This is a genomic window from Atopobacter sp. AH10, assembly GCF_003664595.1.
In the GTDB taxonomy this organism is placed as follows: domain Bacteria; phylum Bacillota; class Bacilli; order Lactobacillales; family Aerococcaceae; genus Atopobacter.
In genome coordinates this window covers 1-57,671 of sequence record NZ_QXPZ01000002.1, presented here as the reverse complement: position 1 = coordinate 57,671, position 57,671 = coordinate 1, and the positions used below count along the sequence as shown (strand labels likewise).

At 40.4% G+C, this 57,671-nt stretch carries 45 protein-coding genes, 1 tRNA gene, 1 other RNA gene, 2 pseudogenes and 1 riboswitch; of the genes and pseudogenes, 46 read left to right on the top strand and 3 right to left on the bottom strand.

Going from position 1 to position 57,671, the window contains the following annotated elements; translation table 11 throughout:
- Window positions 1-42 precede the first annotated feature (42 nt).
- The 31 genes from atpF to D3H64_RS00620 all read left to right on the top strand — a co-directional run bounded on the left by atpF (window position 43) and on the right by D3H64_RS00620 (window position 39,775).
- Window positions 43-543: a F0F1 ATP synthase subunit B gene (atpF, locus tag D3H64_RS00775; protein WP_121563867.1), complete on the top strand. Its 501-nt coding sequence runs from the start codon at window positions 43-45 to the stop codon at window positions 541-543.
- Window positions 540-1,067, top strand: coding sequence for a F0F1 ATP synthase subunit delta (locus tag D3H64_RS00770; RefSeq protein WP_121563865.1), 528 nt, complete (start codon window positions 540-542; stop codon window positions 1,065-1,067). The genes atpF and D3H64_RS00770 overlap by 4 nt, the downstream gene beginning before the upstream one ends.
- A 77-nt stretch (window positions 1,068-1,144) precedes the next feature.
- Entirely contained in the window at window positions 1,145-2,620 is a 1,476-nt protein-coding gene (gene atpA, locus D3H64_RS00765; RefSeq protein ID WP_370448429.1) for a F0F1 ATP synthase subunit alpha, read from the top strand.
- A 55-nt stretch (window positions 2,621-2,675) separates the two neighbouring features.
- Entirely contained in the window at window positions 2,676-3,626 is a 951-nt protein-coding gene (locus D3H64_RS00760) for a F0F1 ATP synthase subunit gamma (RefSeq protein WP_121563863.1), read from the top strand.
- 73 nt (window positions 3,627-3,699) lie between these two features.
- Window positions 3,700-5,184, top strand: a complete 1,485-nt coding sequence (atpD, locus tag D3H64_RS00755) for a F0F1 ATP synthase subunit beta (RefSeq protein WP_121563861.1) — start codon at window positions 3,700-3,702, stop codon at window positions 5,182-5,184.
- A complete protein-coding gene (atpC, locus tag D3H64_RS00750; RefSeq protein WP_121563859.1) occupies window positions 5,184-5,618 on the top strand; it encodes an ATP synthase F1 subunit epsilon in 435 nt (144 codons plus the stop codon). The genes atpD and atpC overlap by 1 nt, the downstream gene beginning before the upstream one ends.
- Window positions 5,619-5,947: 329 nt before the next feature.
- The gene (locus D3H64_RS00745) at window positions 5,948-6,187 is read left to right on the top strand and encodes a hypothetical protein (RefSeq protein WP_121563857.1); all 240 of its coding nucleotides are present in this window, start codon (window positions 5,948-5,950) and stop codon (window positions 6,185-6,187) included.
- 13 nt (window positions 6,188-6,200) lie between these two features.
- Complete coding sequence (murA, locus tag D3H64_RS00740) at window positions 6,201-7,481, top strand: UDP-N-acetylglucosamine 1-carboxyvinyltransferase (protein ID WP_121563855.1); 1,281 nt, start codon at window positions 6,201-6,203, stop codon at window positions 7,479-7,481.
- A gap of 211 nt (window positions 7,482-7,692) precedes the next feature.
- Window positions 7,693-7,902, top strand: a complete 210-nt coding sequence (locus D3H64_RS00735; protein ID WP_121563853.1) for a DNA-directed RNA polymerase subunit beta — start codon at window positions 7,693-7,695, stop codon at window positions 7,900-7,902.
- A 228-nt stretch (window positions 7,903-8,130) separates the two neighbouring features.
- Window positions 8,131-8,724 (top strand): ATP-dependent Clp endopeptidase proteolytic subunit ClpP, encoded by a 594-nt coding sequence (clpP, locus tag D3H64_RS00730; protein WP_121563851.1) that lies wholly within the window; start codon window positions 8,131-8,133, stop codon window positions 8,722-8,724.
- A gap of 12 nt (window positions 8,725-8,736) precedes the next feature.
- Window positions 8,737-9,282, top strand: a complete 546-nt coding sequence (locus tag D3H64_RS00725; RefSeq protein WP_121563849.1) for a thioredoxin domain-containing protein — start codon at window positions 8,737-8,739, stop codon at window positions 9,280-9,282.
- Between the two features lie 223 nt (window positions 9,283-9,505).
- A tRNA-Arg gene (locus D3H64_RS00720) sits at window positions 9,506-9,577 on the top strand.
- An 836-nt stretch (window positions 9,578-10,413) separates the two neighbouring features.
- Window positions 10,414-11,520 (top strand): lactate oxidase, encoded by a 1,107-nt coding sequence (locus D3H64_RS00715; protein ID WP_121563847.1) that lies wholly within the window; start codon window positions 10,414-10,416, stop codon window positions 11,518-11,520.
- A gap of 409 nt (window positions 11,521-11,929) precedes the next feature.
- Entirely contained in the window at window positions 11,930-12,943 is a 1,014-nt protein-coding gene (locus D3H64_RS00710) for a sugar-binding transcriptional regulator (RefSeq protein ID WP_121563845.1), read from the top strand.
- Between the two features lie 38 nt (window positions 12,944-12,981).
- Window positions 12,982-13,980: a type I glyceraldehyde-3-phosphate dehydrogenase gene (gene gap, locus D3H64_RS00705; protein WP_121563843.1), complete on the top strand. Its 999-nt coding sequence runs from the start codon at window positions 12,982-12,984 to the stop codon at window positions 13,978-13,980.
- Window positions 13,981-14,093: 113 nt separating this feature from the next.
- Window positions 14,094-15,284, top strand: coding sequence for a phosphoglycerate kinase (pgk, locus tag D3H64_RS00700; RefSeq protein WP_121563841.1), 1,191 nt, complete (start codon window positions 14,094-14,096; stop codon window positions 15,282-15,284).
- Window positions 15,285-15,363: 79 nt separating this feature from the next.
- A complete protein-coding gene (gene tpiA / locus D3H64_RS00695; RefSeq protein WP_121563839.1) occupies window positions 15,364-16,119 on the top strand; it encodes a triose-phosphate isomerase in 756 nt (251 codons plus the stop codon).
- Between the two features lie 161 nt (window positions 16,120-16,280).
- Window positions 16,281-17,579: a phosphopyruvate hydratase gene (gene eno, locus D3H64_RS00690; protein WP_121563837.1), complete on the top strand. Its 1,299-nt coding sequence runs from the start codon at window positions 16,281-16,283 to the stop codon at window positions 17,577-17,579.
- Between the two features lie 801 nt (window positions 17,580-18,380).
- Window positions 18,381-27,017 (top strand): YPDG domain-containing protein, encoded by an 8,637-nt coding sequence (locus tag D3H64_RS00680; RefSeq protein ID WP_121563833.1) that lies wholly within the window; start codon window positions 18,381-18,383, stop codon window positions 27,015-27,017.
- A 461-nt stretch (window positions 27,018-27,478) separates the two neighbouring features.
- Complete coding sequence (locus D3H64_RS00675) at window positions 27,479-28,075, top strand: 50S ribosomal protein L25 (protein WP_121563831.1); 597 nt, start codon at window positions 27,479-27,481, stop codon at window positions 28,073-28,075.
- Window positions 28,076-28,122: 47 nt separating this feature from the next.
- Window positions 28,123-28,356, top strand: a complete 234-nt coding sequence (gene secG, locus D3H64_RS00670; protein WP_121563829.1) for a preprotein translocase subunit SecG — start codon at window positions 28,123-28,125, stop codon at window positions 28,354-28,356.
- An 80-nt stretch (window positions 28,357-28,436) separates the two neighbouring features.
- The gene (locus D3H64_RS00665; protein ID WP_121563827.1) at window positions 28,437-29,147 is read left to right on the top strand and encodes a carboxylesterase; all 711 of its coding nucleotides are present in this window, start codon (window positions 28,437-28,439) and stop codon (window positions 29,145-29,147) included.
- Window positions 29,148-29,182: 35 nt separating this feature from the next.
- The gene (gene rnr, locus D3H64_RS00660; protein WP_121563825.1) at window positions 29,183-31,777 is read left to right on the top strand and encodes a ribonuclease R; all 2,595 of its coding nucleotides are present in this window, start codon (window positions 29,183-29,185) and stop codon (window positions 31,775-31,777) included.
- Between the two features lie 90 nt (window positions 31,778-31,867).
- Window positions 31,868-32,329: an SsrA-binding protein SmpB gene (gene smpB / locus D3H64_RS00655; RefSeq protein WP_121563823.1), complete on the top strand. Its 462-nt coding sequence runs from the start codon at window positions 31,868-31,870 to the stop codon at window positions 32,327-32,329.
- Window positions 32,330-32,592: 263 nt separating this feature from the next.
- Window positions 32,593-33,459 (top strand): histidine phosphatase family protein, encoded by an 867-nt coding sequence (locus D3H64_RS00650; protein ID WP_233554853.1) that lies wholly within the window; start codon window positions 32,593-32,595, stop codon window positions 33,457-33,459.
- A gap of 90 nt (window positions 33,460-33,549) precedes the next feature.
- Window positions 33,550-33,914, top strand: a transfer-messenger RNA (tmRNA) gene (gene ssrA / locus D3H64_RS00645).
- 535 nt (window positions 33,915-34,449) lie between these two features.
- On the top strand, window positions 34,450-35,736 hold the full coding sequence (locus tag D3H64_RS00640) for an O-acetylhomoserine aminocarboxypropyltransferase/cysteine synthase family protein (RefSeq protein WP_121563821.1): 1,287 nt from the start codon (window positions 34,450-34,452) through the stop codon (window positions 35,734-35,736).
- A gap of 551 nt (window positions 35,737-36,287) precedes the next feature.
- Window positions 36,288-36,917, top strand: a complete 630-nt coding sequence (locus D3H64_RS00635) for a hypothetical protein (protein WP_121563819.1) — start codon at window positions 36,288-36,290, stop codon at window positions 36,915-36,917.
- 104 nt (window positions 36,918-37,021) lie between these two features.
- On the top strand, window positions 37,022-37,573 hold the full coding sequence (locus D3H64_RS00630) for a DUF2179 domain-containing protein (RefSeq protein ID WP_121563817.1): 552 nt from the start codon (window positions 37,022-37,024) through the stop codon (window positions 37,571-37,573).
- 44 nt (window positions 37,574-37,617) lie between these two features.
- On the top strand, window positions 37,618-38,616 hold the full coding sequence (locus D3H64_RS00625; protein ID WP_121563815.1) for a YihY/virulence factor BrkB family protein: 999 nt from the start codon (window positions 37,618-37,620) through the stop codon (window positions 38,614-38,616).
- Window positions 38,591-39,775 carry an FtsW/RodA/SpoVE family cell cycle protein gene (locus D3H64_RS00620; RefSeq protein WP_121563814.1) on the top strand — a complete coding sequence of 395 codons (1,185 nt, stop codon included), beginning with the start codon at window positions 38,591-38,593 and terminating at the stop codon, window positions 39,773-39,775. The genes D3H64_RS00625 and D3H64_RS00620 overlap by 26 nt, the downstream gene beginning before the upstream one ends.
- A 73-nt stretch (window positions 39,776-39,848) precedes the next feature.
- Here the strand turns inward: D3H64_RS00620 and D3H64_RS00615 are convergent, their stop codons facing one another.
- Complete coding sequence (locus tag D3H64_RS00615; protein WP_121563813.1) at window positions 39,849-40,589, bottom strand: gamma-glutamyl-gamma-aminobutyrate hydrolase family protein; 741 nt, start codon at window positions 40,587-40,589, stop codon at window positions 39,849-39,851.
- A gap of 508 nt (window positions 40,590-41,097) precedes the next feature.
- Here D3H64_RS00615 and sufC point away from each other — a divergent pair.
- The 5 genes and pseudogenes from sufC to sufB all read left to right on the top strand — a co-directional run bounded on the left by sufC (window position 41,098) and on the right by sufB (window position 46,561).
- Window positions 41,098-41,877, top strand: a complete 780-nt coding sequence (gene sufC / locus D3H64_RS00610) for a Fe-S cluster assembly ATPase SufC (RefSeq protein WP_121563812.1) — start codon at window positions 41,098-41,100, stop codon at window positions 41,875-41,877.
- The gene (sufD, locus tag D3H64_RS00605) at window positions 41,877-43,175 is read left to right on the top strand and encodes a Fe-S cluster assembly protein SufD (RefSeq protein WP_121563810.1); all 1,299 of its coding nucleotides are present in this window, start codon (window positions 41,877-41,879) and stop codon (window positions 43,173-43,175) included. The genes sufC and sufD overlap by 1 nt, the downstream gene beginning before the upstream one ends.
- Window positions 43,176-43,325: 150 nt before the next feature.
- Window positions 43,326-44,561 (top strand): SufS family cysteine desulfurase, encoded by a 1,236-nt coding sequence (locus D3H64_RS00600; protein WP_255420989.1) that lies wholly within the window; start codon window positions 43,326-43,328, stop codon window positions 44,559-44,561.
- A gap of 1 nt (window position 44,562) precedes the next feature.
- A pseudogene (sufU, locus tag D3H64_RS00595) lies at window positions 44,563-44,976 on the top strand (Fe-S cluster assembly sulfur transfer protein SufU); the annotation flags it as partial.
- Window positions 44,977-45,166: 190 nt separating this feature from the next.
- The gene (gene sufB, locus D3H64_RS00590) at window positions 45,167-46,561 is read left to right on the top strand and encodes a Fe-S cluster assembly protein SufB (RefSeq protein ID WP_121563806.1); all 1,395 of its coding nucleotides are present in this window, start codon (window positions 45,167-45,169) and stop codon (window positions 46,559-46,561) included.
- Between the two features lie 249 nt (window positions 46,562-46,810).
- On the opposite strand, the gene D3H64_RS00585 is transcribed toward sufB, so the two are convergent.
- Window positions 46,811-47,986: a sodium:proton antiporter gene (locus D3H64_RS00585; RefSeq protein WP_121563804.1), complete on the bottom strand. Its 1,176-nt coding sequence runs from the start codon at window positions 47,984-47,986 to the stop codon at window positions 46,811-46,813.
- Between the two features lie 219 nt (window positions 47,987-48,205).
- Window positions 48,206-48,280: riboswitch (Fluoride riboswitch) on the bottom strand.
- A gap of 46 nt (window positions 48,281-48,326) precedes the next feature.
- Window positions 48,327-49,133, bottom strand: coding sequence for a hypothetical protein (locus D3H64_RS00580; protein ID WP_121563802.1), 807 nt, complete (start codon window positions 49,131-49,133; stop codon window positions 48,327-48,329).
- 605 nt (window positions 49,134-49,738) lie between these two features.
- Here D3H64_RS00580 and D3H64_RS00575 point away from each other — a divergent pair.
- The 10 genes and pseudogenes from D3H64_RS00575 to D3H64_RS00535 form a co-directional block, all read left to right on the top strand.
- Window positions 49,739-50,455 carry an HAD family hydrolase gene (locus D3H64_RS00575; RefSeq protein ID WP_121563800.1) on the top strand — a complete coding sequence of 239 codons (717 nt, stop codon included), beginning with the start codon at window positions 49,739-49,741 and terminating at the stop codon, window positions 50,453-50,455.
- A 137-nt stretch (window positions 50,456-50,592) separates the two neighbouring features.
- Window positions 50,593-51,522 (top strand): DMT family transporter, encoded by a 930-nt coding sequence (locus tag D3H64_RS00570; protein ID WP_121563798.1) that lies wholly within the window; start codon window positions 50,593-50,595, stop codon window positions 51,520-51,522.
- A gap of 318 nt (window positions 51,523-51,840) precedes the next feature.
- Complete coding sequence (locus D3H64_RS00565) at window positions 51,841-52,653, top strand: ADP-ribosylglycohydrolase family protein (RefSeq protein WP_121563796.1); 813 nt, start codon at window positions 51,841-51,843, stop codon at window positions 52,651-52,653.
- A 342-nt stretch (window positions 52,654-52,995) separates the two neighbouring features.
- Entirely contained in the window at window positions 52,996-53,148 is a 153-nt protein-coding gene (locus D3H64_RS10165) for a hypothetical protein (protein ID WP_158589180.1), read from the top strand.
- A gap of 117 nt (window positions 53,149-53,265) precedes the next feature.
- Window positions 53,266-53,961: a YjjG family noncanonical pyrimidine nucleotidase gene (locus D3H64_RS00560; RefSeq protein ID WP_121563794.1), complete on the top strand. Its 696-nt coding sequence runs from the start codon at window positions 53,266-53,268 to the stop codon at window positions 53,959-53,961.
- 34 nt (window positions 53,962-53,995) lie between these two features.
- Window positions 53,996-54,460 carry a low molecular weight protein-tyrosine-phosphatase gene (locus D3H64_RS00555; RefSeq protein WP_121563792.1) on the top strand — a complete coding sequence of 155 codons (465 nt, stop codon included), beginning with the start codon at window positions 53,996-53,998 and terminating at the stop codon, window positions 54,458-54,460.
- A gap of 214 nt (window positions 54,461-54,674) precedes the next feature.
- Entirely contained in the window at window positions 54,675-55,973 is a 1,299-nt protein-coding gene (purB, locus tag D3H64_RS00550; RefSeq protein ID WP_121563790.1) for an adenylosuccinate lyase, read from the top strand.
- A 217-nt stretch (window positions 55,974-56,190) separates the two neighbouring features.
- Window positions 56,191-56,925, top strand: a complete 735-nt coding sequence (locus D3H64_RS00545) for a hypothetical protein (RefSeq protein WP_121563788.1) — start codon at window positions 56,191-56,193, stop codon at window positions 56,923-56,925.
- Complete coding sequence (locus D3H64_RS00540) at window positions 56,909-57,124, top strand: hypothetical protein (protein ID WP_121563785.1); 216 nt, start codon at window positions 56,909-56,911, stop codon at window positions 57,122-57,124. Before D3H64_RS00545 ends, D3H64_RS00540 begins: the two co-directional genes overlap by 17 nt.
- A gap of 123 nt (window positions 57,125-57,247) precedes the next feature.
- A pseudogene (locus D3H64_RS00535) lies at window positions 57,248-57,671 on the top strand (hypothetical protein); the annotation flags it as partial.

Sequence of the window (57,671 nt, the reverse complement as noted above, 5' to 3'; positions counted from 1 at the left end):
ACTATTTAAGGGTCATAGCTCTTTTAGAAAAGGGGGACAAAGATGACTGAAGGAATCGCTGCAGGCATTGCAGTTGGCGATTTGTTAGTAATTGCCTTGTCTTTCGTCTTGCTGATGGTATTATTGGGAAAATTTGTATGGAAACCCTTAACCAAGGCAACCGATGAACGAGCTAGCCGTATTCAAAAAGATATGGATGAAGCTAAACAGGCCAATGAAGAAGCTGCTCTTCTTAGGGAAAAAGCCGAAGCATCTATTGAAGAAGCTCGTAAGGAAGCACAGGACATTTATAATAGAGCTCGAGTAGCGAGTGAGGACATGGAAAAACAAGCTCTTCAACAAGCTCATGAAAAGATCGCTCAAATGAAACGTGATGCCCAAAAAGAAATTGAATATCATAAAGAAAAATCGATGCAAGATTTAGAAGGAAAGATTGGCGACTTATCTGTAGATCTGGCACAAAAGATTTTACAAAAAGGTCTTTCTGCCGAAGACCATAAAGAGTTAATTGATCGCTTTATTGAAGGACTGGAAAAGGCATGAAGAAGATTCGGTCTGTCAAAAAAGAGGTTAATGACTTTTATCATCGCATGGTCGACTCCGGTCGGGTAGAAGAAGTTTACCAAAACGTTCTAGCCTTGCGCGAAGGGATCGGCAGTATTTATAAATTCGAACAAACCATGCAGATGGAACATATTGCTGAAGAAGATAAAGCCCAATTTATCTTGAGTTTAACAGAGGGTATGACCAAGGAATGGAAGGATTTTTACCTAGAAATGGCTTATGAATATCGCTTTCATTATCTTGGCTTGGTTCTACAAAGCTTTTGCGATTACTATGAACGCCACCAATTAGTTATTGAATCGGTGGTGCCCTTAAAAGAAAGTGAAGTGAATCGGATCAAAGAAGCAATTCAAAAGAAATTGCTGGTTCGCTTCCATCATGTAACGACTGAATTGAATCCTAGTCTAATTGGTGGGCTAGTGGTTCGTTCCAGAGAGTATCTCATGGATGGGTCGATCAAACGTCAATTGGTTGACCTAAGACGTGAAATGCATCAAAGGTAGAGAGGTGATGAGAGTTGCATCAACAAGATTCAGAAACACGGCAAAATAAGCCGGAAGCTACTTTGACAACAGATGTCATTTCTGATATTTCAAAAAAAGTCTCCGCCTTTGAGAAACGTTATGCGGTAGAACAAGTAGGGGAAGTTACCTATATTGGCGATGGGATTGCCAAAGTAGTCGGCTTGACGGATGTCATGAGTGGTGAATTGGTCATCTTTAACAATGGAACAAAAGGGATGGCTCAAAACCTTGAAACAGAGCAGGTAGGGGTTATCATCTTTGGGAAGTATGATGACATTCATGTAGGAGATTTAGTTAGACAAACAGGACGTATTCTCGAAGTTCCCGTTGGAGATGGCATGATTGGCCGAGTAGTTAATGCTTTAGGTGAACCCATTGATGGTTTAGGGCAAATCAAAAGTGATCGAACAAGACCAGTAGAACATGCGGCTCCTGGGATTATGGACAGGCAATCTGTTTGTGAATCCCTTGCAACTGGTCAAAAAGCCATTGATAGCTTAGTTCCAATTGGTAAGGGACAACGGGAATTGATTATTGGAGACCGTAAAACTGGTAAGACCAGCATTGCTGTTGATACCATCTTGAACCAAAAAGGCAAAGATGTTATTTGTATCTATGTCGCAATTGGTCAAAAAGAGTCGTCTGTTCGATCCTTAATCGAGGTTTTCCGTCAACATGGCGCACTAGATTATACCTTAGTGGTATCAGCCGGAGCTAGTGAACCTTCACCTATGCTCTATATTGCTCCTTATGCTGCGACGGCTATCGGTGAAGAATTTATGCATTCTGGCCGAGATGTGCTAATTGTTTATGATGATCTATCCAAACAAGCAGCGGCTTATCGTGAAATATCCTTGCTCTTGAGAAGGCCACCTGGACGGGAAGCTTATCCAGGGGATGTATTCTATTTACATTCTCGTTTATTAGAGCGTTCTGCCAAATTGAGTGATGCTTTAGGTGGTGGATCTTTAACTGCTCTGCCGATTGTTGAAACGCAAGCAGGGGATATCTCAGCCTATATTCCAACAAATGTTATTTCTATTACAGATGGGCAAATCTTCCTTCAAAGCGATCTTTTCTTTGCAGGGGTTCGGCCAGCTATATCAGCAGGTCTATCTGTTTCCCGTGTTGGTGGGGCAGCTCAAATTAAGGCCATGAAGAAGGTTTCAGGAACTTTGCGGATTGACTTAGCTAGCTTTAGAGAGTTGGAAAGCTTTGCGCAATTTGGATCAGATTTGGATGAAGCCACTCAACAAAAATTGAATCGTGGGAAGAGGACGGTGGATATCCTAAAACAAGGAGTACACCAACCACTTGCGGTTGAATATCAGGTGGCAATTCTCTTTGCTTTATCACATGGGGCTTTGGATGATATCCCAATTGATCGAATCGCTGACTATGAACGGCGATTGTTTGATTTCCTAGATGCGCAACATCCAGAGTTATTGACGGAAATTCGGCAAACAGGTGATTTACCAGATGAGGAAACCTTCTTTAATGCCATCTATGACTTTAATGAACAATTTGTTTAAGAATGACAAGTAAGACTGAAAAATATGAATCATTGGCAAAAGGAGGGCTAAGACGATGGGAGCTTCATTAACTGAAACGAAAACACGTATCGCCTCCACGAAGAAAACGAGCCAAATTACTGCGGCTATGCAGATGGTGTCGGCCTCTAAGTTGATGAAATCTGAAGGGCTAGTCCGTAAGTATGAAAATTATGCCAAACATATTCGGGAAATGGTCTTGCATTTGGTTTATGCCAATCGAGACAAACTCTTGATGACTTCCAACGATCCTGTTGAAGTCAAGCAGAAAGATTCCGATGATTTCTTGGATTATCATGATTTGTTGATTACCAGACCAGTCCGTCGTACCGCCTATTTGATCATTTCTTCTGATCAAGGCTTGGCTGGCTCTTACAATTCTTCCATCTTTTCTTCCACCTTGGAAATGTTGGAAAGAGATCATCAGAATGATCCAGCCAGCTTTTTATTGATGACAATAGGGCAGTCTGGATCTGCTTTCTTTAAACGCTTAGGCTATGAAGTGGCTTATGATATATCAGGTTTATCGGATCAACCATCTTTTACAGAAGTGCGATCGATTATTGTAAAAGCAGTAAGTCTATATCGTTCTGGTGAATTTGATGAACTATATGTTTGCTATAACCATCATGTGAATGCTTTGGTATCCAACTTTCGAGTAGAGAAGATGCTACCTTTAGTAGATATTGATGAGCCAGAGGATAACCATTCGATGAAAGAAGTGGACTATATCTTAGAACCGTCTCAAGAAGAAATTCTTGAACAACTATTGCCTCAGTATGCAGAAAGCTTAATCTATGGAGCCATCCTAGATGCTAAAACGGCGGAACATGCCAGTCGGATGACAGCGATGCGGATGGCAACGGATAATGCTCATCAGTTAGTTGATGATTTAACCATTCAATTGAATCGGAGACGTCAAGCACAAATTACGCAAGAAATTACGGAAATTGTTGGTGGAGCCTCCGCTTTAGAAGAAAATGACTAGTTCTTTCTCCCTAGTTTTGAACTAGAGATAAGACAGCTAGGCATATATCCTCAAAAAAGAAAGAAGGGGAATTGTGAGAAAAGGTGAAATTGTACAGGTCGTTGGCCCAGTTGTCGACGTCAAATTTCCACTTGGTGATGGTGTACCGGAAATTAATCACGCTCTTGAGGTGGAAGGATTAATTCGTGAGGGAAAGCCAACCCAAATTGTTCTGGAAGTTGCCCTTCAATTAGGTGAAGGGATTGTTCGAACCATCTCAATGCAATCCACAGACGGTTTGAAACGTGGGATGTCTGTGACTAATACAGGGAAATCTATTTCAGTTCCAGTAGGTAAGGAAACTTTAGGGCGAGTATTTAATGTCTTGGGTCAAGAAATTGATGACAATCCACTGCCATTAGCTGAGGATGTTAGGCGCCTACCTATTCATAGAGAATCTCCAGCTTTTGAAGACTTGAGTGCCCGTTATGAAATATTACCAACTGGGATCAAGGTGATTGATTTGCTTGCTCCTTACCTTAAGGGAGGGAAAATCGGCCTCTTTGGTGGGGCTGGTGTTGGTAAAACGGTGCTTATTCAAGAACTTATCCATAATATAGCTGAAGAATTAGGCGGTATTTCTGTATTTACCGGGGTTGGTGAACGGACACGTGAAGGGAACGACCTCTATTCGGAAATGAAAGCCTCTGGAGTTATCAATAAGACAGCCATGGTCTTTGGGCAAATGAATGAACCACCTGGAGCTCGGATGCGGGTGCCATTAACCGGCTTAACCCTTGCGGAATCTTTCCGTGATGAAGCCAAACAAGATGTACTGCTCTTTATCGATAATATTTTCCGCTTTACCCAAGCAGGTTCTGAGGTATCGGCTTTGCTGGGACGGATGCCATCTGCAGTTGGTTATCAACCGACTTTAGCCACTGAAATGGGGCAATTGCAAGAACGGATTACGTCTACTCGAAATGGATCAATTACCTCTATCCAAGCCATCTATGTCCCTGCTGATGACTATACGGATCCTGCTCCAGCTACGACTTTCGCACATTTGGATGCGACAACCAACTTGGAACGCCGATTGACAGAACAAGGGATTTACCCAGCCGTGGATCCATTGGCATCGACCTCAAGCGCTCTTACCCCTGAAATTGTCGGGGAAGAACATTATCAAGTTGCTAGAAGGGTGCAATCCACTTTGCAAAGATATCGTGAATTGCAAGATATCATTGCTATTTTGGGGATTGATGAACTATCTGACGAAGAAAAGGTTATTGTGGCTAGAGCTCGTCGGATTCAATTCTTCCTATCTCAAAACTTCCACGTCGCAGAAAGCTTTACAGGAGTCCCAGGTTCCTATGTACGGGTAGAAGATACTATCAAGGGCTTTAAGGGTATTTTAGATGGCTTGTATGATGATATTCCAGAAGATGCCTTCCGTAATGTTGGACCAATTGAGGACGTCTTAAGAAAAGCTGGTCGTAAGGTAGAAGATCGATCGCAACTAGTAGCTAACAAGTTAAATGAGGCGAAATCTAACGATGGTCAAGTGGGTGATCACTAATGGCAAACGAAAGTGTGATGCACTTAATCGTCACTACTCCAGAAGGGGTTCGATTTGACCACCATGCAACTGCGATAACCGTACCAACCACTATGGGACCTTATACCTTTTTAGCTAATCACACGCCAATTATTATGCCTTTAGTCATTGGCCCTGTAAATGTTGTTCGTGTGGAAAGACCTGATCGTGGGCATTTGGAAAATAGCATTGCTATATCGGATGGAATAGTCGAAGTGCGAGATAACGAAGTGAATGTGGTCGTTAATACAGCTGAACGTGCACGTGATATTGATTTAACTCGAGCAGAAAAGGCAAAGGCAAATGCTGAAGCCTACTTGAAAGAAGAACATACGCCAAACGAAATAGCTCGTGTACGTATTTCTTTAAATAAAGCCATCAACCGTATAGGGATTGCTGAAAAATATCGTCGTTAATGAAATGGAGGACGTCTCACTTTTAAGTGAGGCGTTTTTTTATGGGGAGAAGAGCAAAAGGGCAGTTAAACTTTTACAACTTTTAAGGGAAAGTCTAAGGGCTTCTGTAAAAAAATGGGAAATTCACTACTAATTAAGTTTTCCTTTCCTCCGTGGCAAGGCCATCTGTAAAAGAAGGGAAATTCATCTTCTGACCCTGTGGATGAAAATTTAAGCTAAGACTTAACAAGAGAAAAAGAAGGGCGATTCGTGAAGAAAGACGCAAGTTTTACTTAAATTTAAGGACGGAGTGTGTTAAACTGAAAATGTTGCTAAGAAAGGATGGGAAAATGGCTCATTTTTACGGGATAATTGCTCTATGCAAATTATTCATTTTATTAACGGTAACAGGCATAGTCTTGGGCTGGATGAATCGACTGCCCTTAGAACGTTGGTTAATAGGCTTGCCTGAAAAGGATCGAAAATTGTGTGGCGTATTTATTGGGTTGAGTCTTAGCTTCATGGTGAGCCAATTTTTTATGATATTAATTGATTTGACGACACAATTTTCCATCAATTTGTTGAAGTAAAGGAGTTTGTTTCATGAAAGATGTCATCAAGGTAGTTGGAGGAAATCGCCTGCATGGACGTGTTCGTGTAGAAGGGGCAAAGAATGCCGTTTTACCTATTTTAGCGGCAAGTATTTTGGGTCAAGGGACTCCCTCAGTACTGACTAATGTACCAAATTTATCAGATGTTCATATGATGTTAAATGTATTGAAATCCGTTAATGTGAACAGTTTTTATGATCCAGAAAATCAAACGATCAAACTAGATGCAACTGAGGATGTTTCTTCAGTAGCTCCTTTTGAATATGTCAGCAAAATGCGGGCTTCTATCGTGGTGATGGGGCCACTTTTGGCACGTATAGGTCATTGTAAAGTCGCCCTTCCAGGTGGTTGTACCATTGGATCAAGGCCAATTGATTTACATTTAAAAGGCTTTGAAGCTATGGGGGCCAACATTGAGATCAAGGGTGGTTATGTCTATGCGACATCTTGTGGCTTGCATGGGGCAAAGATCTACCTTGACTTCCCTAGTGTCGGGGCTACACAAAACTTGATGATGGCTGCGACAATGGCTGAAGGTGTAACAGTCCTAGAAAATGTGGCACGTGAGCCAGAAATTGTTGATTTAGCCAACTACTTAAACAAGATGGGGAGTAAGATTGTAGGAGCTGGTACTGAAACAATTCGTATAGAAGGTGTCAAAGTTCTTCATGGTGTCGAACATTCGATCATACCAGATAGAATCGAAACTGGAACTTTCATGATCGCTGCCGCGGTTACTGGTGGAGATATTTTCATCGAAGATGCTATAGTAGACCATAACCGCTCTTTAGTGGCTAAATTGACTGAAATGAGATGTATCATTGAAGAAACAACTGATGGGGTCAGAGTAATCGGACCAGATAAATTAATGGCGACAGATGCTAAAACTTTGCCTTATCCTGGTTTCCCAACTGATATTCAAGCGCCATTTACTATAGCTCAACTGTTGAGCCATGGTAAATCCTCTATGACAGAAACGGTATTTGAAAATCGTTTTCGTCATTTAGAGGAATTACGGCGAATGAACTTGGATTTCAATGTCCAAGGACGGACCGCCGTATTTGATGGACCAGCTGAACTGAATGGAGCCTATGTTGAGGCGACAGACTTGCGTGCGGCTGCTGCTCTAGTTTTAGCAGGTCTATGTGCAGAAGGTGAAACTACGGTTAGCCAATTACAATATCTTGATAGAGGATATTACCACTTTACTGAAAAATTGCAGGCCTTAGGAGCAGATGTGAAACGCCTAGCAGGAGAATTAATTGACGCTTAGAGTGACTTTAAGGCTGGTTGAGGATACTCGACCAGCTTTTTTGAAATAAAAACGAAAGCTTCTTCCTTTAATAGGAGGGCAAAAGAAAAGCTATCTTAGACTGATAGTCAGACTATTTCTAGATTTTTTCTTGGGACAAATTTTGATCTTGAATGGACTGTTTATAGGGAATAATTACGGATAGCTAATGAGTAGATGATGGAGATTCTTAATGAAAGCAAGGTGGTTAAAGGTGAACCAATGGCGCAATAGTCGACAAACACTAATGAAAAGTCTAGTTTCTTTCCTTTTATTCTGTCTAGCTGGGCTGTTTTTATTTATCGTGGGACTTGTGATAGGCTATGGCTTTATAGGTTCAGGAGAACCTTTTGCTATTCTAAAGCAAGAAACATGGGCGAATCTAATGACTTATTTCAAGTAAACTGGCAAGAAAAAAGGACTTGTGTCAAGTTAAGTTCTACTGAAATCGAAGAGAATAAAGATACATAAGTACTTCATCTAGGACGATTTTAGATATTTAGCAAAAAAATTTTGACAAATAATGTCCAAAAAGCCTGTATTGGCTGAAATAGTAAGAAAAACTAGATCATGCTGTTTTTTTACCTAAAGGATCAATTTATGATATACTATACCAAAAGGAGGAAGATGCATGAATTTAATTCCTACAGTAATTGAACAATCATCTCGTGGTGAAAGAGCTTACGATATTTATTCTCGTCTGTTAAAAGATCGGATCATCATGGTTTCAGGCCCGATTGAAGACGATATGGCTAATGCCATTATTGCACAATTATTATTCTTGGAAGCTCAGGATCCTGAGAAAGATATTTACATGTATATTAACTCACCAGGTGGATCTGTCACGGCGGGTTTGGCTATTTATGACACCATGCAATTTATTAAGGCAGATGTTCAAACCATTGCCATGGGTTTGGCAGCATCTATGGGGGCTTTCTTACTGACGGCCGGTGCAAAGGGCAAACGTTATGCTTTGCCAAACGCCGAAATTTTGATTCACCAACCATTAGGTGGCGCTCAAGGTCAAGCAACAGAAATTGAAATTGCCGCACGTCAAATTTTAAAAACTCGTGAACGCTTAAATCGAATTTTATCTGAGCGTACAGGGCAACCGCTCGAAGTTATTCAAAAAGATACTGATCGTGATAACTACATGACTGCTGAAGAAGCAAAAGCCTATGGGTTAATTGACGATATTATGACAAGCGCAGCTAGCCAAAAATAAAAGGAGGGCACTATGTCAGTCTTTAACGATATTAATCAGCTCAATTACAACGGGCATAAGATTGACCCGACTACAGGGACACTAAAAGGTAGTCAAGATGCCCACCAAATTATTGTTGAATATCACAATGTGGCTTGCCCAGATTGTAAAAATTGGTGGGAAACGCACAGACCTTACCTGACTCGCTTAACCAGACATGGGGACTTGGGTCGTTTGATCAAGTTTTTGAACAAAGATAAACCAGGTTTGAGAGCGGGGCGTGTGGCCCATAAGTATCTAGACTTATATGATCCTAACCATCTTTCTGAACAATTGGATTTCCTATACGCTAACCAAGCTGAATGGCGGGCGTTAGGTGGGAAAAAATTAACCGATTATTTGGAAGAACACTTGGGTCAAGCTTATGACCACCAAGACATTTTAGACAAAGTGGCTGAAGAAGCTGAACGGCTAGGTCTTCACAACATTCCAACCATTGTTTTATCAGACGATGACTATTGGACAGAAGATGTGACCACACCTCAAGTACAATGCCGTTTATTTGAAATGCGTAAGTAACTTTGATATAAGCCGAATGAATAGAATAAAAAATATAGGATAGGGTGAAAGGCCTAATCCGGTTTAAAAAAGAAGGTCAAATCAACTTTATGAAAATGATTGACCTTCTTTTTGCTTTGAAATTTTACATTCTAAGCTATAGCTGATTAAGGAGAGGGCTTTGAAAAAATAAGTGAAATGTCTTGAAAGTTTTAACGCATTTAGGTATAATGATCACTGTTGAGTCGCCTTAGTGTAATGGATATCACGCAAGATTCCGGTTCTTGCGATGGGGGTTCGATTCCCTCAGGCGACGTCGGAAAGCTTGATCGATCAAGCGCCCCTTTTTTTATTAAGGGGATCTCATTCAAAAGACAAGTCTTAGATTAGAAGACTTGTCTTTTTTTTTACAATAAAAGACCTATGCTTTGTACTTAAACAGCTTCTATCCTGAAGATCTGAAGATTTTCTAGACTGGGGGATTTCAAGATTTGTGATTAATAATCCTGACGAAACATCTAGCCAAGAGAGTAAAAATATAGATGAGCATATAATTTGTATGGCTTTGTGTAACCGCTTATAATTTTAGTTAGTAGGAGACTTGATCCTGTCTAAAGAGTAAAGGGGTCAAAAGAATACTTTACCGGCCGAAAAGTATTCGAGATAAGCTCTAGGAGGGATGCCATATTTTAAAAGAAGAGAAAGTTATAAATATAAAAGTCATTGGACAAAGAAAAATTTATTGTGTATAAAGGGGTTCATTCAAGTGTCATGTGCTAGTAGCCTTATGGAAAGGGTTAAGGATGGAATAGTTCAGGACTAGTCAAGAATTGATAGGGTTCTTAATGGCTAGGAGAACAGAAGGCTATTAGAGTATGGAATGAGAGTGTTTGCTGTCGTCCTCATGTAGGAAAAGTGGACGGCTTCTTTAAAAAACTTAACTGAGAAAAATTCTCAATAGGCTTGCTGATAAAAATGTCTGGATCACTCTTATTAGAAATTGGACTTTAGGCTAGTTGACCTTTTTTAGGGTGATTTTGGCTGGAGCTAAATCTTCCTTTTAGGATGGCCTGCTCTATAATGATCTGGAATGTTCTCGTTAGATGTGTCATTAAACTATGGATAAATATTGAAGATAAGGGAGTGTAAATGATGGCTGAATTATCTTATAATGCACCAAAGGAAGTAAAGGATTTGGAAATTTTTAATACGATTGAACTGGAAGACTTTGCTCGTTTAGTTATGCCAAAAGGGGGATTTGACTACTTAGCAGGTGGGTCAGGTGATGAATTTACTTTAAGACGTAATGTGGAAGCTTTTAATTTTAAAGGGATTCTACCTCGTGTGGCGGCTAATGTGGAATTCCCAGACACACAAACGAAAATTTTTGAGCACGAATTGAAAGTTCCCTTTATCATGGCGCCAATTGCTGCTCATGGCTTAGCCCATCAAAGCAAAGAAGCAGGCACAGCTAGAGGTATTCATGAATTTGGCGGTTCTCTTATGTCCATTTCTGCTTATTCTGGAGCCTCGTTTCAAGAAATTTCTGCTGGCTTAAAAGATACGCCTCGTTGGTTCCAAATTTATATGTCTAAAGATGATGAACTGAATAAGCATATCTTGGATGAAGCTAAGGCTGATGGGGCTTCTGCAATTATTCTGACAGCAGATGCTACCATCTCGGGTAACCGGGATCGTGACGATAAGAATCATTTTGTTTACCCATTTGGTATGCCGATTGTTTCACGCTATCTCACAGGTAGTGGGAAAAATATGTCGCTCAATAATATCTACGCCCAATCGAAGCAAAAAATATCTCTAGAGGATATAGGCTTTATTAAAGAACATTCTGAACTGCCAGTTTTCTTAAAAGGAGTTCAAACCCCTGAAGATGCATTAGCTGGTTTAGGAGCAGGCGCTGATGGTATATGGGTGTCTAACCATGGAGGACGTCAGTTAGATGGTGCACCGGCTTCTTTTGAAGTATTGGAAGAAATAGCTCTTGCTGTAGCAGGTCGGGTGCCAATCGTATTTGATTCTGGTATTCGTCGTGGGGAACATATATTTAAGGCTTTGGCTTCTGGAGCAGATATTGTAGCGATTGGTCGTCCTGCTTTGTTTGGACTGGCTTTAGGTGGCTGGAAGGGCGTTCGATCAGTCTTTGAATATTTTGAAAAGGATTTGAAACGTGTCATGCAACTAGCTGGTACACAAACCATTGAAGATATCAAGCACACTCGACTAAAGGATTTGAAATAGTCACTTCGTTTAGAGGATAGGGATTGTTTTTGAAATAAGTCATTATTATAGTAGAAAGTCGTTCAGGTCACTTCTTAGCTAGGAAAACTTGGACGACTTTTTTAGATAAAAAAGTTTTGCAAACCTCTATACAAGGAAGAGTTTTAGAGGAGAAAATCCTTTAAATAGGCATTATTCTTATGAATAGTGCTAGTCTTTACATAAAGGGATGAAATATGTCCCACGATAAAAATGCATTCTCCATTTAGGGACGAAAAAAGTCCCAAAATCTTAGGGCTTTTTCTTGTGTTTTTAATCGGAACTTGGTAAAATACCTATGTAAGTGAAAGAGATGACCTTTCAGTCGAGAATTGAAAGGGAAAAACGGGACGAATAATGTCCCTCGTTTATCAGGAGGTGGGACCAGTTGATGAAAAACTTGTTTCAACAGCTTGTTCCAGAATATTATCGTCAAATGCTTCATCGTGTCCACTTACTATCAGCTATAAATCAACGTCAACCGATTGGACGAAGAATGCTTGCTAAAGAATTAGCCTATTCAGAGCGAACCCTTCGATCAGATATAGAGGTATTACGCCAGCTTGGCTTAGTGGAAATCGCTAAGCAAGGTATTAGTCTATCATCCAAGGGAATAGAAGTTCTAAAGGCTTGTGAAAAGCAATCACCACTTTTTTCCAATATGGACGAAGAGGAAGAAGAGATTGCAAGCCTTTTAGGAGCGAGAATTGTCAAAATTGCTCGTTCCAGTGTTGAGGAAAAAGGATTCGCATTAGGGGAACAACTTGAACTGGTTTTGAATGACTTGTTACCGCATGGGAAAGATATGATTGCTGTAACAGGAGGGACGACCTTAGCAAGTTTAGTTTCCGGTTTATCTTCTCGATTGAATGTCGATCGTGAGATTGAATTTGTTCCTGCACGTGGGGGCATTGGTAAAACTCACCATATACAGGCGAATACAATTGCAGAAGCAATGGCCACAAAAATTAATGCAGATTACCAATCCTTATTTGTCCCAGAGCAAGTTTCCACAGAAACTTACCACGCTTTAATCGAAGAACCATCTGTTCACCTTGTCTTGAACAAGTTAGAGCATGTCGATGTGGTTGTCTTTAGTGTCGGAGATGCTAAGACAATGGCACAAAGACGCATGATGAGTCAAGCATTAATGGAGGAACTCGACCAACATGATGCAGTCGGTGAAGCTTTTGGGGTCTTCTTTAACCCTGATGGAAAGGTTGTTTTAAAATTGCCACGTATCGGCTTGCATTTATCGGATGTCGAGCGTATTCGATTCCCGATAGCTGTTGTATCTGGCAAACAAAAAGTAAGGGCCTTGAAAGCCTTTATGAAGATGGTCCCTCATCACCACGTCGTTTTAATAATAGATGAGGAAATTTCACATTCGATTTTAAAAGGGTAACCTTTTAAATAAATTTTTTTCCTTAAGGAGGAAATGATATCATGACAAAAGTTGCAATTAACGGGTTTGGACGTATTGGTCGTTTGGCATTACGCCGTATTCTTGAAACAGAAAACGATTTAGAAGTAGTAGCAATCAACGACTTAACGGACAATGCAGACTTAGTTTACTTGCTAAAATATGACACTGCTCAAGGACGTTTCCCTTATTCTGTAGAATTAAAAGGCGAATCTATCTATGTAGACGGTAAAGAAATCAAATCTTACGCTGAAAAAGATGCTAACAACTTGCCATGGGGCGAATTAGACATCGACATCGTTCTTGAATGTACTGGTTTCTACACTTCTGTAGAAAAAGCACAAGCTCACATCAACGCTGGGGCTAAACGTGTCTTGATTTCTGCTCCTGCTAAAGGTGATTTGAAGACTATCGTTTACGGTGTTAACCACGAAACATTAACTTCTGACGACAAGATCGTTTCTGCTGCTTCTTGCACAACTAACTGCTTGTCTCCAATGGTCAACACTTTACACCAAGTATTCGGTGTTGAACGTGCTTTGATGTCTACAATCCACGGTTACACAGCAACTCAAAAGACTCAAGATGCTCCTGGTGGCCGTAAGAACCGTGCTGGTGCAGCTAACATTATCCCTGCATCTACAGGTGCTGCTAAAGCTGTAGGTAAAGTAATTCCTGAATTGAACGGTAAGATTGACGGTACTGCTCAACGTGTACCTGTTATCACTGGTTCTGAAGTTGAACTTTACTCTGTATTATCTAAAGAAGTTACTGTTGAAGAAATCAACAAGGCTATGAAAGAAGCTTCTGAAAAGAACCCTGCTTTCTTGTACACTGAAGACGAAGTTGTATCTTCTGACATCATCGGTGTTCCTTCCGGTTCTATCTTCGATGCAACTCAAACTAAGATCATGGACGCTAACGGTGGCCAATTAGTTAAGACTGTTGCTTGGTACGATAACGAATACGGCTTCACTGGTAACATGGTTCGTACTTTGGACTACTTCTCCAAATTATAAGCCGATATAAACTAGACCTTTAAGAAGGCGGGAAGCTTCGCGCTTCTCGCTTTCCTCTTGAAAAAGCCTTTTTTAAATAAGAAAGTCATGATCAATATTTAGGAGGATCGCACATGGCAAAGAAAATTGTCACTGACTTAAATGTCAAAGATAAAGTGGTTCTAGAACGTGCCGATTTCAACGTTCCATTGAAAAATGGGGAAATCACCAACGACAACCGGATCACAGCTGCTTTACCAACTATCAAATGGTTATTAGACAATGGGGCTAAACTTGTTCTCTTCTCTCACTTAGGTAAAGTGAAAAAAGAAGAAGATAAAGCTGGCTTGACTTTGAAACCAGTTGCTAAACGTTTAGCTGAATTATTGGGACAAGATGTGACTTTTGTTCCTGAAACTCGTGGTCAATTATTAGAAGATACGATCAAGAACATGAAATCTGGCGATGTTGTTTTAGTAGAAAACACACGTTATGAAGACCTTGATGGGAAGAAAGAATCTAAGAATGATCCTGAATTAGGTAAATATTGGGCAAGCTTAGGTGACTTGTTCGTTAACGATGCTTTCGGTACAGCTCACCGTGCTCATGCTTCCAATATTGGGATTGCTAGCCACTTGGAATCTGCTGCTGGTTTCTTAATGGAAAAAGAAATCAAGTTCTTGGGTGAAGCTGTTGACAATCCAAAACGTCCATTCGTTGCCATTTTAGGTGGGGCTAAAGTTTCTGATAAGATCAACGTTATTGAAAGCTTATTGAAGAAAGCTGATAAAGTTCTTATCGGTGGCGGTATGGCTTATACCTTCTTGAAAGCACAAGGTAAAGAAGTAGGGAACTCTTTGCTAGAATTGGATAAAGTGGACTTAGCTAAAGATTTAATGGCTAAAGCTGGGGATAAACTTGTCTTGCCAGTAGATGTTGTTATCGCTGATGCTTTCTCTGAAGATGCTAACACTCAAACTGTTTCAGTTGACGATATTCCAGCTGAATGGGAAGGTTTGGATTGCGGTCCTCAAACAATCGAAAACTTTAAGGAAATTCTTAAAGATGCTAAAACTGTTGTTTGGAACGGGCCAATGGGCGTATTCGAAATGGAAAAATTCGCTCAAGGGACTTTAGGTGTCTGCAAAGCTTTAGCTGAATTAGAAGATGCTACGACTATTATCGGTGGTGGCGATTCAGCAGCTGCTGCTATTTCCTTAGGCTTCGAAGACAAAGTTAGCCACATTTCTACTGGTGGTGGTGCTTCCATGGAATACTTGGAAGGTAAAGAACTTCCAGGGATTGCAAGTATTTCTGAAAAATAATGTCAATGAGTTCTAATAGGGGAAGACTTGAGTTCTCTCCTATTAGTGCTTGTTATTCGCCTTAAGGAGGAATTTATACATGCGTAAACCGATTATCGCAGGGAACTGGAAAATGAATAAAACAGTTGCCGAAGCGAAAGCATTTGTTGAAGCTGTAAAAAATAACATTCCATCAACTGATAAAGTTGATGCTGTAGTAGCAGGTCCAACTTTGACCCTATCTGCTATTGTTGAAGCTGCCAAGGGCTCAGATTTACAATCTGCTGCTCAAAACTGCTATTTTGAAAATTCTGGGGCATTTACTGGTGAAACTAGCCCTGAAAGCTTAAAGGCTTTAGGCGTTGACTATGTCATCATTGGTCACTCTGAACGCCGTGAATATTTCCACGAAACAGATGAAGACATTAACAAAAAAGCTAAAGCTATCTTCAGCAATGGCTTACGTCCAATCATTTGCTGTGGTGAAAGCCTAGAACAACGTGAATCTGGTGAAACAGAAAGCTGGATTAAGGGCCAAATTACTGCTGCTCTAGCAGGTCTTAGCCATGAACAAGTTGCTGAAACTGTCATCGCTTATGAACCAATCTGGGCTATCGGTACAGGTAAATCTTCATCTGCTCAATTAGCTAATGAAACTTGTGGCTTAATTCGTGCAACTGTTGCTGAATTAACGAACCAAGAAGTGGCAGATGCCATTCGTATCCAATATGGTGGTTCTGTTAAACCAGCTAATATTAAAGAATACATGGCTGAAGAACACATCGATGGTGCTTTAGTCGGTGGCGCAAGCTTGGATCCAGAATCCTTCTTGGCTTTATTGGCTGTAGTTGAATAGCCTTTAGAAGTAGCCATTCATACTATTTAAAGGGCATAGGCTTCTAATGATGGAGCATTTGCCTGATGTCAAAAGTTCTAGTCGGCTAATAGGAGCTGACTAGGCTAGATAGGTAGTTATCCTCTAAAATGAGGAACTTAAATAAAAAGGAGATTATAAACATGCCTTATATTACAGACGTATACGCTCGTGAAGTACTTGACTCTCGTGGGAACCCAACGATTGAAGTAGATATCCATACAGAAAGTGGCGCATTTGGTCGCGGTATGGTTCCTTCTGGTGCTTCTACTGGTGAACATGAAGCCGTAGAACTTCGTGATGGGGACAAATCTCGTTACGAAGGTAAAGGGGTAACTAAAGCTGTTGATAACGTGAACAACATTATCGCTGAAGCTATTTTAGGTTACGATGTACGTGATCAAATGGCTATCGATAAATTGATGATCGAATTAGACGGCACTGAAAACAAAGGTAAATTAGGGGCTAACGCTATTTTGGCTGTTTCTATCGCTTGCGCACGTGCAGCAGCTGACTATTTAGATGTTCCTCTATACCAATACTTAGGTGGTTTCAATACTAAAGTATTGCCTACTCCAATGATGAACATCATCAACGGTGGTTCTCACTCTGATGCACCAATCGCTTTCCAAGAATTCATGATCTTGCCTGTTGGTGCACCAAGCTTTAAAGAAGCTTTGCGTTGGGGTGCTGAAATCTTCCACAAATTAAAGAGCATCTTGAAAGCTCGCGGTTTAGTTACAGCTGTTGGTGACGAAGGTGGTTTTGCGCCTACATTCGACAACACTGAAGATGCTGTTAAGACAATTTTAGACGCTATTGAAGGTGTTGGTTTAACTCCTGGTAAAGATGTCTTCCTAGGCTTTGACTGCGCTTCTTCTGAATTCTACAAAGATGGCGTTTACGACTACACTGTATTCGAAGGCGAAGGCGCTCCAAAACGTACTGCTGAAGAACAAGTAGACTTCTTGGAACACTTGGTAGATACTTACCCAATCCTTTCTATCGAAGATGGTATGGACGAAAATGACTGGGAAGGTTGGAAACTTCTTACTGACCGTTTGGGTAAAAAAGTTCAATTGGTTGGTGACGACTTGTTCGTTACAAATACTAAGATCTTGAAGAATGGTATCGAAAAAGGTGTGGCTAACTCTATCCTTATTAAAGTTAACCAAATCGGTACTTTGACTGAAACTTTCGAAGCTATCGAAATGGCTAAGAAAGCTGGTTACACTGCAGTTGTATCTCACCGTTCTGGGGAAACTGAAGATTCCACAATCGCTGACATCGCTGTAGCAACTAACGCTGGTCAAATCAAGACTGGTTCATTGAGCCGTACAGACCGTATGGCTAAGTATAACCAATTACTTCGCATCGAAGACCAATTGGGCGACTTGGCTGTTTACGAAGGCCTTTCTGCTTTCTACAACTTGAAAAAATAGTTTCGAGTTTATTGTAGAACTTGAATCAGGCGTAGAGCCTAACGACTCATTTATCGCTAATCAGTATTAATTATTTATTCATATGTCCAGACGTGAACTACCTGGCTAAGTTTAAAAGCTTAGCTGGGTAGTTTTTTGCTTTTATGGAGGCGATTGGAGCCTGAATGTTCCAATCAATAACGCCTGAATTACGGCTCTTTGTCAAATTTCCTTCTTGGTAAATTTTTTATAGAAAATCACTCTTCTTCGGGGGAGTGTTTTTTTATATTAGAGAGGATATTGTGCCTTCATGGGCTGTCAGATCTCAAGATCTGTTGACTCAGTTTATCGTATTTTGATCAAAAAGCTGTCCTTCTTATGACTTAGGGGATTCGACCATTTGGAAGGATCTCATATCCTTCTTGCTCTTTATCATAAAATTTCTTTTCATCCTATTCAGATAGCCGAACAGCCTGCTTATTTCATAAAGATAAAGCATAATTCGTTGGCTATAGCTAAAAATAAAAAAAAAAAAAACAAAACAATCACAAAACAGAAGAATACGATGAAAATATTCGTTAAAATGAAAAAGTAAGTTCAAAAAGATGAAGATTATTGCTATACTTATCTTGGCCGTAGAAATAATCTTCACAAAGCCTCATAAAGGAGGGCGTGTTATTAGACAAAAAAGTATAGGATGATCTTTGCCGAACTGCCTTTAGTTAGTGATAGGGAATAGGGATGGTCAAGACAAGGAATATAAGCTTCCTTAGACCTAGAATTTTTTCATAGCATTGGTTAAAAAGAGAAAGAAGATTTTATATGAAGAAAAAATTACTGAATAAACAGGGAGAAAAAGTGATCCGCTATGCCATTCGAAAATATAAGTTTGGTGTAGTTAGTGCGGGCATTTTGACCTTGATGATGTTTTTTGGGGCATCGGGTTTTGTATCCGCTTCTGAACTGTCGGATCCACTAGTTGACGAACATGCTGGGACGGCAGTGGAGGCTGATCTCTCAGCAGAAAAACCTGATCAGGAGGGTTTAGTTAATACGGATGCATCTCCTGATACAAGCGATCAAGATGAGGTGAAAACTACACCCGCCGAAGAGTCCAAAGAACAACAAGAAGAGCCTAAACTTGTTAAAGAGGAATCGGAAGCTATAAAAAAAGAGACTGACGGGCTAAAGGACGAAGACAGCAAGGAAGACCTAGCTGAAAAATCGACTCCTGACAAGTCGACAGAAAACAAGCAAGCTAAAGAAAGGCTAAATGGAAAAGTTGAGACTCAGCCTGATCAAGGGGAAAGTGTTTCCTCCTCTAAGGAAAAAGAGGATAAAGCTGCTTATAGAAGCTTTGATGACATTCCTCTTACCATGCTGATGAGTACCACTGAACGAGCGGCTAGTCGCTTGGGCAATCTTCAAATCAAAAAAGAAGTCCTAAATAGTGAGCACATTAGTGTCTGGGAAGCCCACCAACTAGTGGAACAAATTAAGAGCGAATTGGATAAAGGCGTTCGTCCAAGATTAAAAGTCCAAAATATTGAACTAACAGCTGATAAGAAGATCAAAGTTACTTATGTCAATAAGAAAACAGAAGAACGCGACCTTAGTGACTTCTTAGTCAACAAGCCAGGCTTACCTCTTTTGAAATATTTAGGGCTAGAATTGACGGGAACATCGGGGGATACCGGCGATGTTCAAGCGAGTGAACAAAAAGGGACAGCTTTAAAAGACGCTGGGCATACCGTCTTCCGTGGGGACTCTATTCAAAAAGGTGATCCAAACCATGGCTTTGGTATTCAAGTGGAGAAGAAGCACGTCGCTGCTAATAATGAGCAAAATAAAAAAGCGGTTGAAGCGGGCTTCCTTAAAGATCGTAAAAATAATGTCAATGAATCCTACTATGAACCAGGTAAAGCGGTTGCTGGGGAAAGCTTTACCATTACGGATAATGATGAACATAGCAATCCCTATCTTTATGTGAAAGACCTGCCTAAAGGGATGAAGCCATCCGATCAAGTGGGTGAAGAAGATGGCTGGTTGAAGTCCAAAGGTGATGAAAAGGGGATTGATTTTTCTAATTTTACTTCCCAACCCGTTCACCGGAATCATGGCTTTGAAGGAAAATTTGGGTTAGATCTGCAACTCAAGAATCCTGAATTGAAAGACCCTAATAACAAAGCCTATAAGATTCTTTACCGGGTCTATTCTAAAGATAAAAAGACCTATGTCGAAGGCTATAACTATGTCACCGTCTATGCCCAAAAAGATAAGTATGATCTTAAGACAGATAAGGTCTATGAAGTCACCAGCAAAGACGAGATTACAAATGATGTGCTTAAAGACCAACTTGATTTCAAAGCGAAGTATAGTGATTGGTATAACCTGGCGGAAGCTATGACTTATAATTCTAAATTGCCAGAAGGGGCTAAGTTAGAGTATGACTTGAGCAAGCTACCAGAAAAACTCGAAGGTGGCAAGATTTATGATATTCCAGTAACCGTCATTTATGCTGACGACCAATACAATGCGAGTGGTCAGAAGGATGAACAGGGTGGTCACTCTAGAGATGCGAATGTGACCATCCGAGTCAAGGTGAAAGAAGTCGCTAAGCCAACTTATAACCGTACGACACGAGAAGGAATCAAGTCGACTGACCGTAAGATCTCGGGGACTGGTCAAGCAGGGGCCAAAGTTATTTTAACGATTGATAACGATGGTAAGGGCTATTATGATGAGAACGAAGCCAAATATGACAATGGTTCAGAAGCGCCAGTCACATTAGAAACGACAGTCGGAGCCGATGGTAAATGGGAAATTGACTTAGCCAGTCATCCGATTAATCAAAGTAAACTTCCTCAAGGTGGCGCCGTCTCCACCATTAATCCAACGGGGATTGCTAAGGTGACCGTTAAGCAAGTGATGAAAGATATTGACAGTCCGGAAGAAGAAGTCCATGTACGCTTAGGGGATTCTGAAATCCAATCTTCCGACAAAGGCAAGAGCAATCAAGCCTCCTGGGTGGCTAATTCAAATCAAGCTTCTCTCGTTCAAGGGCAAAAAGAAATCACCATTAAAGTGCCTCATGATGCGGGGATTGTTTATATCAAGCAAGATGGCGGTAAGCAATATAATTTAATCCGTAAGAAAGCGGATGGAAAGAATTCCGTTTGGGTCTTTTCCGATAAAGAAGAAAATTACACCGTCTTAGGAACAGCAGCAACTACGGATTCCGATGGCTTCCAAGATACTGTGGTGATCAAGCCGTCAGTCAATATTTTCCCTAATACGGAGCAATTCAAGATTATCACCAATGCCAAATACAAGGATTATTCTGCCCCTCAATGGTGGATTTCCATTGATGTCACCAATGAAAAGCCAAAGATTACGCCAAAGCAAGACAGTAAGCTTAGCTATTGGGTGTCAGATAAGAAATTGGATGAAGATGCCCTCTTAAATCTTGTTCAAGTCAGCGATAAGGAAGATGGGGAACTGAATGGAAAAGAAATGGACAGTCAGACTGCTTTCGGCAAATTGAAAGTGGAATTGACTGATGCTAAGTCCATTGATTTAAGCAAAAAGGGTACTTACGAGATCAAATATAAGGCCACCGATAGCCAAGGCTTGACGACAGAGCACAGCCTAACTATCCAAGTGAAAGAAGCGGATCCGATTATCCCGCAAAAGGGTGATGATAAGCCAGATGTCCCTGATCATTATGTCTTGGTGGAATTCAAGGGTGGAGAACACGGCAAGATCAACGATGGCGAAACCAGCAAGTTCTGGGTGAAGCCGAATGAAGAGGTGACCTTACTCGCACCGAAAGTAACACCAGACAAAGGCTATACTTTTAAAGAGTGGGATAAGCCGGTTAAAGGGCAATTTAGTGCAGAAAAAACAGAGATCACGGCGACTTATAACGATCCGGCTTCAGTGATTCCACAAGACGGCGAAGATAAGCCAGATAACGTGCCTGATGGCTATGTTTTGGTGGAATTCAAGCCAGGCGACCATGGCAAGATCGATGCGGGTCAAACCACTAAGTTCTGGGTGAAGCCGAATGAAGACGTGACGCTTGTCGCACCGAATGTCACGCCAGAAAAAGGCTATACATTTAAAGAGTGGGATAAGCCGATTAAGGGACAATTTAGAGCAGACAAAACAGAGATCACAGCGACTTATAACGATCCGGCTTTAGTGATTCCACAGCCTGGAGATAAGAAGCCAGATAATGTGCCAGATGGCTATGTTTTGGTGGAATTCAAGGGCGGCGACCACGGCAAGATTAATGACGGTCAAACCACTAAGTTCTGGGTGAAGCCGAATGAAGACGTGACGCTTGTTGCACCGAATGTCACGCCAGATCAAGGCTACACTTTCAAGTCTTGGGATAAGGCAACGACAGGTAAGTTTACAGAAGAGACTACCACAATCACAGCGACTTATAACGATCCGGCTTCAGTGATTCCACAGCCTGGAGATAAGAAGCCAGATAACGTGCCTGACAACTATGTCTTAGTCGAATTCAAGGACGGTGATCACGGCAAGATCGATGCGGGTCAAACCACTAAGTTCTGGGTGAAGCCGAATGAAGACGTGACGCTTGTCGCACCGAATGTCACGCCAGAAAAAGGTTATACTTTTAAAGAGTGGGATAAGCCGACTAAGGGACAATTTAGTGAAGAAACCACCACGATCACGGCGACCTATAACGATCCTGCTTTAGTGATTCCACAACCAGGGGATAAGAAGCCTGACAATGTGCCAGATGGCTATGTTTTGGTGGAATTCAAAGCTGGCGACCATGGCAAGATCAATGCGGGTCAAACCACCAAGTTCTGGGTGAAGCCGAATGAAGAAGTGACCTTAACGGCACCAGAAGTCACTCCAGAAAAAGGCTATACTTTCAAGGCTTGGGATAAGGCAACGGAAGGTAAGTTCAGCAAAGCTACTGAGATCACGGCGACCTATCAAGATCCAGATCATATTATTCCGCAAACAGGCGAAACGAAGCCAAACGATGTGCCAGATAACTATGTGTTAGTTGACTTTTCTGCTGGTGACCACGGTAAGATCAATGACGGTCAAACGACCAAATATTGGGTCAACCCTGAAAAAGAAGTGACCTTAACGGCACCAGAAATCACGCCAGAAAAAGGCTATGCCTTTAAAGCATGGGATCAGAAGTTAACAAATACCTTTAAAGTTAATACTACCATCAAGGCGACCTATCAAGATCCAGCTGATGTGATTCCTGGAATGGGAGAAGAAAGACCTGATGATGTACCAAATAACTATGTCTTAGTTGACTTCTCTGCTGGTGACCATGGTCAAATCAACGAAGGTCAAACCACTAAATATTGGGTCAACCCTGAAAAAGAAGTGACCTTAACGGCACCAGAAATCACGCCGAATAAAGGTTATGCTTTTAAATCTTGGGATAAGGCAACGACTGGCAAATTCACTCAAGCGACGACCATCACGGCGACCTATCAAGAGCCTGCTGATGTGATTCCTGAAACTGGGGAAGGTAAACCAAGCAATGTACCAGATAACTATGTTTTGGTGGAATTCGATGCAGGAGATAATGGTAAGATCAACTATGGTGAAAAGACTAAGTTCTGGGTCAACCCTGAAAAAGAAGTGACCCTAACCGCTCCTCAAGTGATACCAAATAAAGGCTATACCTTCACTAATTGGGATCATGCTTTGAAAGGAACCTTTAGTACGGCGACAACCATCAAGGCCCAATACAATGCCCCAGATGATGTGATTCCTGGAACGGGAAAAGAAAGACCGGATAATGTGCCTGAGAACTATGTCTTAGTCGAATTCAAGCCAGGTGATCACGGCAAGATCAATGCCGGCGAAACCACTAAATTATGGGTCAATCCTGAAAAAGACGTGACACTAACTGCACCGCAAGTCACACCAGAAAAGGGCTATACCTTTAAAGAGTGGGATAAGCCAACGGAAGGTAAGTTTGCAGAAGGAACTACCATCACGGCAACTTATAACGATCCAGCACTAGTGATTCCGCAAGACGGCGCAGATCAGCCAGATAATGTGCCAGATGGCTATGTTTTGGTGGAATTCAAGGACGGCGACCACGGCAAGATTAATGACGGTCAAACCACTAAGTTCTGGGTGAAGCCGAATGAAGACGTGACGCTTGTTGCACCGAATGTCACGCCAGACAAGGGCTATACTTTTAAAGAATGGGATAAGCCGGTTAAAGGGCAATTTAGTGCAGAAAAAACAGAGATCACAGCGACTTATAACGATCCGGCTTCAGTGATTCCACAGCCTGGAGATAAGAAGCCAGATAACGTGCCTGACAACTATGTCTTAGTCGAATTCAAGGACGGTGACCACGGCAAGATCAACGAAGGTGAAACAACTAAGTTTTGGGTGAAGCCGAATGAAGACGTGACCTTAGTCGCACCTAAAGTCACTCCAGACAAAGGCTACACTTTCAAGGCTTGGGACAAGGCAACGACAGGACAATTTAGTGAAAAAACCACCACGATCACAGCGACTTATAACGATCCTGCCCTAGTGATTCCACAAGACGGCGAAGATAAGCCAGATAACGTTCCTGACAACTATGTCTTAGTAGAATTCAAAGGCGGCGAACACGGTAAGATCAATGAAGGTGAAACCACCAAGTTCTGGGTGAAACCAAATGAGAAGGTGACCTTGAATGCTCCTAAAGTCACACCAAACAAAGGTTATACCTTCAAGGCTTGGAATAAGGCGACGGAAGGGCAATTTAACGCAGAAAAAACTGAGATCACGGCAACTTATAATGATCCAGCGCTAGTGATTCCGCAAAAGGGTGAAGACAAGCCAGATAATGTGCCAGATGATTATGTGTTGGTAGAATTTGATCCAGGTGACCATGGTAAGATCAACGACGGCGAAACCAGTAAGTTCTGGGTGAATCCAAATGAGAAGGTGAGCTTGACCCCACCAAAAGTCACGCCAAACAATGGTTATCTCTTTAAAGGATGGGATGGTCAATTAATCGGCACATTCAAGGATCAAACTAAGATCACCGCTCAATACGATGAACTCACTAGGCCAAAAGCCCCAACAGTTGATGAGATCACGGAAGGTGACACAAGTATTAAGGTGAAAGTCCCTGAAGATGGCGACACTCTGATTGTCGAACTTCCTAACCCAGATGCCCCTGACAAGCCACAAACGATCGTGGCTAAGAAGGGTGACGATGGTAAGTGGAAAGTGGGCGATAAGGTCGTTGAAAGTAATGGCAAGCTAGAAATTCCAGTCGAAGGCAAGAAGCTTAAGAAGGATGACAAGATCATTGCCAAGGTACAAGATTCAACAAAGACGCCAGACGCTATTTCTGATCCAACGGAGACAATCGTCAAAGAACTTATTCGGCCAAAAGCCCCAACAGTTGACGAGATCACGGAAGGTGACACAAGTATTAAGGTTAAAGTCCCTGAAGATGGCGACACTCTGATCGTCGAACTTCCAAACTCAGAGGATCTTGATAAGCCACAAACGATCGTGGTTAAGAAGGGTGACGATGGTAAGTGGAAAGTGGGCGACAAGGTCGTTGACAACAATGGCAAGCTAGAAATCCCAGTCGATGGCAGCAAGATCAAGAAGAATGACAAGATCATTGCCAAGGTACAAGATTCGACGAAGAATCCAGATGCCATTTCTGATCCAACAGAGACAACCGTCAAGGAACTTGTTCGGCCAAAAGCCCCAACGGTGGATGAAATTACAGAAGGTGACGATACCATCAAGGTAGAAGTTCCAAAAGATGGCGACACTCTGATCGTCGAACTTCCAAACTCAGAGGATCCTGAGAAGCCACAAACGATCGTGGTTAAGAAGGGTGACGATGGTAAGTGGAAAGTGGGCGACAAGGTCGTTGACAACAATGGCAAGTTAGAAATTCCAGTCGATGGCAAGAAGATCAAGAAGGGCGATAAGATCATCGCCAAGGTACAAGATTCTACTAAAGGCCCAAATGCTGTTTCAGATCCAACGGAAAAGATTGTCAAAGAAAAACCAGCTGATAAAGATCTTTACGAACCAGAATATAAGGATCAAGAAGCTAAGCCAGGCGATAAAGTAGAGATTGACAAGCCAAGCTTTAAAGATAAAGATGGCAATCCTACTACAGCGCCAGAAGGCACGAAGTTTAGACCGGACGGCGATCAACCAGGGGTGACGATCGATCCAAATACGGGAGCCATCACGGTGGAAGTGCCGAAGGATAAACAACCAGGTGATAAGATTGAAGTTCCAGTCATTGTGGAATACCCAGACGGTACGACTGATAAAGTAACCGTAACGGTGACTGTTGGTAAGCTGGAAGATAAAGATCTCTACGAACCTGAATACAAGGATCAAGAAGCTAAGCCAGGCGATAAAGTAGAGATTGACAAGCCAAGCTTTAAAGATAAAGATGGCAATCCAACTACAGCGCCAGGAGGCACGAAGTTTAGACCAGAAGGCGGCCAACCAGGGGTGACGATCGATCCAAATACGGGAGCCATCACGGTGGAAGTTCCGAAGGATAAAAAGCCAGGTGATAAGATTGAAGTTCCAGTCATTGTGGAATACCCAGATGGTACTACCGATAAAGTAACCGTAACGGTGACTGTTGGTAAGCTGGAAGATAAAGACCTCTACGAACCTGAATACAAGGATCAAGAAGCTAAGCCAGGCGATAAAGTAGAGATTGACAAGCCAAGCTTTAAAGATAAAGATGGCAATCCAACTACAGCGCCAGAAGGCACGAAATTTAGACCAGACGGTGACCAACCAGGGGTGACAATCGATCCGAATACGGGAGCCATCATAGTAGAAGTACCGAAGGATAAGCAACCAGGTGATAAGATTGAAGTTCCAGTCATTGTGGAATACCCAGATGGTACGACCGATAAAGTGACCGTAACGGTGACTGTTGGCAAGGTGTCAGATAAAGATCTTTACGAACCTGAATACAAGGATCAAGAAGCTAAGCCAGGCGATAAAGTAGAGATTGACAAGCCAAGCTTTAAAGATAAAGATGGTAAGCCAACTAGAGCGCCAGAAGGCACGAAATTTAGACCAGACGGCGACCAACCAGGGGTGACGATCGATCCAAATACGGGAGCCATCACGGTGGAAGTACCGAAGGATAAACAACCAGGTGACAAGATTGACATTTCAGTCATTGTGGAATACCCAGATGGTACGACCGATAAAGTAACGGTCACTGTAAGGGTTGGTAAAGGGTCTGATGCAGGAAGAAATGAAAGTGGCGATTCTAATGGCCAAGCAGCTCATCAAGCTAATGGATCCATTAAGACTGATACACTTCCTCAAACGGGTGAAACACTACAAAGTCACTCTGCTGCAATAGCTAGTTTGCTATTAGCTGGAACTGGTTTATGGGTGAGTGGAAAGCGTAAGAAAGAAGATTGATCCATAAATACATAAGAAATATATTATGTGTGTAGCTACTTGCTATAGGCGTTAAAGGAGTGCCCTTTCATTATCAATCGGGCGCACAACAAAAAGGACTTTGATTAATCCATCAAAGTCCTTTTTGTGTGAGCTGCTTATTAGTGAAGTGGGGGTTTGCTCTTAGGTCAGTTCTAAGAAAGAGACAGATGCCCGCTAATGAAGGCGATAGCGTCAATCTTCCAATGCTTTTAGCTACTTTTATAAGACGATCCTTCAATTATAAGATGAGCCTTTGATGGATTTTTAATCATTTTATGCAGGAAGAATAGCATAAATGATTTAAAAAGGCCTGATTTCTTAAGGATTATGGCTTAAAAGCGGGTTAATGATTGCTATTTTCTCTTAACTGGGTGATAATATAGAAGTGAGATCTAATCCAACCCTTTTTTAGGGTATGAAGTATATAGGAGGAATGGAATATGTCTTTAAAAGCTGAATTAAGAGCACATACAGGATCTGGGCAAAGTACACGTGACCGTCAAGCTGGGCGAGTTCCAGGCGTATTGTACGGCCATGGACAAGAACCTGTTAACCTTACCTTAGATGCTACAGAGTTTACGCTGCTGCTTCGTGACAAAGGCTACAACGCAATCTTTCCTATCGACATCAACGGAGAAGACCACCAAGTTTTAGTGCAAGACCTACAATGGTCTAGTATTAAGCGTGATCTTTTGTCTTTTGACTTGCTAAGAGTCAAAAAAGGTGATAAAATTGCCGTGCCTATTCCAATTGTATTGGAAGATGGAGATAAGCGGACATTAGGGATTGTTGAACAGCATCTATCTGAGGTAGAAGTTGAAACAGATCCTACAAATATTCCAGAAAGTTTTGTCATTGATACATCCGCCCTCAAGATTGGGGATAGTTTAGAAGTTGATGTGATCAAAGCGCCTGCTGGAGTAAAAATTCTAACTGATCCATCTGATGTGATTGTCAGTGTGTCTGCTCCTCAAATCCTAAGTGAAGAGGGAGAAGATGGCGAAGGGGCTCCGGAAGTAGCTGGAGCAGAAGCTTAGCCTTCAAGCTAGTCTAAATCTTAACGGTCAAAAGGAGGTTAAATAGCATGTACTCAGTTTTATTGAGTGTGCTCATCGTCCTCAGTGTTTTGCTGATCATTGTCGTGGCGATGCAGCCATCTAAGACAAATGCGGCAAGTTCGCTGTCTGGTGGTGCAGAGCAACTCTTTGGGAAACAAAAAGCGCGGGGGTTCGAATCCTTCTTGATTCGTTTAACCGTTGTTTTAGGCACCATTTTTCTAGTGCTAACACTTGCGTTAGAATATTTGATCAATCATTAATGAAGGAAAAGCATGGGCTTAAGGTTCATGCTTTTTTTTAATCCTTAAGTAAGTTAGAATGAAGAGAGGAGAGTGATGATATGAAGGAATGGAAGTGGATGAGGTCTAATGGAGATAGTGCAGTGATCTTACTCCATGCCTATACAGGAAATCCCAATAACTTAACAGCTCTAGCGAGAGCGATCAATCGATTAGGAATGGATGTCCTTTTACCCCTCCTACCAGGGCATGGCACTAGACAGGTACGTGACCTCTTATCAGCTTCTTTTTCGGATTATCAAAAATGTGTGGATCAAGCCTATCAGCTATTAAAAGACTCTGGAAAGAAATGGATAGCTGTTGGAGGTTTGTCACTTGGAGGCTTGCTTAGTTTAGATGCCCTTACACGTTTAGACTTGGATGCTTGCCTTTCAATGGCAGCCCCTTTAGGAGAGGCAAGTTTGAAGTTGGATGGCTTAATCCATTATTTTCAAAATTTAGCCCATCAAATGGCTTGTTTTGATATTCAAGATGAAGAAATAGAAGAGTATTTGATAAAGTTGATGCCAGATGAAAATGAACTCGTTAGAAGGTTGACCTTAAGCTCTCGTCCTATTTTTATAGCTCAAGGGGCTAAAGATGAGTTGCTTTGTTCAGATAGAGTACGAGAAGTGATCAAAACTTTCCCTAATGACGAGTTAGATTTTCACTGGTATCCAAACAGTCCCCATATACTGACAGCGGGGCCTGATCGTATGGTAATGAGAGAGGATATTAAAAGATTCCTTTTAGATAATAAGAAGGGACATTAAAAGATTCCTTTTAGACAATAAGAAAGGTGGACACAATGAAGCAACTAGGCGGTAAATTACGCCAATTTTTTAAAGAGCATCAAGAAGCTTATTCAGTTAATCAATTAGCAGAGATATTTCATGCCCAAGACTCCCTATCATTTAAGAACTTAGTACAAATTTTAGCTGAATTAGAAAGAAAAGCCGAAATTCGTCTAACCAAAAAAGGGCTTTTTCAAACTTGTTCTATGGGAGATAGCAAAGGGATTTTTCGTCAAAATGAGCGAGGTTTTGGTTTTGTGACGGTAGAAGGAGAGGAAGAAGATATCTTTATCTCTCGTGACGATACCGGACTAGCGATGAACGGGGACGAGGTAAGGGTCGAATTGACTTCTCAAGGGGATCCCTTTTTAGGAAAGGGGCCTGAAGGAAGGGTCGTTGAAATCGTCAAACGCAATTATCGACGCATTATCGGGACCTATCAATCGCTCAATAAAAAGATAAAAGGGAAAAATTATATTGGACTTGTTGTTCCACGTCAAAAGATTTGGAAAGATTACAAGTGCTACGTTCTTCCTGGAGGGATAAAGGCAGCTGATCAAATGTTGGTTAGTTTAGAAATTACAGACTATCCTAGCCAGCTTGAGCCACGTCAATTAAAGGGGATCATCTCTGAAACTTTAGGACATGTGGATGCGCCTGGAACAGATATCCTTGAAATTTTAGTGGAAAAAGGGATTCCAACTGAATTTCCAGAAGATGTCAAAAGGGAAGCTCAAGAAGTTCCTGATGAGATCAATGAAGAGGATCTTAAAGGAAGAGAAGATGACCGTGATCAATTAGTGATGACGATTGACGGAGCGGATGCAAAGGATTTGGACGATGCAGTGAGCTTAACTCGCTTAGGCAATGGAGATTATTGCTTGAGAGTTTACATTGCGGATGTTTCTTATTATGTCCGTGAACATACGGCCTTAGACAGGGAAGCCTTAAATCGTGGAACGAGTGTTTATGTGACTGACCGGGTCGTGCCTATGCTCCCTCAACGTTTGTCTAATGGGATTTGTTCGCTTCATCCTCATGTGGATCGCTTGGTAATGGCTTGCGAAATGAGATTGAATGAAAAGGGGCAACGGCTGAGTTATCGTATATATCCGACCGTTATCAATTCATCCTATCGAATGACTTATTCAGCTGTTAATCAGATTTTATCTGGGGACAAGGATCTTCGTGATAACTACAATGAAATTGTTCCAATGCTTGAAAATATGCAGGAATTGAGTCGCCTGTTGATTCATAAACGGCAAAAAAGAGGAGCCATTGATTTTAATGCCGAGGAAGCAGAAATCAAGTTGGATGAAAAGGGCTTCCCGATAGAAATTGTCAAGCGACAACGGGATAAAGCTGAACGGCTTATTGAATCGTTTATGCTTTTAGCAAATGAGACGGTCGCTTATCATTTCAATAAGCAAGGCTTACCATTTATCTATCGTATCCATGAAAAGCCTGCAGCAGATCGTATAGAGAAATTTAGGGAATTTATTCAAGCTTTTGGTTTAAGCATAGAGGCGAATGATGAAAATATTTCTCCAAAAGATTTGCAGGAAATTTTGAAGAAGGCGGAAGGAGAGCCATTTGAAGCGATGGTTTCTTCCATGATGCTAAGAGCGATGAAGCAAGCACGATATACCAATGAAGCTAAGGGGCATTTTGGCTTGGCTAGTAAAGATTACACGCATTTTACTTCTCCGATTCGCCGTTACCCTGATTTGTTGGTGCATCGCTTAATCCGTCAGTATGGATTTATGGAAGAGCCACATTTATCAGAAGAAATGATGACAAAGACCAGTGACCAGTTAGAAGCAATGGCTGATAGCTGTTCGAAAAATGAGCGCCGTGCTGTAGAGGCTGAACGGGAAAGTGATGCCATGAAGAAAGCGGAATTCATGCAAAATCATGTAGGCGAGGCTTTCGATGGGGTAATTTCTTCGGTGACGAGTTTTGGCTTCTTTGTCGAGTTGGATAATACGATTGAAGGTTTGGTTAGATTAGCTAGTTTATCGGGAGATTATTACCATTTTATCGAGAATCACATGTTGTTGATCGGGGAAAGGACTGGACAACAATTCCGTATTGGTGATCGTGTACGGATTGAAGTGACTCGTGCGGATAAGGCGACTAGAGAGATTGATTTTGAATTAATAGACAATTATGATCAGTTGCAAGCTAGGCGATCCGTCGTAGACCGTTCGTCACATAATAAGGCGAAGAAAGATAAAAGAAAAGATAAGGGGAAAAAAGCTACTAGAGGCAAAGGTGAAAATAAGCCAGCACAAGACTCCTTTAGGAAAGGCCGGTCTAAAGGGAAAAGAAAAGGGATAAACTCTTCTAAAACTGCAACTGAAAATAAAGGGATAGCTTCTGCTTCATCTTCGTTCCACTTCTCATCAAAGGATTCACCCGAATCAGATAGTCAATTGATCGAGGGTTTGGGCTTTATCCAACGTAAAAGGCAAAATAAGAAAGCCAAGAAAAAGTCAAAAAAACATTTAGAATTTATCCAAGACAATAAATCTAAGAAGAAAAAACGTGGAAGAAAAGCTGAGAAAAAGCGTCAAGCTTCCCCTCATGCGAGAAGAACACCCCAATAGCCTGTGAGCTAATAGGGGAGTCTACAGCGGGCTAAGTCAAACTGTATAGTGAAGAATACGCGAAAAAAATAGATAGAAAGGAGGGCTAGGATGCCAAAAGGAAAACAAGATAAGGCACTGGCACAAAATAAAAAAGCTTTCCATGATTATCAAATCTTGGAGAGCTTAGAGGCAGGAATGGTTTTAAAGGGGACAGAGATTAAATCTATTCGTAAGGGGCGTATAAATCTTAAAGACGGTTTTGTGAGCCTTCGTAATGGCCAGGCTACTTTAAAAAATGTGCATATTTCTCCTTTTGAACAAGGGAATATCTTTAACCATGACCCTTTGCGTGATCGACAATTATTATTACACAAGCGGCAAATTCGTCAGTGGGAGGCAGAAAGCCAGCAAGCAGGATTAACGGTTGTCCCATTGAAAGTATATATTAAAGATGGTTTCGCCAAAGTATTAATTGGTTTAGCTAAAGGGAAAAAACTCTACGATAAACGAGATGCCTTAAAACAAAAAGCGATGAAACGAGACATCGATCGAGCCATGAAGGGCTATTAAGAAGAGACCGCCAGTTGTTCAGTATATTATCGCTAGTTAGAAAGCTAGATGATGATCAAGATCTAAAAAAGCTGGATAAGCCTATAGAGAAGTCAAATCAAACGATGGGAGAATAAGCAAACATACGAAAGAGTACTCATCCAGATGAAAGAATAATCAGCTAGGTGGAAGAATAAGCGACCAAATGGAAGAATAATCAGCTAGGTGGAAAATAAGCGACCAAATGGAAGAATAAGTGGCTAGATGGAAGAATAAGTGGCTAGATGGAAAAGCAAGTGGCTAGATGGAAAAGCAAGAAGCTAGATGGAAGAAAAATCAACCAGATGGAAGAACAGTCAGCCAATAGAAAGGAAAAGAATATGACGATAAAAGAGCAGGCTAGTCAGAGTGTGACCTTTTATTTCATGAGACATGGGCAAACCTATCTCAATTTGTTTGGGCGAATGCAAGGTTGGTCAGATGCTCCTTTAACACCAGAAGGACGATTAGGCATTCTTAGAAGTGGCTACGGACTGAAAGATATCCATTTTGATGCCTTGTATACGAGTGATTTACGTCGGACGGTAGAAACAGCGCAACTGGCTTTGAAATATAATGAATTTATCGGCAAAGATTCCTGCTTGCGCATGATGCCTGAGTTTAGGGAAGTGTCTTTTGGAGCTTTCGAAGGTTTGAGTGGAGAATATGTATGGAATGAAATTCGTGAAAAAGGGAATGGCGGGAAAAAGTTTGACCCAGATAGTCCATCTCTTGTTCAAGATGAAATGAACGCATTACGAAAAGCAGATCCTTCTGATACAGCCGAAGATTTTATGCGTTTTTGGACACGTGTCGAACAAGGCTTTATGAAGCTGATGAAAAGGCATAAGGGGACGGGGCAAAAGATACTGATCGTCAGTCACGGCATGACGATTCGTAATATTATTCATGAACTAGTGCCTGAATTTTCTTTAAAAACCCCCATCCAAAATGGGGCGATAACTGTGGTGAGCTATCGTGATGGCCATTTTATTTTGGAAGCCTTGAATCAAACGAGTCATTTTGCGGATGAAAGTTTAGTTAAAGATGACTTTTTCCCTATTCTACCGATGTTTCTTGATGATCAATTGGATGATTCATCTAGGCAATAGGGTTAGTGATAAGACTTTACCTTGAAGAGATACAGTAGTTTGCCTTGTTTGACAGTTAGTAGGATAGATGATAAACTAGGATAACATACAGGGGTCGTTACGGATTCGACAGGTATAAGTCGGTGATTCGATGCAATTCGTTTTGACGAAAACGTAAAATCGTTAACAGTTAAATATAACTGACAAAGAAAATACAAACACTTTAGCATTCGCTGCGTAAACAACGTAGTAGCTAAGATCCGGCCAGCATTGCCCATGTGTTGTCACCGGGTCCTATATAAGTGGGCTACGCTTGATCTATCCGCCTGTTAGATCAAGAAGAGACGACCAGGCTCGCTTGGATCGATGCGGGTTACCAGAGCTATTTCCAAGCTAAACTAATCTGGAAACTATAATTGTAGATTCGGGTATACCGTTATAGTTGGACGCGGGTTCGACTCCCGCCGACTCCATATATAAATTTTCTAGTTGATGAGTTGCACGTTGTTGTTTAATCGACAGCTTGCAACTTTTTTTCTTTGGCTAAGTAGCAGTAATTGCTGAAATTATAGACTATCTTTCTAGATAGTGATAGACTTATCCAAAAATAATATCACAAAAAAATAATTTTTTATTGACAATAGTTCTGATACTTGCTATCATCATATTTAAATTAGAACACATTATTAAAGAGAAGAGAGGCGAGAAGAATGACTTCATTAGATCTAACACGTTCTGTACAATGTGTCATGTGTCAACGAATGCGTAGCTCCCGGGCATATAATATGACTGGGCTTGTAGTCGTGCACCTGATGAAGCATGACTGTTCGCCTAGAGACCATGCTTTATTAGGTTTATTTGAGTAACAAAATAAATCGCATAAGTATAGTTTAAAGTCATTTGCCCGGGAGCTAAAAGTTAGCTGCCGGTTTTTTTGCATATAAAAAGAATATTAGCAGATCGATACATCAAAATAGAAATAGAGTGAACGCTCTAAAAGGAGAATGAATCATGAGTGAATATAAATTTGAAACATTGCAATTACATGTTGGTCAAGAACAAGCAGATCCAGCTTCTGACGCCAGAGCGGTGCCAATTTATCAAACAACTTCATATGTCTTCCGCAACTCTGAACATGCAGCAGCTCGCTTTGGTCTTGCTGATCCAGGGAATATCTATGGACGTTTGACGAATTCTACTCAAGACGTCTTTGAAAAACGTATTGCAGCATTAGAAGGTGGGGTTGCAGCTTTAGCTGTTGCTTCAGGTGCGGCTGCTATTAGTTATACCATTCAAGCTCTAGCTCAAGAAGGGGACCACATTGTCGCTCAAAAGACAATTTATGGTGGTTCATATAACTTGTTAGCGCACACTTTACCTAATTATGGTATCAAGACAACCTTTGTAGATGCTCATAATCTCAAGGAGTTAGAAGAAGCTATTCAAGAAAACACGAAAGCTGTTTATTTGGAAACTTTAGGGAATCCTAATTCAGATATTCCGGATATTGATGCCATTGCCAAAATAGCTCATAAACATGGCTTGCCATTAGTCATTGACAATACCTTTGGAACCCCTTATCTCATTCGCCCAATCGAACATGGGGCTGATATCGTGGTGCATTCTGCTACTAAATTTATTGGGGGTCACGGGACGACTCTAGGTGGTGTGATTGTTGATTCAGGTAAATTTGATTGGAAAGCTTCTGGCAAATATGCCCCAATCGCTGAAGCTAACCCATCTTATCATGGCATATCATTTGCTGACGCTGTAGGACCTGCTGCTTTTGCCACTTATGTTCGGGCGATTCTTCTCCGTGATACTGGAGCGACTATTTCTCCATTCAATGCTTTCTTACTCCTTCAAGGAACTGAAACATTATCCTTACGTTTAGACCGACATGCGGAAAATACCAAGAAAGTAGTAGAATTTTTGGCTAATCACCCTCAAGTAGAAGCGGTGAACCACCCTAGCTTAAAAGATCACCCAGATCATGATTTATATACGAAATATTTCCCTAATGGTGGGGCAAGTATTTTTACTTTTGAAATTAAGGGAGGAAAAGAAGAAGCTTGGAAATTTATTGATGCTTTAGAAATATTCTCCTTATTGGCTAATGTTGCGGATGTCAAGAGTTTAGTTATCCACCCAGCGACCACTACTCACTCACAATTGACCGAAGAAGAATTGGCGGATCAAGGGATTAAAGAAAACACCATTCGACTTTCTATTGGAACAGAGCATATTGATGATATTCTCAATGACCTAGAAAAAGGTTTTAAAGCTGCCAAAGCCTAAGACTAACTTTTTTAAACGACGCTTGTTAGAAGAAGCCCTAGTTGACTACTAGGGCTTTTTTTGTGGGCATTTTGTCAAATTTTATCCTTGCTGGCACAAGGCATATATAAACTCCTCCCTTTTAGTGTCGTAACTGAAGGATAGAGGATTAATCTTTAGCTCTTGCAATAGGACTTTTACACTAGTTTTAGTGTCCTAACTTAAGGATAGAGGATTAATCTCTAGTAAGGGGTAGCCGATTAGGGCTGGTTAAAACTAGGATAAAAAATCAGCTTAATTTTTTAAGGGACTCGATTTTTTGCTAAAAAGTCAGTAAAATGGAGATGATCGCCTTTTTATCAGGAAAGCTAGATAAGGGGCGAAGATAGACTTTGACTTATTTTCGAACTGACGCATTAATTTCTAATAATGGAAAGAATGACGGATAGTCGTCAAAACAAAATGTGTTTATAATTACCTGGAAAATTGACATTTCAGCGAACAAAATTTTCAAGAGAGAAAAATATAGTGAATAGAATGGATGGCTTAAGCCTAGGGAGGGCAGACGAATAATGGGGATAAATCGTAAACTAATGAAGCTGGTGACAGGGATGGCGATGCTTGCCTCCTTGCTAGCGTGTGCTTCTCCATCGCAAACGGTAGAAACTAAAAATACTGTTGTTGTGAAAGAAAATCCAAATGATAAAACCATTCAAAAAGAGCATAAGAAGAAAGCGGAAGCCAAAAAGAAGAATAAAGATAAAGAAAGAGAAAAAGAACCTCAAGCGACCAAGGCGGATGATAATCCAGAAGAAGTTTTGATGAGTCAGGTAGAAGGAAACCGCCTATTCGAAAAGTCTTTGATGTCCGATAATTTAAGAAAAGCGGTGAATAAGATGCAAGAATTAACCGATTTTCGTTTGAAAGATTCAAAAACTATTGTCGTGTTGACAGAGGAAACAACTGAATCTGTTCGATTGCAAGTATTTAAACGTTCGGATGAAAATTCAGAGAAGTTAATAGCGGTCATTGCTTTAAAATATGATATCACCCTAGATCAATTAGAAGGGAAAGAACCAGGTCAAAAAGAATACACAGTTGTGAAAGCTAAAGAGGAGAAAGAAGGGCAAGACAAAACGCAGACCAATAATGCTGATGGAAACGCTCAGAATGAGAATAAAGATGATGGCTCTTTAGAATAGCTTATCCAAGGAGTTTTTAAAATAGCGGGCCTAGTATTTTCAGGAGAATGACTTCATCACATACGTCCTTGAACATAGCAGATAAAAGAAATGGAGGGGCTATAATGTCTGTAACTTGGCAGATGGCATTGCAAATATTTGCCATTAATTTTTCGTATATCACACTGAACACCATTCGTTTTATGCTCACCATGAAGGGCTACCGCTTTTTAGCGCCTTTAGTGAGCTTCGTGGAGATTATAATCTATATTATTGGCTTAAACTTGGTCATGAAAAATTTAGATAATGCCATGAATATTATTGCCTATGCTTTAGGTTATTCCATCGGGATTGGCTTTGGTATCTTATTAGAAGATATTTTAGCTCTTGGCTATAGTTTGCAACGTGTGCATCTACCTTTAGAGGCAGACCAAGATTTAGCTAGTCGCTTAAGGGATAAAGGTTATGGGGTAACAGTTTATTTAGGGCACGGGATCAATGGTGAACGCTTGATTTTGGAAGTTTTATCCAAACGTCGAGAAGAGAAAGAATTGAGAGATTACATCCTTTCTCAAGCCCCAAGTGCTTTTATAGTTTCTTCTGAACCTAAATATATCCATGGTGGCTTTTGGGCTAAACGTATGCGTAAAAATCGTGAGGAATTTCTATCACGTTAATGTAAATAAGACAGTTACTCTAACATAGGGAAAGAGGTGAGGGGATGTCTAATCATAAGGCGAAAAAACAAATCATAGCCTTGATGAAAACTTTTCGACAGGTTTGGGCTAATGTCACCTTGTCTCAGCAAGCTTCAAGTATGGCTTATTTTACCTTGTTAGCCATGTTTCCTTTACTGATTGCTGCGGCTAATGTCATCCCTCTTTTGCCTATTAATAGCCAAGAAGTTTTAATGACCTTAAAAACGGCGGTGCCAGAGGATATCTATGGCATTATTGCTCCGATTATAAGGGGTTATTTGAACGAATCTACCGGTGGAGCTCTTTCTTTATCCTTACTCATTTCAATTTGGCCGGCGACAAAGGGCTTGGGTGTGGTACAAATTGCTATGAATGAAGTCTACCACACCAAACCACGTGCCAATTTTATTTTAAGGCGTTTGCTGTCGTTTATGATTGGTTTAGTGATTATGACCATTTTCATTGCAGTGAGTATGATTTTCGTGTTTGGCGAACAAGTGATTCGTTTGATTGAAAATCTAATGGGGACGGACTTTCACGTGATGGTTATTTTTGGCCAATTGAAGTGGAGCGTGGCCTTTATTGTAATTTTTTGCATTAGCCTAGCCCTATATTGGTTAATGCCTAATGTGTCTTGGCCTGTACAATATGCTATTCCAGGCGCCGCCTTCTTTACGATAGCTTTTCTGACCATATCTCAATTGTTTTCATGGTATGTCAAAGTGACTACTCACTCGATTGAAACAGGGATGCTGAGCGTTTTTGTCGTCCTCATGATGTGGTTATATATGATTAGCATTGCTTTAATTCTAGGAGGGGTCTTGAATGTGTTCTTGTATCGTTGGTATCACCCCATGGTCAATCAAACGGGTGCGCAACAAGATAGCCCATCAGAAAGCGGAATAGTTGACAAGATTCATTTACCACGCACTATAAAATTCAAGGGCTTTAAGAAGCAAGATTTGAAGAATAAAAAAATGCAAGAGGAGTACAAAAATGCAAAGAATACAAGGGACGAATAAACGAGAACAGAGAATCGATTACAGCATCATTCTTTGTGTCGTTCTCTTAGCGGTAATATCCGTATTGATGATGTTAGCCACAACCTATTTACAAGTATCCAATGGGTCTTTGATGCCAACGATCCGCCACTTAATGTGGTATTCCATTGGTATTTTGATGATCATTGTTATTATGGGATTTGATTCTGAAAAAATGTGGAAATTAGCTCCTCTCTGTTACTGGATTGGGATAGCTTTATTGGTTTTAGTCTTGCTATTTCACGACAGAGCGACAGCCCTAGAAACAGGGGCCAGAAGTTGGTTCCGGTTCGGTTCCTTGACATTCCAACCGTCTGAGGTCGTTAAATTATCCTATATTCTGATGCTGGCCAGACTGGTTACAGAACACAATAACATGGTTGATGATGGCAGCTTGAAAACGGATTGGATATTGATTCGGCGCATGCTGATCTATAGTGCTCTGCCTCTTGTCTTGGTTATCTTGCAGAATGATTTGGGGACTACCTTAGTGTTCATGGCCATTCTTGCTGGAATGATGATGATGAGTGGGATTAGTTGGAAAATTTTAGTGCCTATTTTTCTTAGTTTGGTGATTGTCGGTGGAGGATTGATTTTCCTTGTGGTGTGGAATCGTTCTTTACTCCTCAACATCGGCTTTAAAAATTATCAGTTTGCCCGGATTGATTCTTGGCTAAATCCATACGCTGACCAATCAGGACGAGGATTTCAGTTGTTTCAAACCATGAAAGCCATCGGGTCTGGAGGCTTGTTTGGTAAGGGCTACGCTGTTTCTCAGGTATATGTACCCGTTCGTGAATCGGATATGATTTTTGCTACGATAGGCGAAAATTTTGGCTTTATGGGTGGCTGTATATTATTACTAATCTACTTTGTCCTCATCTATCAAATGATCCGAGTTTGTTTCCACACAAAAAATGAGTTTTATACCTATATTGCTTCTGGGGTTATTTCCATGATCCTATTCCACGTATTGGAAAATGTCGGGATGTGTATTGGTCTATTGCCATTAACAGGTATTCCATTGCCTTTTATTTCGCAAGGGGGATCAGCTTTAGTAGGTAATATGATGGGGATTGGTTTAATTCTTTCCATGAAATATCACTACAATAGTCCATCAGCTTTTTCAAAGGATAAATGACGATAAATAAAGCTAGCTTATCCAAGTTTCTAGATTTCCCTAGGACTTGAATGAGCTAGCTTTTCTTTTCATCTTAGTGCTGCTGCTTGGCTCTTTGATTTTTAACACGGTCGACAAAGTCTTTGAAGAGGTCTAATTGCTTAGGATGGTAAGGAGCAAGAATTTCAGGATGCCATTGTACAGCTAAAATGCTTTGTTCAGGATCTTGAGATTCAAAAGCTTCAATGATCTTGTCCTTGCTATAAGCGACAGCCCTTAATTGGGGTGACAAGACTTTAACAGCTTGGTGATGGTAAGAATTGACCATAGTCTTATCTCCTAAAATGCTGGCTAGGTGAGAATCTTCTTCGATATAAATATGGTGTGTAGGATAATGCAGTTCTGCTTTTTGAACGTGTTGGACGGATAAACCCTTATAGTAAGATAAATCTTGATAGAGGCTTCCTCCAAGGGCAACGTTTACTAACTGAGTCCCTCTACAAACAGAGAAGATAGCCATTTTTCTTTCTAAAGCTTTTTTGAGAAATGCAATTTCAAAGGCGTCACGTTCAGGGAATAGTTCTTGAATGAGGATATCAGGTTCTTCACCGTAATAAACAGGCGAAACATCTTGCCCACCTGCCAATAGTAAGCCATCGATGTGTTCAATGTAATGCTCTACAAATGAAGGATCTGAGGTGGGAATGAGCATGGGGATTCCACCAGCTTTTTGAATGGCGTTTATAAATCCATCGGCTGTGTAGGAGATGGAAAGATAATCCATTTCTTTCAAGTGGTTCAAACGGCTACTAATAATACCAATAACAGGTTTCATATAATCCCTTCCTTTCTCATAACATGATGTTATTTTAACAGATGCAAGAACATTGTAGCGCTTTCTTTTCAAAAATACTTTAGAAAATTTAGAGAAGAGGGTAAGATCTCAAGGAGAGAAGGGGATAGGCTAGAAAAATGGGTGAAGTAAGGCTAAAGTTAGCCAAGAATTTTTCTGCCTTTGGAGCGTATGAAATGAAAAACAATAGTCTATCTGTTATACTGAAATGATAGAAAGCCCTATATATGTGAAGAGAGTCAGTCGAGGCTAGTTGACATGACAGGATTCCTTTTGCTAGTGACACTAAGAAGAGAGTCGAAGGAGGCTAGTTGACATGACAGGATTCCTTTTGCTAGTGACACTAAGAAGAGAGTCGAAGGAGGCTAGTTACATGACTCGACTCCTTTTTATGCCGATAAAAAGAAAAGCCAAGAAAGTTCTCTAATAACTATTGAGAAGGATAGTCAATTGATTACAATAGAAGGGAAGAAGGAAGGGGAGTACATAGATGCATACCTTAGAAGTAAAGGATTTACACGTTTCAGTTGAAGATAAGGAAATTTTAAAGGGAGTTAATCTGACCATTAATTCTGGAGAAATCCATGCCATTATGGGACCGAATGGGACAGGGAAGTCAACGCTTTCTGCGGCTATTATGGGCAATCCTCTCTATGAAGTCACACAGGGAGAAATTTTATTAGATGGGCAAAATGTTTTGGATATGACTGTTGATGAGAGGGCTCGAGCTGGACTCTTTTTGGCCATGCAATACCCGAGTGAAATTCCCGGTGTGACCAATGCGGAATTCTTGCGTCAAGCCATCAATGCCAGACGTTCAGAAGAGGATAAAATCTCTGTGATGGACTTTATCCAAAAATTGGATGAAAAGATGGCGATTTTAGATATGCCAGAAGAAATGGGTGAACGTTACCTCAATGAAGGTTTTTCTGGTGGGGAGAAGAAGCGAAATGAAATATTGCAATTAATGATGATTGAGCCAACTTTTGCTATCCTAGATGAAATTGATTCGGGCTTGGATATTGATGCCTTGCAAATTGTGGCAAAAGGGGTTAATCAAATGCGGGGAGAAAATTTCGGCTCCTTGATCATCACCCACTATCAACGTTTGTTGAATTACATTGTTCCTGATGTGGTGCATATTATGATGGACGGTCGAGTAGTGAAAACAGGGGATGCTGAACTAGCTAAGGTTTTGGAAGCTGATGGCTATAAAGGATTGATGGAAGAATTAGGCATCGAATTAGAAGCAACGGAGGCGGATAAGTAATGTCAAGTAAGGAATCCATTTCCAGCACGGAGTCAATGGCTTATGCCAAGGCAAATGGCTTTCCCGACTATGCCTTAGACATTCGCCAAAGGGCTTTAAAGCTCTACCCTACTCTCCCTTGGCCAGATTTTCAAAAAGTAAAGTATCATCACTGGCCTTTAGAAGAAGCTATTTATACGGATCAAGTCTCTTCATTTGAGCTAGATAAAGAAGTGAAGGAAGATCCAATGACCTCAGCGCAATTGCTTAGAGTCGATCAAAAAACTTTATTGGAAAGAATGGACAAAGATCTTTTAGAGCAAGGGGTTATCGTAACAGATTTATTGACTGCTATGAAAGAATACCCAGACTTTATAAAAAAGTATTTGAACCAAGCTGTACCTGTAGAAGAAAGTCGTTTGACTGCTTTTCACATGGCGCATTTGCTGGGCGGAGCCTTTGTCTATATTCCTAAGAACACCAAGATAAACAAACCAATTGAATTGGATTTTTGGCAAGATAATACCATTCGTGCTTCCTTTCACCAACATGTCCTCTTAGTAGCTGACGAGGGAGCAGAAGTGGAATTGATGGAAAAATGGACGAGTTATGGGGATGTTGACAATAGTGGGACGATTGTTGTGGAATTAATCGCCAAAGATAACTCTAAAATCACCTATGGCACCTTGGACTACCTCAATAAACAATCGACTATTTACATGAATAGAAGAGGCCGCTTGTCCGCTAATGCTCGGATCGATTGGATGGTTGGAGCGATGTCAGAAGGCAATTTAATAGGAGATTTTAATGCCGATTTAGCAGGGGAAGGGTCAGAAAGTTATTTAAACGTCATTGCTGCCACAAATGGGAAACAAGTGAAAGGGATAGATACACGTGTGACCAATATGGCTAAAAGAACGGTTGGCCATATTAAACAGCATGGGGTGATCATGGATCAATCGACCCTTACCTTTAATGGGATTGGTCATATTTGGAAGAACGCTAAGAATGCGGATGCCCAACAAGAAAGTCGAGTACTCATGCTGTCTGATCAAGCTCAGGGGGATGCTAATCCGATTCTCTTGATTGATGAATTTGAAGTGCAGGCTGGTCATGCCGCTAGTGTCGGGCAAGTTGACGACCAACAAATGTATTATTTGAAGAGTCGAGGTTTGGATGAAGAAACCGCTCGTCGACTGGTTATTAGAGGTTTTTTAGGAGCTGTTTTGCAAAGGGTGAAACGCCCAGAATGGCGACAAGCTTTTGCCCAATTGATCGATCAAAAGTTAGCTCAAGATCTCGCTAAACATAAGAAGTGAAGAAATAGCCTTGAAAAAGCTGGAGGTCTAGTGCTGAAAAGCTCTAAGAATAGCTTTGAAAAAGCTGGAGGGCTAGGGCTGAAAAAGCTCTAAGAATAGCCCTGCTCATTAAGCTAAAGAGGGCTTGAAGGAATAGAAAGAAGGTGTCTTGTGGTGAAAGAAAATATTTTACAAGAATTTGAAGGCTATCGTCATGATTTCCCCCTATTACAAAGAAAAATGAATGGGGAAAGAATAACCTATCTGGATAATGCTGCAACTAGTCAAAAGCCACAGTGTGTGATAGACGCCCTGATGAAATTTTACACGACACAAAATGCGAATGCCTATCGTGGGGTATATCAACTAGCCAATCAAGCGACAGAAGCTTACGAAGAAGCTAGAAGTAAACTAGCCCATTTTATTGGGGCTAGTGATCCCTTTACAGTTATTTTTACTGGAGGGACGACAGAATCGATTAATTGGATAGCAAGAGGATTTTTTGACAGGCGCTTAAGCGAAGGGGATGTGATCCTGACTACTCGTGTGGAACATCATGCCAATTTAATCCCTTTTCAAGAATTGGCCAAACGGACTGGTGCAACATTAGCTTTTATGCCTCTAGATGAAAAAGGTGAATTGGATTGGCAAGCCTTAGAAGGGCAATTTGACGACAATGTGCGTTTGATTGCTATCCACCATGTTTCAAATGTTTTGGGGACGTCAGTTGATATCAAACGATTAGCGGATATGGTTCACCGAAATAAGGGCTTTATAGCTGTAGATGGTGCCCAAGGAGCGCCCCATCATGAAGTGGATGTTGAAGCTCTAGATGTGGATTTCTATAGTTTATCAGCTCACAAAATGCTCGGACCAACTGGTTTAGGAGCTCTCTATGGTAAGAGACAATGGTTAGAAGAAATGGAGCCACAGCTCTATGGAGGGGAAATGATTACGCATGTTGGCGACTATTCCTCTGAATGGGCAGAACTACCTTTCCGCTTAGAAGGTGGGACGCGTCACTTAGCTGGTGGGGTAGCTTTTGGATCAGCGATAGATTATCTGTCCAAAATTGGAATGAAGAGAATAATGACGCATCAAAAAGCTTTGATTGCTTATCTAAGACCAAAATTAGAGGCAATTCCAGGTCTCACCCTATATGGGGATAAAAATGCCCAGACAGATGCGATCTTTTCTTTTAGCATGGCGGGAGTTCATCCACATGATATAGCGAGTATTTTAGATGCTCAGGGAGTGGCGATTCGAGCAGGTCATCACTGTGCTCAGCCACTCATGAGACAATTGGGCGTTCCAGCGACTGCTCGAGCCAGTTTTTATTTTTATAATACACGAGAGGATGCAGATCGTTTGCTGCAGGCCTTGGAAAAGGTGAAGGAGTTTTTCTAGAATGGCATTATCGAAATTAGAACAATTATATCGTCAGGTGATTGTGGATCATTATCAACATCCCCATCATCATGGCTTACCCAATGCATCAGCTAATGTGCAAACTGTTATAGTGAATCCTTCTTGTGGGGATGAATTAACGATGGAGTGGGCTTTAGATGGTGAAACAATTACCGCTGTTTATTTTGACGGGATTGGTTGTTCTATTAGCCAAGCTTCAGCCAGTATGGTGACTGATTTGTTTCGTGGAAAAACCATTACAGAAGCCAAGGCATTGGCTGAGTCTTTTAGCGACATGGTTCAAGGAAAGATTGAAAAGGATGAAGCTCTAGGAGAAGCTCAGGTTCTTGCTGGCGTGAGAAATTTTCCAGCACGAATTAAATGCGCAACCCTTGCCTTTAAAGCTATCGAGCAATTAGAAAAGGGAAAGTATCGACCCGCAGAAGACTCTATAAAACTTGCAGAAGAATCTAAAAAAACTGCTGAAGAATCTATAAAACCCACAGAAGAATCTAAAAAAACTGCTGAAGAATCTATAAAAGGAAAAATTGCCAAGAACAAGTAGCTAAACGACGCAAATGGGGAAAATAAGGAGAGTGAAGGGCATGAGTGATGTTCCAGTCATTAATGATTACCAATTCGGCTTTCACGAGGATGTGGAGTCCCTATATAGTACAGGTAAAGGCTTATCAGAAAAAGTAATTCGCCAAATTTCAGCCATTAAAGAAGAACCTTATTGGATGTTAAACTATCGACTAAAGGCCTATGAAATTTTTTTGAAAAAGAAATTGCCGACTTGGGGGCCAGATTTATCGGATATTGATTTTGATGAGATTACCTATTATAGAAAAGCAAGTGATAAACCAGCTCGGTCTTGGGATGATGTACCAGATAAAATAAAAAATACTTTTGAAAGAATTGGGATTCCTCAGGCTGAACGAGCTTATCTAGCGGGAGCGGCCGCTCAGTTTGAATCTGAAGTGGTTTACCATAATATGAAGAGTGAATTTGATAAGCTAGGTATTATTTTCACAGATACAGATACTGCTTTGAGAAAATATCCTGATCTTTTTAAAAAATATTTTGGGAAATTAGTGCCTCCATCGGACAACAAATTAGCTGCTTTAAATGGGGCAACTTGGTCTGGTGGCTCCTTCATTTATGTGCCAAAAGGAGTCAAGTGTGATATACCTTTGCAAACCTACTTTAGAATTAACGATCCTGGCATGGGGCAATTTGAAAGAACCTTGATTATCGTTGATGAAGGGGCAAGCATTAGTTATGTCGAAGGCTGTACGGCACCAAATTATAGCGAAAATAGTTTGCATGCCGCTATTGTAGAAATTTTTGTAGAAGAAGGGGGTTATTGCCGCTATTCTTCTATACAAAACTGGTCAGATAATGTCTATAATTTAGTGACCAAAAGGGCTCGAGCAGCTAAGGATGCTACAGTAGAATGGGTAGATGGGAATTTAGGTGCAAAAGTTTCCATGAAGTATCCAGCAGTCATTTTAGATGGCCCAGGAGCAAGAGGGACTATGTTATCCATTGCTTTCGCAGGAGCTAATCAACATCAAGATACAGGGGCTAAAATGATTCATCGTGCCCCACATACCTCTTCATCCATCGTATCCAAGTCTATTTGTAAAGATGGGGGAGCCGTGGACTATAGAGGGCAAGTGACTTTCTCTAAAAAAGCGGAATATTCTGGTTCTCATATTGAATGTGATACCATCATCATGGATGAGCAATCGAGTTCTGATACGATTCCTTTTAACGAAATTCACACGAGTAAGGCTACTCTAGAGCACGAAGCTAAAGTATCAAAGATTTCAGAAGAACAACTTTTCTATCTGATGTCACGTGGCATTAGTGAGGCTCAAGCCACTGAAATGATTGTGATGGGCTTTGTCGAACCTTTTACAAAGGAATTGCCAATGGAGTATGCGGTAGAATTAAACCGACTGATTGCCTACGAAATGGAAGGTGCAGTGGGCTAAGTAAGTCGTAATTTTCGGCACTTTGTCAAATTTTTAGTCTCGTCACTTAAGTATTGAGCCTATTTTTCTCTATAAATAATATCAACACAAAATTTGTGGAATAAATTGCCCCCCTAAAGCTAGATCTTTGATCCAACTTTAGGGGGGCAGTTTAATGGTACCCTAAATTCTTCCAAAATTTATCCAATGCTCAATAGAAAATGGTAGACAAATTTGGGGAAATTTAGCTTTGAATGTCTTCTATAACGCTTATTTATCTAAGCAGATAGGAGCGAGACGGTCGATAGCAAAAGCCCCGATTGGAGCTGTTAATAGGATAGCTAATACCGCTATGGAAAGCATGATATCTCCGCCTTTTAAACCTAAAGAAAGAGGGATAGAACCTATGGCAGCTTGCACAGTTGCTTTTGGACAGTAGGCGACCATAGTAAATAACTTTTCTTTCAATTGAAGAGGGCTTCCTAAGAGGCAAAGGTAAACGCCGATCATTCGACAGGCTAATGCGACGATCATGAGAAGAAGAGGTTTAAAGCCATTGGAGAGGGCAAATTGGATATTGGTTTCTGTTCCTACAAAGGCAAATAAGAAGAGTTCACAAGCTACCCATAATTGGCCATATAGATGGGTTAATTGAGGGAGATTTTTATCGTCCTGTCTTCCCATGAATAAGGCCATGCTCATAACGGCTAACATACCAGAAAAAGGAAGATAAGCCTTTAAGACATTTTCTAACGCCATTAATAAGAAAGAAAAGCTAAGGAGTGTTAAAACTTTTACCAGTGGACGAGTTGGAAAGTTATTAAAAAGCCAACTGAGACTAGTGGCAAGTAATGCACCAAAAATAGCGCCAGTCACAATAGCCAGTGGGACTTGACCTAAAGTCATCAGTGAAAAATCTTGCCCTTGGTTTAAACCGACAGCAGCTGCAAATACAACTAGGACAAAGACGTCATCTATAGAGGATCCCGCTAATATAATTTGAGGAATATGGTTTAATTTACCATAGCCAGCTTGATTTAATTGGATCATACGAGGGACGACTACAGCTGGAGAGACGGCTCCTAAAATAGCTCCCAAAAGAAGAGATTGAGGAAGAGAGAAATCTAGGAGCAGTGGGGCGAAGATAAGACAAGCTAGGATTTCTACACTAGCTGGAAGGAAACACATCAAGAAGGATATTCGACCAGCTTTTTTTAAGGATTTAAGATCAAGTGTTAATCCTGCTCTTGTCAAAATAACAATAAGGGCAATTTGGCGAATATCTTTAGACAGGGAAAGGAAATCGCTAGATAAAGCATTAAGCACATAAGGCCCAAGAATAATACCGGTGATGAGGTAGCCGAGAAGTCTTGGTAGAGTCAGTTGCTGAAAAAATCGGCCCACGACTAAACCGGTCAATAGAATAAGTGCTGTAGAAACTAACATAAATTTTTCCTCCTAACAAAAACTTTTCCAAGCTAAATCCGCAAGCTTTGGTAAACTAAGGCAACAAGCTTTCCAAGCTAAATCCGAATACTTTGGTAAACTAAGGCAACAAGCTTTCCAAGTCAAATCCAAAAACTTTTCCAAGCTAAATCCGCAAGCTTTAAAAGCTAACTCAGAAAATTTTTCCAAGTTAAAACAAAAAACTTCTACAAGCCAAATAAGCTTGTAGAAGTCATCAGCATTCTTATGCGGTTTCAGTTGAAACTGAGGGAGACATTCATTCCCTTATAGTGATTTACTTGCTTCCTATTTTTTCACTTTTTACGAGGAAGGTCAAGAACTATTTTCGCTTTAAGACTAGGATCAAACCAGAATCTGGCCGACTGCTGTCTTTAGAATAGGTAGCAACGATTAATTTATTTCCTTTTTTGATCGGCAACCAGAAGCTATCTGGTAGGAAAGGACTATTCATTGAGAAATAGGCGTTATTAAGATCGTCAACATCGATATCTGCTTGAGACAGGCGGTTTTTAATATCGTCTTGTGATAAATAAGAGTTCTCCACATAATTCATGACATTCTGACGATCATCTTCATAAGATTTTCGCATAGCAGCTTTTTCTTCCTCAGTTTTATTAGCGCCTTCTTCTTCGATATGCTTATTAATCGTTTCTTCGGAGTAGCTAAGGGCATCGACTGCAGCAGATTTAAAAGCATCGTAGCCTTTAACAAGAATGGCAGGATTGCTTTCTTGGTCGCTATCTTTAGGAACTTTAAGCTGACCTGTCTTTTGATCTACCTTACCAGATTTGACAGCACGTTCAAAAGCTTGACTCAGGTTAAAAGATTTGCCAATAAATTTTTCTTTCGCCTCGTCACTCAAATGGCCATTGATATCGTAGACATCTACAATGCGGTAATTGTATTCATAGAAAGCTTTGTTTTCTTCCTTTACTTTGTGCTGGCTCTTTTTGCCTTCTTTGGAATTAATGACTTGATGAAGAATCTTTTTAGGGGAGTGAAGGGCTTCTTGCACATTCTTTTGCAGGTTAGGCAAGGATTGACAAGAAGATGTTACGAAAAGGAGTGCTGGCAAAACGATTAATTTGCTAAGACTACGATGATTTGGATAAAGATGCTTAAACATAAAAGGATCCTTTCTTTGGAAGTTTTAAATAGCTAATAAGTGTTGTAAAAGAGCTGAAGCATAGAAAATATGTAGCGAGGGGAAAAGCTAAGACAATAGTTACAAAGATACATAGCTAACAGGCTGTTGTCAAGTTGTCAAGCTAGATCGGCTTGTTTATTGTAGCAAAAATCGAGTAAAAGTTCGAGTGAAGCGGTAAATGTATTGAAAAAGATATCTAGTAAAAAGCTGGCTAGTAGGCAGAGGATTGAAAAGAGAAAGATATTCGTAAAAAATATCTATTAGGCATAAGGCAGAAAGAGAAAGAACGGAGGAAAAAACTATCTATTAGGCATAAGGCAGAAAGAGAAAGAACGGAGGAAAAAACTATCTAGTAGACATAAGACAGAAAGAGAAGGATCGGAGTAAAAACTATCTAGTAGGCGTAAGACAGAAAGAGAAGGCTAATAGGGGAAAAAGAAAGAATTCTCATAGCCTGTTAAAAGTTTCATGATAATTAGGAAGATTTATTGCATTTAACAGGACTATCCGTTATAAATAAGATAGATGAAGGATAAGAGGGGGACTCCCCTTCTTTTTCATGTCAACATGGAGGAAAGAATAGAATGACAAGATCAATAGCAATTGGATTTGATTTGGATGATACCTTGTATGATAGGAATGAGGTTTATGCTAGGGTGTATGAAAGCATGAACGAGGACTTGCCACTAGAGGTATCATTTGAGGACTTCAATGAAAAGTATCAAGAACTCTCCATTGAGGAGTATCAAGCCTTTATGCGGGGCGAAAAATCCAAGGAGGACTATCGTCGAGGACGGGTAATTCGGACTTATGCTTATTTTGGCCAAGAAGCGACTAGAGACCAAGCAGATCGATTCAATCAACTCTATCAAGAATATAAAAATATGATTGTTTTACGACCAGCTGCTAAAGAATTATTGAGTCGGTTAAAAAAAGAGGATCATATTACCCTTTTTGTTTTAACCAATGGACCTAGCCCAGACCAAGAGCTGAAATGTCTAGCTTTAGGGGTAAAAGACTATGTGACAAGTGAGCGAGTCTATGTTTCAGATGCTATTGGGCACAGTAAACCAGATCAAGCTATTTTTGATTTTGTGGCGAATGATTTACAGATGGCAGGAAAGCCAATATATTACATTGGTGATCACTATGGAAACGATATCGAAGCATCTGCTCGAGCAAATTGGTCTCCAGTTTACTTTAATTGTCACCAAACGGATGAATGCCATCACTATCCAGTAGTTAACGATTTCAAGGAATTAACCAAATGGATGCTTAAAGAAGGGCTTTTATCTCACTAATTAGGGATCTATTAGTTGATCAGTCAAACAAAAGAAGGTCGACCTGGCTTGACCTTTCTTTTATCAAGAGAAATGTAAACGTTTTATTTTTGGATTGGAAATTCTCTGGACCTTTGCCAGTAGATGAGGAGGAAAAAATGAATAGTCGGCGTTGGGGAATTATCTTAGCCCTTATGGGGAGTGCAATGTTCGGTTTGTCATCTTTGTGTGCGCAAGTGCTATTTGATAGCTATCAGGCAGGATCTGAATGGCTAGTGAGTATTCGTTTACTCATTTCAGGTTTTTGCGTTTTAGTCTATAGCGCCCTTTTTTTAGGAGATAATATATTTGTTTTCTTTAAGAGTCCTAAAGATGTCTTACAAATGCTAGCTTATAGCATTTTAGGAATGGCTAGTGCCCAATATTGCTTTTTTAAAGGGATTGAAGTTTCTGGAGCAGCTTTAGTGACCATTGTTCAATTTATGGCACCTGTTTTTGTATACCTCTATTTGGTGCTGACCAAAGAAAAAGATTTCCTCTTGTCTGAATTATTTTTTGTCTTATCTACAGTAGCGGGTGTGGCTCTAATTGTAACCAATGGGGATTTGCACCATTTAAACATGTCCTTAATAGGGGTCTTTCTTTCTCTGATGACAGGTGTATGTGTAGCTTTTTATACGGTTCAACCCCGTCATCTATTAGCGGAATATTGTGCCTCTACAGTCATTGGATGGGGGATGTTTTTGGGTGGACTAGCCTTTCAATTGGTTCATCCTATCTATAAAGTAGAAATGCAAACGAATATGACAAGTCTCATCTTGTTGGCTTTTGTGATTGTGGTTGGGACAGCCATGGCTTTTATTACTTATACAACAAGTTTAAAATATATTGACCCTTCGATGACGTCTATTTTATCAGCGGTTCAGCCACTTTTAGTCACAGTACTATCGGCTTTTATTTTTAAAGAAGCCTATGGATGGATTGAAATGCTTGGAACCATTTTAGTTGTTGGGTCAGTGATTATGTTGACACGCAAACGTCCTGATAAGAAAAAAGTAAGCATGATGAAGGGAAAGAAAATAGCATAGTGAAGAGATTAAAATGCTATTTCAACCGTCTAGCTAGTGGAGCTTACACTAGAATATTTTCACCGTCTGGCAAGTAGAGCTTACACTAGAATATATTAACCGCCTAGCTAGTAGAGCTTACACTAAGTCTATTTCAACCATCTAGCTAGTGGAGCTTACACTAGAATGTGGGCAACTCTTCAATGTTAAAGCGTAGAAGTTGCTTGACTAGGACTTGATATTTTTCTTTTTGGCTGAGGGAAAATAAGAAATAAGTCAAAGCTGAAGTAAAGGTTCTATACTAGGCTTGTATTCGGCAAGATGAAAGGGAGGATGAAGATGTTAGGGGCAATCTGGGGAGACATAGCAGGAAGTGCATTTGAGCGGAAAGGAGTAAAAGGCTTAAGGCCACGTTTTGACATGTTTTCAGATGATGCCCATTTTACTGATGATACAGTCATGACGTTAGCGATAGCAGAAGGTCTCATACAAGGCTACGGCGATCTTGAATCATGTAAATCTGCAGTGATTTCTTCCATGAAAAAATTAGGGAGAAAGTATCCAGATGTAGGATATGGCAAGCAATTTCATCAATGGTTGGAAAGTGACGATTCAAGGCCATATGGCAGTTGTGGCAATGGTTCAGCCATGAGAGTGTCTCCTGTAGCCTATTGTTGCCATAACTTACAAGAGGTAGAGGCCTATGCTAAAGCAACGGCAGAAGTCAGCCATAACCATCCAGAAGGAATTAAGGGTGCCCAAGCAGTTGCTGCTGCTATTTATTTAGCCAGAAAAGGGGCTACGAAGGCAGAAATTCGCTATTATATGACTCAACGTTTTGGCTACAAGCTTTCGTTCACCTTGAGAGATATTAAAGATATTTATCAGTTCGATGCGACTTGCCAAGGGAGTATTCCACAAGCTATTGTTGCCTTTTTGGAAAGTCACCATGTGGAAAGTGCTATTCGTTCAGCGGTCCTCTTAGGAGGAGATACAGATACGCAAGCTTCTATAGCTGGAGCTATTGCTGAAGCTTATTATGGGACTATCCCAGAAAATATAGTAAAAAAAATTTATAGCTACTTACCCAATGATCTTTTGACTATCCAAGAAAATTTTGAGAGATTTATAGCTAATCTTGAGAAAGAGTGACAGGAGAATTTTCTGGGGGAAAGTTTTTTAGTATAAAAATGATGTGAGCCTGCATTCTGAATCTGTTCTAGAGACCAGTAGGGGACAATGCATCAGTTGATATAGCTGAGTTTTATTTTTCTGAGCTAGAATCCAAACTAAGCCACTAGTTTTTTTATAAAGCGATTCCTCTTCAAGTCAAAAAGTAAATTGCATTTGGAACGGGTAGGGTTGGATTTTTATAAAGCGATTTCCCTTTAACTCAAAAAGCTTTCTTCCTTAGAGTTAAAGGGAAAGTTTTTTTAGAAACTATTCCCTATAGTGGCTAAATTTTGCTATTATATTAAAAAGGAGGCGATAACGATGGATTGGAAAAAATTACTCATTGGTTATTTCAACCACCATGCTTATTACGACGAACATAATCAAAAACACCAAGTAGTGGAATTATCAATCGGCTTATTGCCCGTCAGCTTTTTAGTTTGGCAGCTCGTTAAGAAACGTAAAGAAGACTAAGCAAAAAAGTGTCGACTTTTTATGAAGGTCGGCATTTTTTATGTAGCTTTTGAAATGAAGCGTATTTTTTTGATATACTGACCTCAATGAAAGACATAATAACGAGGAAGGAATAGCATGCTAAAGAAGTCGGACTATAAATTATTATTGATGGATGTAGATATGACCCTTTTGGATTTTGATGCAGGTGAAAAAGAAGCTTTGAAAGAAGCTTTAGCTTGCTATCACTATCAAATCACTTCAAAAGACTTGGATAGCTATCATGAAATTAACGAATCTTATTGGAGACGGTTTGAACGAGGTGAAATAAAAAAAGAAGCTATTTACATCAATCGTTTTCGCGATTTTTTGAAAGAGCTAAAATTGCCACTTGATCCTGAAAAAGTATCTAGGACCTATATGGATCATATTTGTCTACAGACCCAGTTAATACCAGGAGCAAAAGAAGTCCTTCAATGGCTTAAAGACAAGGGCTATCAACTGGCAGTGGTGACGAATGGTACCGCTCGTAATCAGGAGAGCCGTCTTAAATTATCTGGCTTAGAAAAGTATTTTGATAAAATATTTATATCTGAAAAGATTGGAACTCCAAAACCTGATCCTGCTTTTTTCAGCTATGTTCTAGATCAATTCAAGGGAGTTAGCAAGGAAAACATTTTATTAGTTGGAGATTCTTTGACATCAGATATAAAGGGTGGCTTGCAATCTGGGATAGATACCTGTTGGATAGATTGGAAGAAACAGGGGACAGATTTAAAGACGACATATATTATCCACGATATCAAGGAATTACCAAGTCTTCTAGAGAAATGATAAATCTTAACATCAGGGGAGAAGGAGTGTTTGCATGATTAGGGTATTATTTGTCTGTTTAGGAAATATTTGCCGCTCTCCAATGGCAGAAGCTGTTTTTCGTCATAAGGTGGAGAAAGCCGGTTTAGGGGATAAGATCTTTGTAGATTCTGCCGGAACATCTAATTGGGAAGAAGGCAAGGGGGCTCATCAGGGAACAGTAGCCAAGTTGCAAGAACATGGCTTATCTTCAGAAGGATTGATTTCTAGGCCATTGACAGTAGAGGATTTTATTCTATATGATTACCTTTTAGGAATGGATAAGCAAAATTTGGCTGATATGCAAAAGCTGGCTCCAACCGGTCTAGAGAAAAAGTGCCAGCGCCTATTGTCCTACACCAAAGAGGAGAGAGATATCGCCGACCCTTGGTATACCCATAATTTTGACCAAACATACAAAGATATCGACAAGGGAACTGATGCACTCTTAGCTTTTATCAAAGAAAAATATGGACTTTAGGCTGATCTAGAAGGGCATTTAACTTTGTGTAGGGTGTCTAGCTAGTAAAGGCTGTAAAAAGTGTATCTGGATAAGCCACGCTATAGCTCGCTTAGGAGACTTTATCAAGCAGAGATATCAGTTTTTTAGATCCAGCCAGCTTTATCAAGGTTTGAAATTTAGGGATTGACCTTGTATGATGGTGAGAGTGTAACAATATAAGGAGAGAAGACAGATGATTGATCGATATACCAGACCAGAAATGAAAGCCATTTGGAGCGAACAGAACAAGTACGCTGCATGGCTAGAAGTAGAAATTTTAGCCGCTGAAGCATGGGCTTCTTTAGGAGAAATTCCAGAAGAAGATACGAAAGCTTTGCGGAGAAATGCACAGTTTAAAGTAGACCGTATTCTTGAACTTGAAAAAGAAACGCGTCATGACGTGGTAGCCTTTACTAGGTGCGTGAGTGAATCTTTAGGCGAAGAGAAAAAATGGGTTCACTATGGCTTAACCTCTACTGATGTGGTGGATACAGCTTATGGGTATCTCTATAAACAAGCCAATGATATTATCGCCAGCGATATAGATAGATTCTTAAAGGTTTTAAAAGAAAAAGCTTTGAAATATAAAGATACGGTTGAAATGGGACGGACACATGGGGTTCATGCCGAACCGACTACTTTTGGTTTAAAGATCGCCACATGGTATGCCGAAATGCTAAGGAATAAGGAACGTTTCGAGCATGCAAGAGCCCAAGTAGAAGCTGGGAAAATCTCTGGGGCTGTAGGAACTTTTGCCAATACCCCACCTGAAGTAGAAGAATATGTCTGCGAGCACTTAGGTATTCGCCCACAAAATATATCGACTCAAGTTCTTCCACGTGATTTACATGCAGAATACCTTGCTTGTCTAGCTTTAATAGCGACCTCTATCGAACGTTTCGCTACTGAAATTCGCGGTTTACAAAAGACGGAACAACGTGAAGTAGAAGAATATTTTGCTAAAGGGCAAAAAGGTTCTTCCGCTATGCCACATAAGAGAAATCCAATTGGTTCTGAAAATGTGACTGGTTTAGCTCGGGTAATTCGAGGACATATGCTAACAGCTTATGAAAATGTCTCCTTATGGCATGAACGGGATATCTCCCATTCGTCTGCTGAACGGATTATCATTCCAGACACCACTATTCTGATTGACTATATCTTGAACCGCTTCAGTCGTATTGTGGATCAATTAACAGTCTTTCCTGAAAAAATGAAGAAAAATATGGATACAACATTTGGCTTAATTTACAGTCAACGTTTGATGTTGAAATTAATTGATAAAGGTTTAAGCCGTGAAGCTGCCTATGATTTGGTTCAACCTAAAACAGCAGAAGCATGGGATCACCAAAAGGCCTTTCGTCCATTAGTTGAATCTGACCCACAAATTAGCCAACTCTTGTCAAAAGAAGAAATTGATGATGCTTTTGACTATCGTTACCATATTCGCCGAGTGGATGTTATCTTTAAACGTTTAGGTTTATTAGACTAAATACCACTTGAGAAGGGATTCCATTAGATTTTTACTGGTAGGCCCTTCACTCAACTAGCCTATAGAAAAGATCCTCCTCTTGTTACTGACTCCTCCTGTATAAAATAGGAAGAAGCAGATAAGAGGAGGCTTTTTGGCTGGGGAAGAGGGAAGAGAAGTTAGATACGGCTGAGACCTAGGGAAAAGGCAAGATGCATGGTCGAAAATATGGAGTGATGTGGATAAAGATGGTAAGATAGAGGAAAGAATTGAATTAAGTAAAGAAATCAGAAAAGCAGAAAAGCCTAGAAAATCTGATGATGAAATATATAACTACTTCTTTAAAAATCTCAATGCTAATGGGGTAGAATACAACTATGTTAGAGATTTGGATAAAAAGCTAAGTAGCGAAGAGATCATTAAACGCTTAGCCGGTGGTGATATGACTAAAGGGTCGTGTGCGTCAGTCGGACTTGCTTATATTGGCCAAAAACAAGGTTGGGATGTGTTGGATTTCAGAGATGGTCAAAGCAGAATTTTCTTTTCTTGTTCCGCAAATCTCTTTAAGTTGTCAAAAACTAACGGCATTAGATCATTAAGGGCTGATGGTAAAAGTTCTATGACGGTTGGGAATAGACTTTTAAAACAAATAGAAGCAGATAAAGAATACTATCTATGCGTAGGAAAACATGCATCGATTGTTAGAAAAACAGATACAGGGAAGTTGCAATATCTAGAATTGCAATCATCAAGCCATAATGGCTGGATTGACTTTGATGGGAATCCAAAATATACATTGCATGAAAGGTTCGGTTGTACTACAACATCGGATCGTGGGGCGTCATCGTATTTTGACTTTATGATTGATATAGCAGAAAGCGATTTTAAAACACAAGATTTTAAGTCGCTATTGGGATATATCAATACGGCTAATTCAGAGCAAAGAAAGGGAACACATGGAACAATTAAGTAAATGGTATAAAAAAGACCCTAGTGATAAAATTTGGTGGTTAGATAATCCTGAAGTAATAGGTGAGTGGGTTTTCTCTTTTGATAAAAAAAAGAAATTTAATATGTTTAGAGATTATCCATATAAGTTGACGTTAGAACAGAAGGAGATCTTTGATAAAGAAAATCCTTTCTGGAAAGATTTTTTCAAAGATAGGCAGTAAGCAGTGATAAGAAGATAAATAATTTGTAGCACTCACTCAATCGAGGGGTGCTATTTTTGCGCAGATTTTCAGGTGTTGACGATAGGTCGATGCCTATTTTTATAGGAAAAATTAGGAGGAACAATGGGAGTAAATAGCCAAAATAAGAAGAAATTTCACGATTATGAGGGCTTTGTCGAAAAATTTAAGCCGAAGAAGACAACGGATGATTGTTACACACCTGATGAGGTCTATCTGGTTGTATTCGATTTTGTGGTGGAAGAATATGGAATCGATCGGAACAAGGTCGTCCGCCCCTTCTATCCTGGAGGGGATTATGAAAACTATGACTATTCCAATGGAGCGGTAGTTGTGGACAACCCACCATTTTCTATTTTGAAAAAGATCAAGGATTTTTACGTCGAGCGGGACATCCCGTTCTTTTTATTTGCCCCAGGATTAACTTTGTTTGGCTCTAAAGATCACGAGTCGGTTAATTATGTTCTAGTAGCTAGTCAAATAACTTATGGAAACGGCGCAAAAGTGAATACTTCTTTTGTAACCAATC

Excerpts from the sequence above, each read along its gene's own strand:
- atpF (WP_121563867.1), top strand. The coding sequence starts at position 43 with ATGACTGAAGGAATCGCTGCAGGCATTGCAGTTGGCGATTTGTTAGTA.
- D3H64_RS00770 (WP_121563865.1), top strand. The coding sequence starts at position 540 with ATGAAGAAGATTCGGTCTGTCAAAAAAGAGGTTAATGACTTTTATCAT.
- D3H64_RS00760 (WP_121563863.1), top strand. The coding sequence starts at position 2,676 with ATGGGAGCTTCATTAACTGAAACGAAAACACGTATCGCCTCCACGAAG.
- atpC (WP_121563859.1), top strand. The coding sequence starts at position 5,184 with ATGGCAAACGAAAGTGTGATGCACTTAATCGTCACTACTCCAGAAGGG.
- D3H64_RS00745 (WP_121563857.1), top strand. The coding sequence starts at position 5,948 with ATGGCTCATTTTTACGGGATAATTGCTCTATGCAAATTATTCATTTTA.
- murA (WP_121563855.1), top strand. The coding sequence starts at position 6,201 with ATGAAAGATGTCATCAAGGTAGTTGGAGGAAATCGCCTGCATGGACGT.
- D3H64_RS00735 (WP_121563853.1), top strand. The coding sequence starts at position 7,693 with ATGAAAGCAAGGTGGTTAAAGGTGAACCAATGGCGCAATAGTCGACAA.
- clpP (WP_121563851.1), top strand. The coding sequence starts at position 8,131 with ATGAATTTAATTCCTACAGTAATTGAACAATCATCTCGTGGTGAAAGA.
- D3H64_RS00725 (WP_121563849.1), top strand. The coding sequence starts at position 8,737 with ATGTCAGTCTTTAACGATATTAATCAGCTCAATTACAACGGGCATAAG.
- D3H64_RS00715 (WP_121563847.1), top strand. The coding sequence starts at position 10,414 with ATGGCTGAATTATCTTATAATGCACCAAAGGAAGTAAAGGATTTGGAA.
- D3H64_RS00710 (WP_121563845.1), top strand. The coding sequence starts at position 11,930 with ATGAAAAACTTGTTTCAACAGCTTGTTCCAGAATATTATCGTCAAATG.
- pgk (WP_121563841.1), top strand. The coding sequence starts at position 14,094 with ATGGCAAAGAAAATTGTCACTGACTTAAATGTCAAAGATAAAGTGGTT.
- tpiA (WP_121563839.1), top strand. The coding sequence starts at position 15,364 with ATGCGTAAACCGATTATCGCAGGGAACTGGAAAATGAATAAAACAGTT.
- eno (WP_121563837.1), top strand. The coding sequence starts at position 16,281 with ATGCCTTATATTACAGACGTATACGCTCGTGAAGTACTTGACTCTCGT.
- D3H64_RS00680 (WP_121563833.1), top strand. The coding sequence starts at position 18,381 with ATGAAGAAAAAATTACTGAATAAACAGGGAGAAAAAGTGATCCGCTAT.
- D3H64_RS00675 (WP_121563831.1), top strand. The coding sequence starts at position 27,479 with ATGTCTTTAAAAGCTGAATTAAGAGCACATACAGGATCTGGGCAAAGT.
- secG (WP_121563829.1), top strand. The coding sequence starts at position 28,123 with ATGTACTCAGTTTTATTGAGTGTGCTCATCGTCCTCAGTGTTTTGCTG.
- D3H64_RS00665 (WP_121563827.1), top strand. The coding sequence starts at position 28,437 with ATGAAGGAATGGAAGTGGATGAGGTCTAATGGAGATAGTGCAGTGATC.
- rnr (WP_121563825.1), top strand. The coding sequence starts at position 29,183 with ATGAAGCAACTAGGCGGTAAATTACGCCAATTTTTTAAAGAGCATCAA.
- smpB (WP_121563823.1), top strand. The coding sequence starts at position 31,868 with ATGCCAAAAGGAAAACAAGATAAGGCACTGGCACAAAATAAAAAAGCT.
- D3H64_RS00650 (WP_233554853.1), top strand. The coding sequence starts at position 32,593 with ATGGAAAAGCAAGTGGCTAGATGGAAAAGCAAGAAGCTAGATGGAAGA.
- D3H64_RS00640 (WP_121563821.1), top strand. The coding sequence starts at position 34,450 with ATGAGTGAATATAAATTTGAAACATTGCAATTACATGTTGGTCAAGAA.
- D3H64_RS00635 (WP_121563819.1), top strand. The coding sequence starts at position 36,288 with ATGGGGATAAATCGTAAACTAATGAAGCTGGTGACAGGGATGGCGATG.
- D3H64_RS00630 (WP_121563817.1), top strand. The coding sequence starts at position 37,022 with ATGTCTGTAACTTGGCAGATGGCATTGCAAATATTTGCCATTAATTTT.
- D3H64_RS00625 (WP_121563815.1), top strand. The coding sequence starts at position 37,618 with ATGTCTAATCATAAGGCGAAAAAACAAATCATAGCCTTGATGAAAACT.
- D3H64_RS00620 (WP_121563814.1), top strand. The coding sequence starts at position 38,591 with ATGCAAAGAATACAAGGGACGAATAAACGAGAACAGAGAATCGATTAC.
- D3H64_RS00615 (WP_121563813.1), bottom strand. The coding sequence starts at position 40,589 with ATGAAACCTGTTATTGGTATTATTAGTAGCCGTTTGAACCACTTGAAA.
- sufC (WP_121563812.1), top strand. The coding sequence starts at position 41,098 with ATGCATACCTTAGAAGTAAAGGATTTACACGTTTCAGTTGAAGATAAG.
- sufD (WP_121563810.1), top strand. The coding sequence starts at position 41,877 with ATGTCAAGTAAGGAATCCATTTCCAGCACGGAGTCAATGGCTTATGCC.
- sufB (WP_121563806.1), top strand. The coding sequence starts at position 45,167 with ATGAGTGATGTTCCAGTCATTAATGATTACCAATTCGGCTTTCACGAG.
- D3H64_RS00585 (WP_121563804.1), bottom strand. The coding sequence starts at position 47,986 with ATGTTAGTTTCTACAGCACTTATTCTATTGACCGGTTTAGTCGTGGGC.
- D3H64_RS00580 (WP_121563802.1), bottom strand. The coding sequence starts at position 49,133 with ATGTTTAAGCATCTTTATCCAAATCATCGTAGTCTTAGCAAATTAATC.
- D3H64_RS00575 (WP_121563800.1), top strand. The coding sequence starts at position 49,739 with ATGACAAGATCAATAGCAATTGGATTTGATTTGGATGATACCTTGTAT.
- D3H64_RS00570 (WP_121563798.1), top strand. The coding sequence starts at position 50,593 with ATGAATAGTCGGCGTTGGGGAATTATCTTAGCCCTTATGGGGAGTGCA.
- D3H64_RS00565 (WP_121563796.1), top strand. The coding sequence starts at position 51,841 with ATGTTAGGGGCAATCTGGGGAGACATAGCAGGAAGTGCATTTGAGCGG.
- D3H64_RS10165 (WP_158589180.1), top strand. The coding sequence starts at position 52,996 with ATGGATTGGAAAAAATTACTCATTGGTTATTTCAACCACCATGCTTAT.
- D3H64_RS00560 (WP_121563794.1), top strand. The coding sequence starts at position 53,266 with ATGCTAAAGAAGTCGGACTATAAATTATTATTGATGGATGTAGATATG.
- D3H64_RS00555 (WP_121563792.1), top strand. The coding sequence starts at position 53,996 with ATGATTAGGGTATTATTTGTCTGTTTAGGAAATATTTGCCGCTCTCCA.
- purB (WP_121563790.1), top strand. The coding sequence starts at position 54,675 with ATGATTGATCGATATACCAGACCAGAAATGAAAGCCATTTGGAGCGAA.
- D3H64_RS00540 (WP_121563785.1), top strand. The coding sequence starts at position 56,909 with ATGGAACAATTAAGTAAATGGTATAAAAAAGACCCTAGTGATAAAATT.